Annotated in this window: 50 protein-coding genes and 13 pseudogenes (1 of these 63 cut by a window edge); 30 read left to right on the top strand and 33 right to left on the bottom strand. The window is 59.9% G+C overall.

Going from position 1 to position 55,621, the window contains the following annotated elements; all coding sequences use genetic code 11:
• Positions 1–114, top strand: a pseudogene (locus NKJ89_RS27610) (hypothetical protein); its annotated part reaches 225 nt to the left of the window's first position; the annotation flags it as partial.
• A gap of 41 nt (positions 115–155) precedes the next feature.
• Here NKJ89_RS27610 and NKJ89_RS27605 read toward each other — a convergent pair.
• The 6 genes and pseudogenes from NKJ89_RS27605 to NKJ89_RS27585 all read right to left on the bottom strand — a co-directional run bounded on the left by NKJ89_RS27605 (position 156) and on the right by NKJ89_RS27585 (position 4,813).
• Positions 156–1,361 (bottom strand): NRAMP family divalent metal transporter, encoded by a 1,206-nt coding sequence (locus NKJ89_RS27605; RefSeq protein ID WP_502904167.1) that lies wholly within the window; start codon positions 1,359–1,361, stop codon positions 156–158.
• An 862-nt stretch (positions 1,362–2,223) separates the two neighbouring features.
• Positions 2,224–2,424 (bottom strand): DUF2905 domain-containing protein, encoded by a 201-nt coding sequence (locus tag NKJ89_RS27600; RefSeq protein ID WP_023762553.1) that lies wholly within the window; start codon positions 2,422–2,424, stop codon positions 2,224–2,226.
• 829 nt (positions 2,425–3,253) lie between these two features.
• Positions 3,254–3,415 (bottom strand): transposase, encoded by a 162-nt coding sequence (locus NKJ89_RS35800; RefSeq protein ID WP_502904166.1) that lies wholly within the window; start codon positions 3,413–3,415, stop codon positions 3,254–3,256.
• Positions 3,416–3,424: 9 nt separating this feature from the next.
• A pseudogene (locus NKJ89_RS35795) lies at positions 3,425–3,679 on the bottom strand (transposase); the annotation flags it as partial.
• Positions 3,680–4,186: 507 nt separating this feature from the next.
• The gene (locus NKJ89_RS27590; RefSeq protein WP_023762555.1) at positions 4,187–4,414 is read right to left on the bottom strand and encodes a hypothetical protein; all 228 of its coding nucleotides are present in this window, start codon (positions 4,412–4,414) and stop codon (positions 4,187–4,189) included.
• 84 nt (positions 4,415–4,498) lie between these two features.
• Positions 4,499–4,813, bottom strand: a complete 315-nt coding sequence (locus NKJ89_RS27585) for a hypothetical protein (RefSeq protein WP_031261238.1) — start codon at positions 4,811–4,813, stop codon at positions 4,499–4,501.
• A 263-nt stretch (positions 4,814–5,076) separates the two neighbouring features.
• On the opposite strand from NKJ89_RS27585, the gene NKJ89_RS27580 reads away from it, so the two are divergent.
• The 4 genes from NKJ89_RS27580 to NKJ89_RS27565 all read left to right on the top strand — a co-directional run bounded on the left by NKJ89_RS27580 (position 5,077) and on the right by NKJ89_RS27565 (position 6,407).
• On the top strand, positions 5,077–5,202 hold the full coding sequence (locus tag NKJ89_RS27580; RefSeq protein ID WP_023762557.1) for a hypothetical protein: 126 nt from the start codon (positions 5,077–5,079) through the stop codon (positions 5,200–5,202).
• A 118-nt stretch (positions 5,203–5,320) separates the two neighbouring features.
• On the top strand, positions 5,321–5,518 hold the full coding sequence (locus tag NKJ89_RS27575) for a hypothetical protein (RefSeq protein ID WP_352607180.1): 198 nt from the start codon (positions 5,321–5,323) through the stop codon (positions 5,516–5,518).
• Entirely contained in the window at positions 5,464–5,703 is a 240-nt protein-coding gene (locus tag NKJ89_RS27570; protein ID WP_352607193.1) for a hypothetical protein, read from the top strand. Before NKJ89_RS27575 ends, NKJ89_RS27570 begins: the two co-directional genes overlap by 55 nt.
• Before the next feature lie 98 nt (positions 5,704–5,801).
• Positions 5,802–6,407, top strand: a complete 606-nt coding sequence (locus tag NKJ89_RS27565; protein ID WP_352607178.1) for a hypothetical protein — start codon at positions 5,802–5,804, stop codon at positions 6,405–6,407.
• A 50-nt stretch (positions 6,408–6,457) separates the two neighbouring features.
• Here NKJ89_RS27565 and NKJ89_RS27560 read toward each other — a convergent pair whose 3' ends face one another.
• Both NKJ89_RS27560 and NKJ89_RS27555 read right to left on the bottom strand, forming a co-directional pair.
• A complete protein-coding gene (locus NKJ89_RS27560) occupies positions 6,458–6,685 on the bottom strand; it encodes a hypothetical protein (RefSeq protein WP_023762562.1) in 228 nt (75 codons plus the stop codon).
• Between the two features lie 159 nt (positions 6,686–6,844).
• On the bottom strand, positions 6,845–7,072 hold the full coding sequence (locus NKJ89_RS27555; RefSeq protein ID WP_023762563.1) for a hypothetical protein: 228 nt from the start codon (positions 7,070–7,072) through the stop codon (positions 6,845–6,847).
• Between the two features lie 87 nt (positions 7,073–7,159).
• Here NKJ89_RS27555 and NKJ89_RS27550 point away from each other — a divergent pair, with 87 nt between their 5' ends.
• Together NKJ89_RS27550 and NKJ89_RS27545 are read left to right on the top strand one after the other, a co-directional pair.
• Positions 7,160–7,342, top strand: coding sequence for a hypothetical protein (locus tag NKJ89_RS27550; protein ID WP_023762564.1), 183 nt, complete (start codon positions 7,160–7,162; stop codon positions 7,340–7,342).
• A 27-nt stretch (positions 7,343–7,369) separates the two neighbouring features.
• Positions 7,370–7,723, top strand: a complete 354-nt coding sequence (locus tag NKJ89_RS27545; RefSeq protein WP_352607191.1) for an ATP-dependent DNA ligase — start codon at positions 7,370–7,372, stop codon at positions 7,721–7,723.
• Here NKJ89_RS27545 and NKJ89_RS27540 read toward each other — a convergent pair whose 3' ends face one another.
• The 5 genes and pseudogenes from NKJ89_RS27540 to NKJ89_RS27520 all read right to left on the bottom strand — a co-directional run bounded on the left by NKJ89_RS27540 (position 7,724) and on the right by NKJ89_RS27520 (position 10,918).
• The gene (locus NKJ89_RS27540; RefSeq protein ID WP_031261239.1) at positions 7,724–8,023 is read right to left on the bottom strand and encodes a DUF1236 domain-containing protein; all 300 of its coding nucleotides are present in this window, start codon (positions 8,021–8,023) and stop codon (positions 7,724–7,726) included.
• Positions 8,024–8,880: 857 nt separating this feature from the next.
• Positions 8,881–9,719 (bottom strand): annotated as a pseudogene (locus tag NKJ89_RS27535) (IS630 family transposase); the annotation flags it as partial.
• A pseudogene (locus tag NKJ89_RS27530) lies at positions 9,662–9,829 on the bottom strand (IS91 family transposase); the annotation flags it as partial. The pseudogenes NKJ89_RS27535 and NKJ89_RS27530, both read right to left, overlap by 58 nt.
• 346 nt (positions 9,830–10,175) lie before the next feature.
• Positions 10,176–10,334 (bottom strand): hypothetical protein, encoded by a 159-nt coding sequence (locus NKJ89_RS27525; protein WP_023762570.1) that lies wholly within the window; start codon positions 10,332–10,334, stop codon positions 10,176–10,178.
• Positions 10,334–10,918: a hypothetical protein gene (locus NKJ89_RS27520; RefSeq protein ID WP_352607176.1), complete on the bottom strand. Its 585-nt coding sequence runs from the start codon at positions 10,916–10,918 to the stop codon at positions 10,334–10,336. Before NKJ89_RS27520 ends, NKJ89_RS27525 begins: the two co-directional genes overlap by 1 nt.
• Before the next feature lie 250 nt (positions 10,919–11,168).
• On the opposite strand from NKJ89_RS27520, the gene NKJ89_RS27515 reads away from it, so the two are divergent.
• The 5 genes and pseudogenes from NKJ89_RS27515 to NKJ89_RS27495 all read left to right on the top strand — a co-directional run.
• Positions 11,169–11,534: a hypothetical protein gene (locus NKJ89_RS27515; RefSeq protein WP_352607174.1), complete on the top strand. Its 366-nt coding sequence runs from the start codon at positions 11,169–11,171 to the stop codon at positions 11,532–11,534.
• A 416-nt stretch (positions 11,535–11,950) separates the two neighbouring features.
• Positions 11,951–13,870, top strand: a complete 1,920-nt coding sequence (gene ligD, locus NKJ89_RS27510; RefSeq protein ID WP_502904165.1) for a DNA ligase D — start codon at positions 11,951–11,953, stop codon at positions 13,868–13,870.
• 183 nt (positions 13,871–14,053) lie between these two features.
• Positions 14,054–15,023 (top strand): annotated as a pseudogene (locus NKJ89_RS27505) (ArdC family protein).
• Positions 15,020–15,387: pseudogene (locus NKJ89_RS27500) on the top strand (DUF2958 domain-containing protein). The pseudogenes NKJ89_RS27505 and NKJ89_RS27500 overlap by 4 nt, the downstream one beginning before the upstream one ends.
• A gap of 172 nt (positions 15,388–15,559) precedes the next feature.
• Positions 15,560–15,945: pseudogene (locus NKJ89_RS27495) on the top strand (ParB/Srx family N-terminal domain-containing protein); the annotation flags it as partial.
• A gap of 19 nt (positions 15,946–15,964) precedes the next feature.
• Here the strand turns inward: NKJ89_RS27495 and NKJ89_RS27490 are convergent.
• The 3 genes from NKJ89_RS27490 to rocF all read right to left on the bottom strand — a co-directional run bounded on the left by NKJ89_RS27490 (position 15,965) and on the right by rocF (position 19,712).
• On the bottom strand, positions 15,965–16,441 hold the full coding sequence (locus NKJ89_RS27490; RefSeq protein ID WP_352607170.1) for a Ros/MucR family transcriptional regulator: 477 nt from the start codon (positions 16,439–16,441) through the stop codon (positions 15,965–15,967).
• A gap of 1,280 nt (positions 16,442–17,721) precedes the next feature.
• On the bottom strand, positions 17,722–18,777 hold the full coding sequence (gene ocd, locus NKJ89_RS27485) for an ornithine cyclodeaminase (RefSeq protein WP_352486194.1): 1,056 nt from the start codon (positions 18,775–18,777) through the stop codon (positions 17,722–17,724).
• A 2-nt stretch (positions 18,778–18,779) separates the two neighbouring features.
• A complete protein-coding gene (gene rocF, locus NKJ89_RS27480; protein WP_352486195.1) occupies positions 18,780–19,712 on the bottom strand; it encodes an arginase in 933 nt (310 codons plus the stop codon).
• Positions 19,713–19,852: 140 nt separating this feature from the next.
• On the opposite strand from rocF, the gene NKJ89_RS27475 reads away from it, so the two are divergent.
• Positions 19,853–20,293, top strand: a complete 441-nt coding sequence (locus tag NKJ89_RS27475; protein WP_031261243.1) for an Lrp/AsnC family transcriptional regulator — start codon at positions 19,853–19,855, stop codon at positions 20,291–20,293.
• Positions 20,294–20,706: 413 nt separating this feature from the next.
• On the opposite strand, the gene NKJ89_RS27470 is transcribed toward NKJ89_RS27475, so the two are convergent.
• A complete protein-coding gene (locus tag NKJ89_RS27470) occupies positions 20,707–21,891 on the bottom strand; it encodes a site-specific integrase (RefSeq protein WP_352486196.1) in 1,185 nt (394 codons plus the stop codon).
• A gap of 1,007 nt (positions 21,892–22,898) precedes the next feature.
• Between NKJ89_RS27470 and NKJ89_RS27465 the strand changes: the two genes are divergently transcribed.
• From NKJ89_RS27465 to NKJ89_RS27450, 4 genes are read left to right on the top strand one after another with little or no spacing between them, the layout of a single operon-like run.
• Positions 22,899–23,444 (top strand): hypothetical protein, encoded by a 546-nt coding sequence (locus NKJ89_RS27465; protein ID WP_031260981.1) that lies wholly within the window; start codon positions 22,899–22,901, stop codon positions 23,442–23,444.
• Positions 23,434–23,829 carry a phage holin family protein gene (locus NKJ89_RS27460; protein WP_352486197.1) on the top strand — a complete coding sequence of 132 codons (396 nt, stop codon included), beginning with the start codon at positions 23,434–23,436 and terminating at the stop codon, positions 23,827–23,829. The genes NKJ89_RS27465 and NKJ89_RS27460 overlap by 11 nt, the downstream gene beginning before the upstream one ends.
• Positions 23,826–24,722: a hypothetical protein gene (locus NKJ89_RS27455; RefSeq protein WP_023761997.1), complete on the top strand. Its 897-nt coding sequence runs from the start codon at positions 23,826–23,828 to the stop codon at positions 24,720–24,722. Before NKJ89_RS27460 ends, NKJ89_RS27455 begins: the two co-directional genes overlap by 4 nt.
• A complete protein-coding gene (locus tag NKJ89_RS27450) occupies positions 24,722–25,468 on the top strand; it encodes a hypothetical protein (protein WP_023761996.1) in 747 nt (248 codons plus the stop codon). The genes NKJ89_RS27455 and NKJ89_RS27450 overlap by 1 nt, the downstream gene beginning before the upstream one ends.
• A 106-nt stretch (positions 25,469–25,574) precedes the next feature.
• Here the strand turns inward: NKJ89_RS27450 and NKJ89_RS27445 are convergent, their stop codons facing one another.
• Entirely contained in the window at positions 25,575–26,084 is a 510-nt protein-coding gene (locus NKJ89_RS27445; protein ID WP_352486297.1) for a ferritin-like domain-containing protein, read from the bottom strand.
• A 1,893-nt stretch (positions 26,085–27,977) separates the two neighbouring features.
• Here NKJ89_RS27445 and NKJ89_RS27440 point away from each other — a divergent pair.
• Positions 27,978–28,165 (top strand): annotated as a pseudogene (locus tag NKJ89_RS27440) (spore coat protein U domain-containing protein); the annotation flags it as partial.
• A 67-nt stretch (positions 28,166–28,232) separates the two neighbouring features.
• Here the strand turns inward: NKJ89_RS27440 and NKJ89_RS27435 are convergent.
• A complete protein-coding gene (locus tag NKJ89_RS27435; RefSeq protein ID WP_352607190.1) occupies positions 28,233–28,775 on the bottom strand; it encodes a DNA-3-methyladenine glycosylase in 543 nt (180 codons plus the stop codon).
• A gap of 170 nt (positions 28,776–28,945) precedes the next feature.
• Positions 28,946–29,212 (bottom strand): hypothetical protein, encoded by a 267-nt coding sequence (locus NKJ89_RS27430; RefSeq protein WP_502904163.1) that lies wholly within the window; start codon positions 29,210–29,212, stop codon positions 28,946–28,948.
• A 278-nt stretch (positions 29,213–29,490) separates the two neighbouring features.
• On the opposite strand from NKJ89_RS27430, the pseudogene NKJ89_RS27425 reads away from it, so the two are divergent.
• Positions 29,491–29,621: pseudogene (locus NKJ89_RS27425) on the top strand (ABC transporter permease); the annotation flags it as partial.
• Between the two features lie 23 nt (positions 29,622–29,644).
• Here NKJ89_RS27425 and NKJ89_RS27420 read toward each other — a convergent pair.
• Positions 29,645–29,806, bottom strand: a complete 162-nt coding sequence (locus tag NKJ89_RS27420) for a hypothetical protein (RefSeq protein WP_198032274.1) — start codon at positions 29,804–29,806, stop codon at positions 29,645–29,647.
• 127 nt (positions 29,807–29,933) lie between these two features.
• Positions 29,934–30,203 carry a DUF3606 domain-containing protein gene (locus tag NKJ89_RS27415; protein ID WP_023761991.1) on the bottom strand — a complete coding sequence of 90 codons (270 nt, stop codon included), beginning with the start codon at positions 30,201–30,203 and terminating at the stop codon, positions 29,934–29,936.
• A 457-nt stretch (positions 30,204–30,660) separates the two neighbouring features.
• Between NKJ89_RS27415 and NKJ89_RS27410 the strand changes: the two genes are divergently transcribed.
• Positions 30,661–31,722: a glycosyltransferase family 4 protein gene (locus tag NKJ89_RS27410; protein WP_031260979.1), complete on the top strand. Its 1,062-nt coding sequence runs from the start codon at positions 30,661–30,663 to the stop codon at positions 31,720–31,722.
• Positions 31,723–31,955: 233 nt separating this feature from the next.
• Positions 31,956–34,124, top strand: a complete 2,169-nt coding sequence (locus NKJ89_RS27405; protein WP_023761988.1) for an amylo-alpha-1,6-glucosidase — start codon at positions 31,956–31,958, stop codon at positions 34,122–34,124.
• 530 nt (positions 34,125–34,654) lie between these two features.
• Here the strand turns inward: NKJ89_RS27405 and NKJ89_RS27400 are convergent.
• The 5 genes from NKJ89_RS27400 to NKJ89_RS27380 all read right to left on the bottom strand — a co-directional run bounded on the left by NKJ89_RS27400 (position 34,655) and on the right by NKJ89_RS27380 (position 37,476).
• Entirely contained in the window at positions 34,655–34,861 is a 207-nt protein-coding gene (locus NKJ89_RS27400; RefSeq protein WP_352486199.1) for a hypothetical protein, read from the bottom strand.
• 410 nt (positions 34,862–35,271) lie between these two features.
• Positions 35,272–35,769 (bottom strand): metallophosphoesterase family protein, encoded by a 498-nt coding sequence (locus tag NKJ89_RS27395; protein WP_023761986.1) that lies wholly within the window; start codon positions 35,767–35,769, stop codon positions 35,272–35,274.
• 33 nt (positions 35,770–35,802) lie between these two features.
• On the bottom strand, positions 35,803–35,979 hold the full coding sequence (locus NKJ89_RS27390) for a hypothetical protein (RefSeq protein ID WP_023761985.1): 177 nt from the start codon (positions 35,977–35,979) through the stop codon (positions 35,803–35,805).
• Positions 35,980–36,485: 506 nt separating this feature from the next.
• Positions 36,486–36,722 carry a DUF6894 family protein gene (locus NKJ89_RS27385; RefSeq protein ID WP_031260977.1) on the bottom strand — a complete coding sequence of 79 codons (237 nt, stop codon included), beginning with the start codon at positions 36,720–36,722 and terminating at the stop codon, positions 36,486–36,488.
• Positions 36,723–36,738: 16 nt separating this feature from the next.
• Positions 36,739–37,476 (bottom strand): Crp/Fnr family transcriptional regulator, encoded by a 738-nt coding sequence (locus NKJ89_RS27380; protein ID WP_352486200.1) that lies wholly within the window; start codon positions 37,474–37,476, stop codon positions 36,739–36,741.
• 481 nt (positions 37,477–37,957) lie between these two features.
• Here NKJ89_RS27380 and NKJ89_RS27375 point away from each other — a divergent pair, with 481 nt between their 5' ends.
• Positions 37,958–41,296: a DEAD/DEAH box helicase gene (locus NKJ89_RS27375; protein WP_352607168.1), complete on the top strand. Its 3,339-nt coding sequence runs from the start codon at positions 37,958–37,960 to the stop codon at positions 41,294–41,296.
• 322 nt (positions 41,297–41,618) lie between these two features.
• On the opposite strand, the gene NKJ89_RS27370 is transcribed toward NKJ89_RS27375, so the two are convergent.
• Together NKJ89_RS27370 and NKJ89_RS27365 are read right to left on the bottom strand one after the other, a co-directional pair.
• Complete coding sequence (locus tag NKJ89_RS27370; protein ID WP_352607166.1) at positions 41,619–43,412, bottom strand: PAS domain S-box protein; 1,794 nt, start codon at positions 43,410–43,412, stop codon at positions 41,619–41,621.
• Between the two features lie 937 nt (positions 43,413–44,349).
• Positions 44,350–44,520, bottom strand: a complete 171-nt coding sequence (locus NKJ89_RS27365) for a hypothetical protein (RefSeq protein ID WP_352486204.1) — start codon at positions 44,518–44,520, stop codon at positions 44,350–44,352.
• 1,133 nt (positions 44,521–45,653) lie between these two features.
• Here NKJ89_RS27365 and NKJ89_RS27360 point away from each other — a divergent pair.
• The 4 genes from NKJ89_RS27360 to NKJ89_RS27340 all read left to right on the top strand — a co-directional run bounded on the left by NKJ89_RS27360 (position 45,654) and on the right by NKJ89_RS27340 (position 48,885).
• Positions 45,654–45,893, top strand: a complete 240-nt coding sequence (locus tag NKJ89_RS27360; protein WP_084025654.1) for a hypothetical protein — start codon at positions 45,654–45,656, stop codon at positions 45,891–45,893.
• 109 nt (positions 45,894–46,002) lie between these two features.
• Positions 46,003–46,257, top strand: coding sequence for a DUF6894 family protein (locus NKJ89_RS27355; RefSeq protein ID WP_023761978.1), 255 nt, complete (start codon positions 46,003–46,005; stop codon positions 46,255–46,257).
• 121 nt (positions 46,258–46,378) lie between these two features.
• A complete protein-coding gene (locus NKJ89_RS27350; RefSeq protein ID WP_023761977.1) occupies positions 46,379–47,092 on the top strand; it encodes a Crp/Fnr family transcriptional regulator in 714 nt (237 codons plus the stop codon).
• Between the two features lie 704 nt (positions 47,093–47,796).
• A complete protein-coding gene (locus tag NKJ89_RS27340) occupies positions 47,797–48,885 on the top strand; it encodes an NAD(P)H-dependent flavin oxidoreductase (RefSeq protein ID WP_352607164.1) in 1,089 nt (362 codons plus the stop codon).
• Between the two features lie 606 nt (positions 48,886–49,491).
• Here NKJ89_RS27340 and NKJ89_RS27335 read toward each other — a convergent pair.
• Positions 49,492–49,722: a hypothetical protein gene (locus NKJ89_RS27335; RefSeq protein ID WP_352607162.1), complete on the bottom strand. Its 231-nt coding sequence runs from the start codon at positions 49,720–49,722 to the stop codon at positions 49,492–49,494.
• On the opposite strand from NKJ89_RS27335, the pseudogene NKJ89_RS27330 reads away from it, so the two are divergent.
• The 3 genes and pseudogenes from NKJ89_RS27330 to NKJ89_RS27320 form a co-directional block, all read left to right on the top strand.
• Positions 49,715–50,100: pseudogene (locus tag NKJ89_RS27330) on the top strand (hypothetical protein); the annotation flags it as partial. The gene NKJ89_RS27335 and the pseudogene NKJ89_RS27330 sit on opposite strands and share 8 nt — an antisense overlap.
• Before the next feature lie 277 nt (positions 50,101–50,377).
• Positions 50,378–51,052, top strand: a complete 675-nt coding sequence (locus NKJ89_RS27325; protein WP_502904162.1) for a peroxiredoxin-like family protein — start codon at positions 50,378–50,380, stop codon at positions 51,050–51,052.
• A gap of 356 nt (positions 51,053–51,408) precedes the next feature.
• Positions 51,409–51,536 (top strand): annotated as a pseudogene (locus NKJ89_RS27320) (helix-turn-helix domain-containing protein); the annotation flags it as partial.
• Between the two features lie 182 nt (positions 51,537–51,718).
• Here the strand turns inward: NKJ89_RS27320 and NKJ89_RS27315 are convergent.
• Positions 51,719–52,912: pseudogene (locus tag NKJ89_RS27315) on the bottom strand (type II toxin-antitoxin system HipA family toxin).
• Entirely contained in the window at positions 52,905–53,240 is a 336-nt protein-coding gene (locus NKJ89_RS27310; protein ID WP_023759942.1) for a helix-turn-helix domain-containing protein, read from the bottom strand. The pseudogene NKJ89_RS27315 and the gene NKJ89_RS27310 overlap by 8 nt, the downstream one beginning before the upstream one ends.
• 289 nt (positions 53,241–53,529) lie before the next feature.
• Between NKJ89_RS27310 and NKJ89_RS27305 the strand changes: the two genes are divergently transcribed.
• Positions 53,530–54,630, top strand: a complete 1,101-nt coding sequence (locus NKJ89_RS27305) for a nucleotidyltransferase family protein (RefSeq protein WP_023759943.1) — start codon at positions 53,530–53,532, stop codon at positions 54,628–54,630.
• A 182-nt stretch (positions 54,631–54,812) separates the two neighbouring features.
• Here the strand turns inward: NKJ89_RS27305 and NKJ89_RS27300 are convergent.
• Positions 54,813–55,303: pseudogene (locus NKJ89_RS27300) on the bottom strand (glutathione S-transferase family protein); the annotation flags it as partial.
• Positions 55,304–55,621: the final 318 nt, after the last annotated feature.

The following is a 55,621-nucleotide window of genomic DNA, read 5'->3' as shown; positions in this document are numbered from 1 at the left end:
GCCGGCCGGCGAGGACGCTTCATCTTCCACTTCACACCGATCTCGTGCTAGTGGCTCAACACGGTCGAGGGCTTCTTCGCAAAATTGTCGAAGCTTCGCCTAAACCGAGGCGTTCGATGGACCACGCGCGACAATAAGGTCATCCCCACTCCTTCCTATCTGAAAATGAACATAGCGGCGGTTGCGCCGGCCATGATCGCGGTGACGGTCCATCCGAGAATACGCTGGCCAATCGTGGCCACGAACCGACCCATCTCGTGCCTGCGCGAAGCTACGATCATCATCGCCGCCATGATGGGCACGGAAATCACGCCATTGATGACAGCGGTCCAGAACAGGGCCTTGATCGGATCGATCGGCGAATAGTCGACAGCGATGCCGAGTACCGTCGCCAACCCGATCACCGTGTAGAAACCCACTGCTTGCCACGGCTTGTTCTCGAGACCGGTCTTCCAGCCTCGGGATTCGCCGACGGCGTAAGCGGCCGAGCCCGCCAAAACCGGGATGGCAAGAAGACCGGTGCCGATGATGCCAAGACTGAAGAGCATGAATGCGAATTCGCCAGCTACCGGCCGCAACGCGTCGGCGGCATCGGCGGCAGTCTGGATGTCGGTCATGCCACTGGCGTGCAGTGTGACGGCGGTCGTCAGGATGATGAAGAAGGCGATCAGGTTGGAGAAACCCATGCCGGCATAGGTGTCCCACTGGATTCGACCCAGCTCGTAGGTTGCTTGAGAGGGCTTTCTTAGGAGTGGCTTAGCAGCGTCCGCCTCTTCATCCTCCACCTCCTCCGATGCCTGCCAGAAGAAGAGATAAGGGCTGATGGTGGTGCCGATGATCGCCACCACCATCGTGATCATATCCCCGGTCAAGCTGAGCTGGGGCACAAACGTACGTAGGGCAACATCGCCCCAATCAATATGAATGGTAAAAATAACACCGACATAGGCGAACAACACTAGCGTCAGCCATTTCAGGTAGCGGACATACCGGTGATACGGAATGAACAGCTGTGCGACCAGCGAGACGACGGCAAATCCAACGGTGAAAGTGTGCTGGCCCCAGCCAAGCACCAGTTTTGCAGCCGCACCCATCGCCGCCAGATCGGCCCCGATATTGATCGTGTTGGCGATGAATAGAAGCGTCACCAGGATCATGACGATCCAAGCCGGAAAGACGCGGCCCATATTGGCGGCAAGCCCATGTCCGGTGACGCGGCCGATCCGGGCGCTGATCATCTGAATGGCGCACATCAGCGGATAGGTGAAGACCATGCTCCAAAGCATGTTCATGCCGAACTGTGCGCCAGCTTGCGAATAGGTGGCGATGCCGCTGGGATCGTCGTCGGCGGCTCCGGTGATGAGCCCTGGCCCCAGCCGCTCTATCAGGGTGGCCCGGCGTAACCGATGCAGACGGGTCGACGCAATTTTGAGCTGGAAGACGGCTTTGCTTCAGTAGTCACCGGCCAACTCTCCATCCCGATCAGAAAAGTGAAGTCGACGGGAATTCTTTCGTGATCATGCCAGCTTCCATAAGACGAGAAGAGACGGGAAAAGAGTAGCGATCGCTTCATCCCAATAGGTGAGTGTCGGTGCGTGAAATGGCGTCTTCCGAACTACCGCAATACCAACGTCCAATAAGGCGGCGAAAAACAGCAAGTTGACCAGCGTTCGGCCAAATTCCCACAGCCAATGCGCCGACGCGAGACATACGAAAGGCGAGCTTAAGCAGGAAGCGCGTCAAAACATATCGACTTGCGGGATCCGGTAAAGTTCGCATTGCTTCCAACAGAGGCCTTGCCGAGATTTCGCTGGGGCAAGGTAAATAACCTTCCTACCAACGCAACGGTTCCGATCGCCGCTGGGGACAGCGTGGCTGGAATCTGCGCAAGCGACACTACGCATGGGCATTGCGGCGTGTCGCCGTTGGTGACCGCAGCGACGCCGCCAATCGCAGCCCTCGCGCCGGTCCAGCTCGGAAGGGCCATACCGGCGCGCTGCATGACGTATTGGGTAACGTGGCGGCAACGGTCACCAACACGAGCCGCTGGGCACGCGGGCCAGTTGGCGCGCACGCCGCGACTTTGCGCCAGTGCGCTTTCGCCACTGGTCGGGCCGATTGTCGTAGCAAGATTTGTCCACCGCCCCCAGCTCCTCGGGGACAGAATGCGAGCATTGCGAGGAAGGGTCCAGGTGGAGGGCGGCTGTAGACCCAAGTATCCCGCTACCGGTTGATCAGCCACAGAATAATCGAGAGCACGACGCTGATAACTATCCCGGTGGCGATCGGAGCATAAAACGCGAAGTTTTCACGCTCGATGACGATGTCACCAGGCAGCCTGCCAAGGCCGATCCGCGACAACCACGGCCACAGTAAGCCTACGGCCACTATGATGAGGCCAACAACAATCAGGGCTCGTGACATAGCATCGTCCTGCCAGAGATATAGTGGCACCGGATCTCACCGGTAGGTTAAGGATTTCTGCGATGAGAGGTAGTGCGCTCCGCTGGTACCCGCTCGCCCGCATGGTCGCGCGAGGCAGAGAAGTTCCACAGTCAGACCTTTTCAGATCGTGTTATACGAGTGGCTGGAAACTAACGGTTACCGGCGGTCCGGACAATCGACTAAGATAGCGAGACAGACTGCTTCCCTTTTCACTTGGGGGCGGTTAGACGGCCTTCAACGGGCAGATCACACCTCATTGGATGCGCGCACGGCGTGTCGGTCTGGCGCACGGCAGATCACGATATTCTTTCGATCCCATGCCTCGAGCTCCTCAAGGCCCGATTATCGTCGCGCGCCAATTGCGGAGTGTTCCGACGGAAATCCCCGCGATAGCGCCCTGAGACTTCTTCGTCCGTGAGAAATTTCTTTCTTCCATTGGATGCCTCAACATGCATCGTCGACCGGTTCGGTTCGACGACCGTCAGCTATTGCGAGCGGAGCCGACCGGAGTGCCGTGGGCCACTTCAGGCACGCACCGCAACTGCCAACCGCAAGACCCGAGCCGTCCTATTTGGACGGAACGGGAACGTCGAGTTCAGGCGGGCGGTCCGGCTGTCTTTTTAGCGGCTTCATCTTGGATCCTCATGGACTTCGATCGATCCAACTGTACGCCTTCACCTTAGAAACCGGCGCCGCCTCTTTGGATGGGCTTCGCGACTTAGGCGCACCGCCCCCGGCCTCGGATTGACGCGCGACTCTTTCGCTGCAAAGGTGTATTAACGACTTGTTTACCAAACGTCAGTCACGGCTAAGAATTGGGTTCGCGCTGGAAGGGACAGGCGGAGTTCATGGCCAGCTTGATGCGGCGTACCGAGACGCTGACCAGGGCGCCGATCTTGAACAGCTTGAGACGGATGGTGGCGCAGCTTGCCCTGGCAAGCCGTGTGTCCACCAGGCCGATGCGGCGCAACGCGCAAAAATCTTCATAGCCAAGCGCGAGCGCGAAGATGCGCTGGCCGACAAGCGTCTTCACCTCATGCTCGATCAATGCCGGACGGCGGGCATCCACGAACCAGCGGGCAAAGCGGCCGACCAGCCCGATCGCCCGGTCCGTCAGCCCCAGCAGAAGCGCGCCGGCGTCGGAGGTGATCGTTCCACCGTCAAAACCGGCCACGACGGCACGCCTTTCAACAGGTGCAACATCAAACCGTTCCGGTATACACTCTGTTTGCATCGGGGAATACCTCTGCTCAAGGTAAGTCTTTGTCGCAGAAGCATTTTCCTTGATTCGGAGCCCCGATGCACTTCAACTGTGTGAGATATCCGGGCTAGCGCCGCCGCCTGGAGGGTCGTCCTACATATTGCTGCAGGGCGGCACCGGCGGTCTCGGCTTGTGCGGTGTCGTCTGGCGCATCGGCCAGTTGGGTGCGACGGAGCGACTTGCCAAAGAGTTGGCGATTGGCTTGATTGGAATGGTTGGCGTGGCAGCCCGCCGCTTCAGCAAAGCCGCAGACATCTTGGCCACAAGATCTCTAACTTCCATAGGCGTCTCCTCCCGAGAAACGCCCGCCCGCGGATTATCCATAGCACAGTCGCGAGCCCGCCAGCGTTAAAGTTTGACATGGCGGCAGATGACCGGGGGGCGAGGTCCACAATCCATGCAGCGTCGCCGGTGGGCACCGCGGCGATTTCCAGGCGGACCGGAGGAATGAGACGCCGGCCAGCTTCAACCTACGCGAAGTCATTCATTGCTGCTGGGGGGATCCATCAAGCGGTCTGTGGCCTCGACCAGAAACCGCATCCTGCTGCGGAGCGCTATATTCGCGGCCAGCATTTCTTCTGTTCGTTTAATCGCGATCTCAGTCCGGTTGATGCGCTGCTTCGCACTCGCGACTTCCGAGGTCAAAATATCAGCCGCCATGCCGTGGCCTTGGGGTTCCATGGTATCCATCATGATTTGGTAACTCATGGCGAACCGGTTCGTTCCGTAGCTACTGCGCGATGCGTGGCCCGGCTTTCATTGAGATCAAAAAGCCGGGCCATCGGCCTCCGATCAATAGTCGCTATCGCTGTTGTCGTCCTGCTGGATGATTACGTGACGGTGGCGATGGAGGGGACGATCGACCGATCCGGTGATCATCACGCCCGAGCGGTGATGCCGGCGCCCCTGGTCGTAGAAGGTCACCTGACCATGATGACGCCGATGCAGACGCTGGCCGTACTGATTGATCATCACTGCGTTGTCATTGTTCCAATAATGATGACGGTGGTGCCGGTGGCTTTGGATGACGATGGAATCATCCGCCGAAGCGACCGCAGGCGCGGCCAAGCAAAGCGCCAAGGCGCTCATAATCAGGGTGGCTCTCATTATCAATTCTCCGAAAAATTAAGATGCCCTTCGCTGGGTAAGCATTGCTCGTACGCTTTGGTTCCTGCCTCGGAAGGTGGCTGGGACGGCCAGCAGCCTGTCGGGGGCGCTGTATGACGGTGGCCCCACACTCGACTGCCGAGGCGTCGACGACACCGATCTGGAATACGAACCTAGACTGCATAAGTCGCCGTTACCTATACGGACAGTTTCATTGCCAGGTCGATTGATGGTGCCGGCTCATCGACACCACGGCCAATGTGATGCTCACCATGCAGCGGGCGATCCTCGGCGGCTTCGCTGCCACGTCGAAGAACGCCTTGTACTACCGCAAGATCACGCTGACGGCGCCCGTGGCCAGCTCCTCGCTGCCGGGGCTTTCAGCATGATCGCCAGGCTCGCCTCCCTCCTGTCCTCTAGCATCGTGCTGGCGCTGCCGTGGTAGCCGCTATGATTTCATCCGGTTTTCAGATTATTGTCGCGCTTGACCCATTGGGGAGGGCTGGCGTGAAACGCGACATGGAATTGATCCGGGAAATCTTGCTCGCAGTGCAGTATCGAACCGACTTGACACCAAAACCGCTGCCACTGGAAGGCCATGACGAAGTGGTGGTTGGCCGTCATATCGAGATGCTTTCCGCGCGGGCTTCATCGAAGGGCCGCCGTCCAGACGGATCAACGCGCCCTATGCGCTTGTTTTCATGAAAGACTTATCTTGGGAAGGTCGCGACTTCCTTGCGGCTTTGCAAAACAAAGGCGTCTGGAACCAGATAAAGCAGTCGTTTTCTGCCGCCGAATTGGCCGGGTTGCCCCTCAGTGTGGTGAAGGATCTCGGTCTTGGTCTACTGAAAGAGTGCGCCAAATCCAAAGTTGGTTTGATCACCGGTTAGCCTTGCGCATAAGTCTCCACTTATGCAATATCGTGTTCCAAGCGCGGCGCGGCATGCTGGCACGGACAGACCCTCTTCCTCGCGATATCCTCTCCGGCATGGTCGTCGATCCTCGCGTGAAAGCGCTTTGCCAGGAATTTGACGTCAGGATCGTCAGCAAATCGGCCTACCCGCCTCCGGGAGAGACCCGAGCCGTCGCCACGATCCGGCGGATCATCGATCGCCACGGCGTCGAACATGCTCGCCTCGTCATGTGCATCCTTGCTGAAGGGCAGGGCAACAACGCCCTGATAGACGAAACCTCCCTGACGGCGATCTCTGACCTGCTGCGCGCCTGTCCCGACCTGGTCGAGCAACACACCACGGCGCTGCTCGAGATGTTCGATTTGATCCCGCTCGGGCCAATGATGGCGCTTGCCCACGAGCTCCGCGGGATCGTTCACCAGGGCCATGCGCTCGCGGGCATGATTTACATGATGGCGCGGCAGCGACAGGGGGCGCCCCACACGTCGACAATCGCATCCGAGCGAGCGAGGCCGCAAAGGGTCGATCAACTGGTGCTCGGCGCTCCGAAGATCGCAAGCTGGCGATCGGGCACCAGCTGCTGGAGGCCAAGGCATCATTGCCGCGCGGTCATTTCGGGCCTTGGCTGGACAAGCAGGAAGGTCTTTCCCGCCGTATGGCGCATCAGTGTATGGCACTGAGGGCAAGGCAGGGCGATTGTTGACGCGCTTCGAGCAAACGACACAGGCAGTCACTTCTTGCAATCTGGAAGCTTCTTCAAGGCATCGTTCGCTTCCGCCTCGGTCTTATATGTGGCCTTCGTAAGCTCTATGACCAGGGTTCCGTCTGGCTTCTTTGTCACCACCTCGCACTGCTTCGAAACGGCATCCTTTGCGGCCCAATATTGGGTAGTGTCTGCAAATGCGGAAGCTGGAAATTGAATGAGCAGCGCTATAGTTGTTGCGATTTGGCGTACCATTTTTGTACTCCCCTTTGGATCAAATAACAGAACGTGCGGCTTTGGGCTCTGTTCCCTAGAAGGAACCTGCGTTCACGCTGGCCATAAGCGGGCGCCAGGACGCGCGGGACGCTTCGGCGGTCAGCGGAAACGCGCATCGGCAGGCTTCCCTGTGGCGGCTTACGGTTTGATACTGGGGGAAGGCGATTTCATCATCACGCGCAATTGCATCTGATCGATAGTTGCGACTATGGCCGCAGCAATCGCTTCCGCCTCATGGATCAGCTCCGGCCCATAGAGCCCGTTGACCACCTCTTCGCTCGGCAGCACGCCGGGCGGGCAGTGCTCCTCGATTGTACGCCGGATGAGCGTCAACGCTGCCCGGCATTCGTCGGTCTGGATCTTCATAACCAATGAAACATGCATTGAAGCTAAAATGTTCCGGAACCGATTGCCGATCTTGTGGCTTAAATCGCGGTTTTGTGATTCCTGTCCATGCGTTTGAAGTTCGTCGCGCTTTTGATGCCGACCTTGGTGGAGAAGCCTCCGGAGGGCGATAGCTGGATTCACGAGGTCAAGTTCGACGGGTACCGGTCACAGCTTATCATCGATAAAGACGGCACCAGGATTTACACGCGCAACGGCCACGACTGGGCGGCGAAGTATCGCGACCGGTAAACAAAGAGCCTCGGCGCGGAAAGCGCCATCGTCGACGGCGAGATCATCGTGTTTAACGAAGCCGGCCTGTCCGATTTCGGCGAGTTGCGCAAGGGGATCACCCGCCGGCAGCATGACCTCTCTTTCGTCGCGTTCGACCTGGTGCACCTCAATGGACACGATCTGCGCGACATGGCGCTGGAGGAGCGGCGCGAGATCTTGGTCAGCATGATCGAGCCGGGCGGGAGCATCCAGTTCAGCGAACCTCTGCCGGGTGATGCAAAGGCAATCTATCACCTGCCCTCGAGGCCGGCCTCGAGGGCATGGTCGAAGCGGCGCGACAGCAAATACCGGAGCGGGCCGTCGAGCCACATGGGCGGCGGGGGTTCAGCGAAAGGTTAGTCAGTCGTAAACCTTGATGATCTTGCGAGTGCCTGGATCCACGAGAACCGTCCGATTGTCGATCACGACATAGCGGTATTTGACGTTGGGCACTTCATGCAACTCGACTGTGTCGGGCAGCGCTGTGCCGATATTGAGTTCCACGCCGGGAACCTTCAACGATGCCAACGGCTGCTTTTTCACATACTCATGGATGACTGTATCCTGTTCGGGCGTAATGATCACGTCCTGAGCAGCGACCGCGCCGACACCAGCGAAGAGCAACAACGCCGCAGCGGCGCCCGCAAGATGCATTCTCATGATTTTCTCCTCTTGCGGCCGGCGCACCACGACATCGTCCAAGCCGACCTCCAAACCGAACTTGGGGCAACGTCAAACGTTCCGGGTTGAGGCTTCGGTCGGGCGGGGGGGTAGGACTTAAGTCTGAGCCCAAAACGCAATGGTCTTACCCATGATGTAGCGTGGAACAGCTTGCTTCCAACGTTATTGTTTCTCCGGAAAGTTCGGAGAAAACAGATGGATAGAAGTGTTAGCCAGGCTCGCTGGTTGCTCGCACCGCTGTTCGCGACCGCCGTCACCTTTCTGGTGATAGGATTCGCGCTTGGCTGACATATTTGCAGATCGGCGCAGCTACGTCCCTTCCTGTGCTGACAGGGTTCACGGGCCGCACTGCGGTTGGCGAATCCTCAATTTGTAACGGGTGCAAGGCCTGCCTTTTCCGGCCGCGCGCCTTAAGAGTTGGTACCATTAGAGTTGTGTAACACTGGAGGCTTTCTATGGATCGGCGATCCTTCTTGACAGCAATGTTTGGCATTGCAGGGGCAGCGGCCTTTGCAAGCGCGGTTCGGCCTATCGACGCAGTGGCAGGTGTTCCAGGGGCCAAAAGCGGCATTCTCGATGAACTCGACGCGCCAGACTCACCGACCTTCGATGACGAAGGTACTCAGGCGGAAGTGGAGCCGGTCTACCATCGGCGCTACGACGACCCTTATTACGACCCAGATTACGGCCACTATCGCCGCCACCACCGCCGGCGGGGCTGGAGAAGGGTCTGCCGTAGTTACTGGCGACATGGCCGCCGGCGCGTCAGGTGCTACCGCAGGCGGGCCGGGATCGTGTTTCGGTTCTAGTGGCTCTGCAGGATTATGACTCTTTGCCGGATAGGCTTTAGCCATTTTGGGGCGGGCCTGTTCGGTTGAGAACATCCAATTGATGCGGGCGCCGCTGTTATTTCGCTGGTTTTCCCACGCGGCGACCTCGGCAATGGGGCTGTCACGACTTTCGATGCGGCGGTCGAGGCACTGACTGCGCCGGACGCCGATCTCGATCTCGACCATGTTGAGCCAGCTGGCGTGCTTTGGCGTGTAATGGAATTCCAGCTGGTAGAGTGCGGCGGGCGTGTGGGTCGACAGATTGTCGAGGACGACGCGGATGCACTCGGCTTGCGGATAATAGATATCGGCAAGGTCGCGCATGCAGTGGGCAAAGTCGTGAGCGGCGCGCCGCTCGGTGACTTTCACCTTGCGCCAGGATCGGTGGGCATCGAGGAAGACGAACAGGTTGGCAGTGCCATTGCGTTTGTATTCGAAGTCATGCCGCTCCAGCCTTCCCGGCGCGGCCGGGATCGGCTGCCGCACTTCGCCGATGAGCTGGGTCGGGCTTTCGTCGAAGCACAGGACCGGCCGCTGTGGATCCGGCGCCTCGGCGTAGAGGTCGAGCACATCCTCCATGCGCGCGACATACTCGGCGTCGACCTTGGGAATGCACCACATGTCCTTGCGCCAGGGCTTGAGATCGTTCTCGGCCAACGCCGACGCACCGTCTCGCGCGACAGCTGTTCCTGGTCGGTCAATTTGACGAAGGCGTCGGCCAGCAACTCCAACCATTTTCGGCACGCATGTTGTTTGATGCCATCCACGACGCGGTAGGCTGACGGGGCTTCGGATCGGCGGCGATCGTCAGCATCGTCTCCGATGCCGCCTTGAACAGCACGTCGTAGACCGCCGCCTTGTTCTGGAATGCGATGTCGGCGACCTCGGCGGGGAGCGTGAATACGACGTGGAAGTATCCGACCGGCAGCAGGTCGGCCTCGCGCTCGGCAAGCCACCGAGATCGAGCACCGGCGTGTATTCGCCCGTGCGGCGCCAGACGCCTCGCACTTTTCCATTCTCCCGATCCCGCCTCGGATCGAACATCAGCCCCTCGAAGTGATCAAGGAACGCCTCTGCCGATGCGGCATCGCTGAAGCAATGGAGCCGATAGGTTTCATATTTGCGGTTCGGCCATATCGCCTGTACATAGCGCGTCTGGTGCTTAAGCCCTCGTTCCTGGCAGAACTTCGCGATCATGGTGAAGTTCCGGTCGGTGCAGAGATCATCCGGCAGCGCAATCTGGTGCGGCCAGTCGCGGTCGATCACCGATGGCGTCGGTGAGCCCCGACTGCGTTTGACCACTATTCGAAATGCATTGATTGGCCGCGCATCATTGCCAGCGTCAGCGCGATTGCGGGATTTGCCGGCGGCTTCTCCATATGCAAGGTGCCGTCGAAATCACGCCATGCCGCCATGCGCAATTCATCATCGTCATCGCTGGCCGCCGGGTCGGGGGGCATCACAGGGGTCCCGGTCGATCTCGATTGTCCAGTCCTTGAGCGCTTTGCGAGCATCTCTTCGACCTGGGCAAGGTCGCTGGTGAAGAGGGGGATACGGTCTCCAGCTCCGAAAGCGGCTCAACCCGGTCCAGGGTCGGCCGCTCGGGAACCCAACCGAGAACGAACGCAATATCGAAATCGATCTGGCGGTCCGGGCCGCTCGTGATCTCCAGCCGCTTGACGACGTCAGGATAGAGCTGCTTCCGTTCTGGCCAGCTATCTGGAACCGCTTCGGCTTGCAGCTTCGTCCGAGGAACGTTGATCAGTTCCATGACCTGATGGTGTGGAACTTCCGGCCATCCAGCACAACATGCGGTCACCGCGGCCTTGTCGGCCTCCATCCAGACTGTGGCGGTCTGATCTTCGTCCTCGGTAGGCTTGTCGTCTTCAGGAAAGCCTTTGAAATCCCAGCCTTCCAACGCGAACAGTCCTTCCGCGCCTTGCAAAGCCATAATGCCGGCGCGTTCAAATACTGCTTCGGCTGCCGCGATTCCACGTGCGAGCTCTTGGGGTGTTGCGTCGTCAATGTTCAAGCGAAGTTCCATGGTTCGCCTCCTATAACCTAATCCTGCCGATGCGAACAAAATGAGAACAAAGAATCAAGCGTCCCCTTGACGAGGGAGGAATATGTTCCTTATTTCAGCGTGATCTGGAGCAGCAAGGGGACGGGCCCGGCGTCAATCGCGCTGGCCGGCGACGCTATGGAAACAACCGCGGAAGACAATTTTCGGATCGAGGTCTGGGAGCGCGAGGAGCAGGCTTTGGCAGAAACCATTTCGCTCCCCCGATTCAACGGTGAGCCAGGCAGCCTGGCAGGCCGCCATCCGGCGCCGCCCGGGCATGCTGCTGATCCACTACAACAGCCGACATGTGATGGAGAAAATCCTGACACCAGGCGAGGTCAAGATCCCACCGCAGGCCATAGTCGATGGCAGCGTTCACGCGGGCCTGGATGTGGCGCTCGGCGATCTTCGCGAATGGCATGTATTGCGGGCTTGGTGCAGATCGTGTTCGCACCATGCAACGGTGGAGCCAGCCGGCCTCATTGAGCGCTGTGGAAAAGGCGCTCTGTTCAGTTCGGTCGAGCGAGCGCTCTTCTGCACGAGTTGTGACAGAGGCGGGCCTGTCAGGTTGGAAATTCACAAGCTGCCACGCAATTGAGGGGTGAAGGGATCCACGACCTCATCGATTTCGTCCAGGCCAACTCGGCTCTGGTTTGGGACAATCCGATCTCGGTCAGCGGCCGGACTGTCGAGGGCCGGAAATCCCGCGCCATCTCCGCGGTCGGCGTCGACTAAAATATGCGGACCACCGCGGACGGGGACAGTCGGTCCCGCGTCCCGTCCTGCGGCCGGCGCTATGCTGACGCTCCTACGGCTGTCCCGTTCACCGCCCGCGGCGGGGGCGAATTTCCTCCGTCCTGCGCGCGACAATGGTCCGCTGTTGCGGCCGCGCGCAGGACTGCGGCTTATACGCCGTTCTTCCTTTGAGCGCCGACAGTCGCCGGCGCGGGATGCTTGGGCATGGAACCGAATCCCGGGCAGGGTATTGAATCGGACTATGTATCCGAGTTCCGCATGTCGGCTGTAGACGGCACCCTCAGCAAAAGCCGCACACGGCGCAGAGACTCAGAATCTGTCCCTCCATATCGGCTCCCGAAGTTTCGTCCCTTCCAGCTATGCACGCTGACAGATCACATACCGGTGGGCGAGGATTGGCTCTTCGAGATGAAGTTCGACGGCTATCGTGCCCAAGTCGCCATCTCCGGCTCGAATGTCGTCGTCTATACCCGCAATGGCCACGACTGGACCCGACAGTTCAAGGTCATCTTGCCGCCGCTTCAGAATCTGACCAAAGGCGCGGTTCTGATCGATGGTGAGATCGTTGCCATCGACAGCCAGGGCCGTACGAACTTCTCCATGCTGAAAACCGGCATTGCCGCGGGTATGCTCCTCAAGTTCTACGCCTTCGATCTGCTTGAATTGGATGGCGAAGATCTGTCGAACCAGCCGCTCCTCGAACGCAAGGCGCGACTTGAGTCCCTGCTGGGCGCGCGCCGCCCTGACGACAGCCTGCAATTCTCCAGCCACATCGTCGACCAAGGCAGAAGGGTGTTTGACGCCATGTGCCAGGGCGGTCACGAAGGCGTCATCGCCAAGCGCGCCGACAGCCCCTACGTCGGCGAACGCACCTGGAGTTGGCTCAAGATCAAGTGCACGAAGCGACAGGAATTCGTTGTCGGCGGCTATCGCCCAAGTGACACGGGGCGTGGCATGGCATCGTTGATCCTCGGCACTTACGACAATGGCCAGCTCATTTATCGCGGCCGCGTCGGCACGGGGTTCACCGAGGCGATGCGCAAGGACATCCTCGCGAAGCTCGAGAAACGCCGTGTTGAGAAACCGGCTTTCGCCTCCGTTCCGAGAGACATTGCCCGACGTGCCAAATGGGTGAAGCCCGAGCTTGTTGCAGAGGTTACCTATGCCGAAGTGACACCGGACGGCAGCTTGCGGCATCCAAGCTTTGAGGGCATGCGCGAAGACAAGCGGGCCGACCAGGTGGTGATGGAAATGCCGAAAACGCCGGCCCTCGATCCGGGAATCGGCAAGGAGATCGCCGCTGCTGTCGGCGTCAAGCTGACGCATCCAGACAAGGTCATGTATCCAGGCACCAAGGTGACCAAGGCAACGCTCGCCGCCTACTACGCCGTGGTCGCCGAGAAGATGCTGCCGCACATCCAGGATCGGCCGCTGTCGCTGGTGCGCGATACCGACGGCGACCTGCAGCAGACCTTCTTTCAGAAGCACAGACTGCCAGGCATGCCCAAGGCCATCCATGACGGCCAGCTGGAGAAGATGTCCGGTAAGGAAAGCCGCATCTTGTGGGTCGATGACCTGGCTGGGTTGATCGCAGGTGTCCAGATGAACGTGCTCGAATTCCACATCTGGGGAAGCCGTCGCCAGCAGCCGGATCTGCCGCACCGCATGATCTTCGACATCGACCCCGACGAGGCCTTGGGCTTTGCTGCCGTCAAGCAGGCAGCCCTCGACATTCGAGGCATTCTGGAAGCGCTTGGACTGCAGTCGTGGCCGTTGCTGTCCGGCGGCAAGGGCGTTCATGTGGTCGTCCCGCTCCTGCCGAAGGCAGACTGGGACGAGGTCAAGAGCTTCTGCCAAGACTTCGCCGAACTGCTGGCCCGCACAGATCCGTCGCGCTTCGTCGCCAACATGAGCAAGATGAAGCGCAAGGGCCGAATGTTTCTCGATTACCTGCGCAACGGCCAGGGCTCCACTGCAATCTGCCCCTGGTCGACTCGGGCACGCGCGGGGGCGTCGTGCGCGGTGCCCGTCAGCTGGGATGAGTTGCCCACCTGCGAAAGCGCCAACGGTTTCGATGTTTTCGCCGCCGCCGCGCGGGCTCAGTTGCCCGAAGCCTGGGAAGGATATTTCGACGTCGAACAAACGCTTACCGACCGCATCCGCCACGCAGTCCGGTAGTACAACGATACTAGATGGTCAGCGACATTTGCTGATTTGGCGCGGACCGCCTTTGCCCCAAGTTCGGGAGCGTTCCCCTTCAAGGCCCCGGCCACGCCCTCTAGAGTGAGAGTACGGACCGGTTTGCCGTGACGGGTTGAGAGCTGGAGGAGAGGCCTCCGGGGCCCGTCGCGGAGAAACGCGATGTCCAGACATTACGCTCGCGCCGGCGCCGACCGGACAAGCCTCTATGACGATATTACGAACAAGATCATCGCCGAGTTGGAAGCTGGGCACTTTCCCTGGGTGCAGCCCTGGGGCACGGCGGCGACGCAAGCATCCCTCGCCATGCCGGCCAATGCCGCCTCTGGCCGCGCCTATTCGGGGATCAACGTGCTAATCCTGTGGGGTGCGGTCGTCGAGCATGGCTTTCCCGTCCAGGGCTGGCTGACTTTCCGCCAGGCGCTATCGCTGGGCGGCCATGTCCGCAAGGGCGAACACGGGACCACCGTCGTCTATGCTGACCGCTTCATCCCTGACGACGAGAAGAATCGCGCGCGGGAGACCGGCGAGGCAGCCCAGGCGATACCGTTCCTGAAGCGCTTCACCGTGTTCAACGTTGCGCAATGCGAAAATCTGCCCGACGATCTGGCGGTGTTTCCGCCCGCACCAGAGCCCGGACTGATCGAACCGGCTGTCGACGCACTGATCAAGGCGACAGGGATCGATTTCCGCATCGGCGGCAATAGCGCCTATTATGTGCCGGCGCGACTACGTGCAGGTGCCACCTCCGCAGGCGTATTTCCAGACCATCGACTGGCACCGCACCGCCCTGCACGAGCTTGGGCATGCGACCGGCCATCCCTCCCGCGTCGGCCGTGACCTCGGCGGCGCCTTCGGCACAAAGCAATATGCTTTCGAGGAACTGGTCGCCGAAATGAACGCGGCCTTCTGCTGCGCCTCGCTAGGTATTGTGCCGACCGTGCGCCACGCCGATTACCTGGCCTCCTGGCTCGAGGTCCTGCGCGAAGACAACCGCGCCATCGTGCGTGCCGCCTCCCAGGCCAGCAAGGCGGCCGACTGGTTGCTCGCCTTCCTGCCGCAACCTGACGGTGCAGCCAGGGCAGACCGGGCCGACGTCGATGAGGCCGAGATCGAGAGGAGGGCGGCATGATCGTTCTCACCGAGGAACTGCGCGTGCCTGCTCGCTACAGCCGCGGGCGCGACGCCGAACACGTACCGGTCGTGAAGTTCTTCAATCCACTCGGCGAAGGAGCCTGACTCGCAATCGCGCTGGATGCCGATGGCGACACCATGTTCGGTCTCGCCGATCTCGGCTATCCGGAGCAGGGCAGTTTCTCGTGTCCTTGAGATGACTTCGATCCGGCTGCCCTTCGGCATGGGCATCGAGCGCGACATCCTCTTTGGCACCGACCTGCCGATTTCGGTCTGGGCAGAGGCCGCCCGCCGGGTCGGAAACCTTCGCGAGCCGAACGCATCTCTACCACGCCGCCCAGCATGGCCGGGACGGCAAGTGAGATCTCACCTTGAAATCCGCAAAGCCGCAGATGCGCAAAGTCGTGTCTGCGGCCCTGTCCCCCTCTGGATCTTCGGTGTGCGGCGCAGTCCTCGTGAGAGGGCTGCGCCCGTCTTTTTTGACGGGGTTGGAGGTCGAGAGAGTCTCGGTCGCCCCGTCGCGGAGATAATCCCATGGCTACGCCCAAGCAGACGATCACCCTCAACGCTTCACGTGACCTCCCCTTCAACAAGCTGATGCTGAGCCAGTCCAATGTCCGGCGCATCAAGCGCGGGGAAACGATAGAGGACCTCGCCGCGTCGATCGCACGGCGCGGCCTGCTCCAGAGCCTCAACGTCCGGCCGTGCTGGATGGCGAGGGTAACGAGACCGGCATGTTTGAGGTGCCGGCTGGCGGGCGCCGCTATCGCGCGCTGGAACTGCTGGTCAAGCAGAAGCGCATGATCAAGACCGAGCCAGTTCCCTGCGTTGTCAGCGACGCTCACAGCGCGGTCCCGATCGAGGAGGATTCGCTGGCCGAGAATTTTCAGCGCGAAGATTTGAACAGAATGCGGGCTTTTGTGCAAAATAGCCCGGATGTCAGGTTGTCTTGATGCCGATCTTGCGGCGCTTGGCCGGCGCCGGCAACGTTACGGGTTCAGGCTCTACGGCCTTCCGTCCCAGGCCGATCGCCTTCGCCATCGCGGATCGCACCGCGGCATAGTTCGGCGCAACCATTGGGTAATCGGAGGGCAGGCCCCATTTCGCTCGGTACGCATCTGGCGTCAGATCGTAGTGGGTGCCTAAGTGCCGCTTGAGCGATTTAAACTTCTTGCCGTCTTCCAGACAGATGATGAAATCGGGCGTCACCGATTTCTTGATCGGGACAGCGGGTGTAGGCTTCTCTTCCGCTTTGGGTGGGCGCGCGCCCTGCAGCTTGCTGATCGCCTCATAGGTATCGGCAATTACGCGGGCGAGTTCCGCAACTGGAACCGGGTTATTGCTGACATAGGCGGAAACGATGTCAGCGGTCATCTCCAGCAATTCCACGTCGGACTCGATAAGATCTTCAGGCATTTGGCCGACCTTTCATCTGCTCTTCAGGTGCCGTAGCCCGATCTGCGTCAGCAGCCTCGCTACAGCAAAGCGCACCAGGTGCACAAGACAAGAAGTTACGATGGAACGCGGCTGGCGCATGGGTCAGGAAACTCTGCATGAACCAGTTCGGGCGCGGCACCGCACAGCAATGAAGGTGCAAGCGCAATTGGGCAGGAGGGCGGACCCGCCATAATCCGTCGTGCGCTGGCAATTCGCCGGGAGATTGCGATCGACGAATCCAAGCGGAAGGTTATGGAGAAACTGCCAACGGAGGCGGTGCGTCAAGGCTACGCGGTCCACGAAAATTTCGGGCGCAATAGGTGATCGCAACCAACCCCTCCGCCGCTCGTTGACCTATGCCCGAATTTTGAAATGGTGCGGACGCGGAGCCCTGCCTGAGCCTGGCCCGACCGAGTGATGCCCCCATCTCCCGATCGAACCGCACCGCGTCCTTGTGGTCGGCTTACCATGCCGTCAACGCCCGGGAAACGTCGCGTAAGGTAAAATGCCGGTGAACGATGAGCGCAACCAGCCCTCCGCCGCTCGTTGACCTGTGCTGGGTTGATTCCTAGCCACTCCAAGACCCGCCCACCCATGCTTATGTCGGGTGTGGGCATTTTTGATCACATTAGCGGAATCTAATATTTAGCGACTGGTTTCTCTGGCGGCAGCACCCCTCGCTGCTGGTCAAGGTGCGCGACCCTTGGCCGGGCCCGCCTTTGCCCCGAGCTTGGGCGCGGGCCTACTCTCGGGCTTCCGTCGCCGGGCGTTTGATTCAGCCGTCCAATCCAAAATTGTGCCAGCCTGATCTTGCAATCAACTGCTCTGCCAAGATACCAAGCCGGTGCTGGGTAGATCCTAGCCAGTCCTAGCTATGCCCGTCAGCCGAAAGGTTGGCGGGCTTTTTAATCGAATGTTCACCGGTGCCAGTCATCATTACGGAGCGGCTATGTTACAATACCGCCCTACAAAAGCCCGTCGCTTTCCCCCGAAGCGACGGGCTTTTTGCATGGGACGACCACGCAGATAGGGATTGCCGCGAGCTGCCAACGCACGGAACCGGCCGTGCCTCTTGTCGTGGAACCTGATGGGCACGGGGGGTCGGCGCGTGTGTACGAAGGCCACCAAGCCGTCGACCTCGACATGGAGTATGCCGATGGTCTCGTGGTCTTCCTGAACGCTGTCGACCTGAAACGTAGGGTCGCCCGTGGTGACCTCTGATGGGAACCATACCGTCTCTGCAGTTTTAAGCGAGCCTTTTATGCGGCCGGCTTCAGGGCTGCCCTCAGCAGCATGCCGAAAAGGTCGCGTGGCTCGTCGGGATCGGCCAGCAGATCGAGCTCCTCGTAGAGACCGGTCGCTTGCAACTGGTCGCGCACATAGCGCAGGGCCGAAAAATCCTCGATCGCGAAGCCGACGGAATCGAACAGCGTGATCTGCTTGGCGTCTCTCCGGCCTTGCATCTTGCCGGCGATTACTTGCCAGAGTTCGGTCACCGGATGGTTGAGATCCAGCTGCTGGATCTCGCCCTCGATGCGTGTCTGCGGCGGGAACTCGACGAAAATCTCGGAGCGCAGCAGGATGTCCTTGTGCAGTTCGGTCTTGCCGGGGCAATCGCCGCCGACGGCGTTGATGTGGACGCCGGAGCCGACCATGTTGTCGGTGAGGATGGTGGCGCACTGTTTGTCGGCGGTGACGGTCGTGATGATCCCGGCACCTTCAACCGCTTCCTGCCCGGATGCGCAGATGGTGATGTCAAATCCCATGCCAGCCAGGTTCTTCGCGCATTTCCGCGAGGCCGATCGATCGATGTCGTAGAGCCTGAGCCTGTCGATGCCGGTCAGCGCCTTGAAGGCGATCGCCTGGAATTCCGATTGGGCCCCATTGCCGATGATGGCCATGGTGCGCGCGCCGCCCGGCGCCAGATACTTGGCCGCGACAGCGGATGTGGCGGCGGTACGCAGCGCCGTCAGTATGGTCATCTCGGTGAGCAGCATCGGGTAGCCGCTACCGACATCGGCGAGCACGCCGAAGGCAGTCACCGTCTGCAAACCCTGGCGCATGTTCTTGGGATGGCCGTTGACATATTTGAAGCCATAGAGCCGCCCATCGCTTGTAGGCATCAGTTCGATGACCCCGTCATGGCTGTGCGATGCGATGCGAGGCGTTTTGTCGAAAAGTTCCCAGCGACGGAAGTCTTGCTCGATGTAGCCGGCGAGCTCGGTCAGGAAGCGCTCGACGCCGATGGCGTTCACCAGCTTCATCATCCGGTCGACGCTGACGAAGGGGACGATGTTCAACTTTGCCGTGGCCATGATCAAAAGCTCCCGGAATGGCTGCGGGTGGGGCGGTCCATGATGCGGCGGCCCATCAGGCTCGCCGTCAGGTCGACCATCAGCGTCGCGGTTCGGCCGCGCTCGTCCAGAAAGGGATTCAACTCGACCAGGTCGAGGCTGGAGACGAGGCCGCTGTCGGACAGCATCTCCATCACCAGATGCGCCTCGCGGAACGTCGCGCCGCCGGGAACCGTGGTGCCGACAGCCGGCGCAATGGACGGGTCGAGGAAGTCAACGTCGAGGCTGACATGCAGCAGCCCGTCCTCTGCAGATACCCGCGCCAGAAAGGCGCGCAGCAGCGGCGCGATGCCATGCTCGTCGATGGCGCGCATGTCGTGCACGGTCACGCCCGCCTGGTTGAGCGCGTGGCGCTCGGCCGGGTCGACACTGCGCAGGCCCATGGTGCAGATGCGCTTGGGATCGACCGCAGCCGGCAGATCCGGAAAATAGCCGCTAAAACCTGGCTGGCCGCTGGCGTAAGCGAGCGGAACGCCGTGCAGATTGCCGCTGGCGGTGGTGTCGAGCGTGTGGAAGTCCGGATGCGCGTCGAGCCACAGCACGAACAGCGGGCGTCCGGCTTCGGCAGCGCGGCGGGCTATGCCCGATACGGTCCCGGCGGATATCGAATGGTCGCCGCCGAGAAAGATAGGCATGGCGTCCTCGCTCGCGGCATAGGCGGCGTGAGCAATCGCGGATGTCCAGGCTGATATCTCGGGCAAGGCCTTCAGTGCCAAATTGCCATGCACGACGCGCCTCGCCGGAGTTGCCTGGACGGCCCCCATATCCTCGACAGCGTGGCCGAGGCCGGACAGCACTTCAGCAAGTCCGGCCGTCCTGAGCGCACTTGGCCCCATCTCACATCCCATCCTGCCAGCGCCATCCTGCACTGGCGCCCCGACGATTCTGCAACGCATTGTCTTGTTTTCCCGCTGACCAAGTTCGAATGACCCGCGAGGAGATCATGGCGAGCCGGCGATATGAACAGGCAGAATTGGCAATTCGAAAAGCATTGTTTATCGTAATAGCAGCGAAATTGACCAAAATGGTAATCCCGATGGATGCGCTGGACGAACGGCTCGTGACCTTGCTTCGGCATGATGCGCGGCGCAGCGTGTCTGACCTCGCCGTCGACCTCGGCGTCTCGCGCGCCACAGTCAGGGCACGGATGGAGCGGCTGGAGCGATCCGGCGACATCATCGGCTACACGGTGGTGCTGCGCGCCGACGCCGTTGATCAGCGCATCCGAGGTATCATGCTGATTGAGATTGAGGGCCACGCCGCTGACCGCGTGGTCCGGGCGCTGGGCGGCTTCCCTGAAGTCTCGACCATCCACACCACCAATGGCCGCTGGGACCTGGTGGTCGAGCTTGGGACCGCATCACTGACCGATTTCGATGCGGTGCTGCGGCGCATCCGGCTCATAGCCGGCATAACGGGCAGCGAAACTAGTCTGCTCCTGGCGACGCCGCGCACGACCCGGGCACGACTAACATAATATCCGATCAAGGCCGACTGTGCGGGCGAGTGAGATGCAAACCAGCGCTTCTAACGATGCAGAGCTTCTCGGCCGGCCAGTTTCTGTTCGCCGTGAGCCCGACCGAATAGGGTAGGACGATAGCCGCTCACAGCTAGCCAACCTCACAGATCAACGCAAGCTCATCGCCGACAACTCCGCCACGCTGATGCGGGTTGGTGACGCTGGCAGTCCTAAGACCATTGCTGGATCTTATAATGCCCAGCGATCCGGAGGCCGTATTCGATCTCGCCTCTCACTAGGCTGCCCTCGCAACTCGGATCGTGTGCAGGGTTTCCGCTTGATATGCGAATATCGACGCAACATCTTCCAATCCTTGTGCCCCGTGACCAAAGCGACTTGTTCTATCGTGAAGAACCTTTTGACACTCACATCTATGCGGCGCGCGCTGCCAACAGCGCGTGGAGAGCCTCCGGCTTCAGATGGGTGTAGCGCTTCAACATTTTCCAGTCCTTGTGCCCAGTTACCAGCGCAACTTGTTCGATCGTGAATCCGGCCTCGAAAAGCCGACTCGTTCCTTCGTGCCGCAAATCATGAAAATGTAGGTCGTGGATGCTCAGGTCAGTGCATCCCCGACGGAAGGCGGTGCCGACTGACCTATGATTGAATGGGAAAATTCGATCATCGTCGTTGCTACGCTTTGCCCGCTGCTCCTCGACAATGGCCCAAGCATCGTATCCAGTTGCCGCGAATAGCGGTATGCGCTGATTGTTGGCGTTCTTGTTCCGAGGGTCTTTCCGATCACGGATAAGAAGCATCCGCGTGCGAGATTCCAGGTCGGACCAACGCACCTTGCAGATCTCCTCCTGGCGCATCGCGGTTGCGACGGCGAAACGTATGATCTGGCTAAGCGGAGCAATTTGACGAGGGTTTGCATCGAAGTGACCGATGAGCCTGTCGAGTTCATCCTGCGTCGGCCGTCTGTCGCGCTGGTGGCCTTTCCCAATGAGGCCAAGTCTCTTGAGGGCGATACGCGCGAGATCGACTGGTTCGACCTTGACGGGCAGGCCGTGAACTGCAGCGGCATGAGCCAGAATGAGTTTTATAGAGCCGATGTCGATACCGAGAGTCATCGGTCCGGCGCCTTGGTCGGCCCGGTCCCGACCAAAACGAATGAGCCGTTCGCGATCCAGGGCTACTATTTTGCACTTCCCCAGATGTCTTCGGAGCATATCGAGGGCTGCGGCCTTGGAGCGGCGAGGGGACTTGCCTACATCGCACATGTCGTCGATATGAAGGTCGAGGAGTTCGCCGAAGGTTTTCAGGCGCGCTATACGGGACTTTGTCGGCGTCTCACCGCGATCGACTTGGCGCTCGGTTTCGGTTGCCCAGCGTCGTGCGTCCTCAGAAAGGTCTCGCTGGCGTAGCGACCTTTGCGACGGACTTGCACACGCCAGGAGCCGGACGAGAGTTTTGTGTAGGTGGCCATTTTTTCGTGTGCGCTCCGTGTGCACTGAAAGATCGAAACGTGGCGAAAAGGGTCGTATTCTGGCGTAAAGTGGCGTGGCCGCGCTTGCGTCTACCAAATTGATGTTAAAGAAAAAATGCTGAAAAATCAAGACCATAGCCTGGCTATTGCACCCATGCTGGATGGGGCGGAATAGTAATAAAATCCGATAGTTACGAGATGTTGCGTGCAAAAATCGCACACGTTCTGCTTCCCTTCTTTTTCGTTCCCCCGACGGAGCCGCCGATAGCCCTTTTCGGACGCTCTTCTGCCGACGATATTGACCGCGCCAACGCGGATGTCCGCCGAGATATCCGTGACCTTCATTGTCCGCCGCCGCGTTCGGTTTGCCTAGGGGTTCTTGGTTCTTGGAAGCTCTTCGAACTTTCTGTCTTATTCCTCCGGCCGAATTGCGCGTGCTTATGAAAGAGATTGGGACGCCCGGTCACGCTGTGGGACAAACGTGATCATCGGAAACGTTCGCTCGCCATCGGGGGTTCGAGTCGGGAGACCGCTTCACCGCGAGACCCACTGCGGCAGGTCGGCCTCTGAGTGGCAAATTGAAAGGAACGCCGACTTTTATCCACCCTGCCGTCGCGTGGTGGCACGGAAAGCCGGCTCCACGAATATCCAGCGTACTTGTCGGGCCTATCGGTGTCCGTTCAACGGCGCAGACTACGCACCTCCGCGGCGAATGTGCAGTCGATACACGCACGGCGGGCAACTACCTAGGGATAGTCGTCACGGCGCGTCCACACCACGGGGGGAGTCGGAGGCCCGCCACCCCGTGATAGCCCGGGTGGCGGGGCAAGCCGCTAGGTCCGGTCTCAGCAGTCCGCTTCCAACCACAGCCGAAACCCAAACTGAGACCCTACCGCCGGGGGCATGACTGGACGGCGAAATACCGCTCCTTGGTCCGGGCTGCCGCAGGGATCGCTGCCGATAGCTTCGCGAGGCGAGACCGGTGATGGTTGGCTCCTATGAAACAGCCGGGAAGCCACTTTCGTGGAAGCACTTTGGACTGTGCTGAGACGTATCCGCGCGCAAGGGTAGCTTCTTTGAGCAGCTCCACGGAACTAAAAGGTTTTGCCGCAGTTTTGCCTGTCAATGGAGGAAACCATGAACAGACAAAACAAGGAACGAGAATCCGCGACCAAAACACCTGATGAGGACATTGCAAACAAGGACATTGGGGCAACCGTGAGCGACGCGTTCTCGAAAGCCTCCGACATGGCTCAACAAGCAGTTGATACGGCCAAGGAGGCGGCCTCGGATAGTGCGTCAACAGTTACCAACCAGGTGAAGGAAATGCTCGACCGTCAGGTCGGCAGCAGTGCCGAGGTGATGGGCCAGCTCGCGAGTTCGACGAAACGCGCAGCCGAGGACCTCGACGAAAGCGCGCCCTTAGTCGCCGGTGTGGTTCGTACGTTTGCGAACAGGATCGATGGTTACGCAGACGATCTGCGGGACCAGTCGGTCGATCAGCTGGTCCGCGCCGCCTCCGATTTGACTAGGCGCCAGCCCGGATTGGTTTTTGGGCTTGCTGCCCTTGCGGGGTTTTTGACATTTCGGACGCTGAAGAGCGCGCCGCCGGCGTCGTCACGCTCCAATGAGTCCGTGCGCGGGCGCAACCGGCAAGCAGCGAGCGAATTTAATGGCACATGATCAGCTCAAGAATTCCACGCTCCCACGAGCACTATCCGACGCCGCGGCGGATCTTGCCGACCTCGTGCAAAAGGAGCTGCGGCTGGCCCGGGCGGAGCTGTCTGAAAACGTTTTTGCCAAGCTTCGGGCCGGCATTTGGATGTCCGCTGCCGGGGTGCTTGGGCTGATCGCTGCATTGCTGACAGTGCAAGCCGTCGTCTTCTGGATAGCTAGCTTTGGGATCGTAATGCACTGGTCCTGCCTGATCGTTGCCGGCGTCGTGGCCGCAGCTGGAGCACTCGCCTACTACAAGGGCCGCATGGATGCGCAAAAGGAGATGACGCCCACGCGCTCAATCCATCAGATCAAACAGGATATATCGATAACCAAGGAGCATCTAACATGAGCCGCGAAGCGCATATGCCCAACATCGGAACGGCGGAATGGCTCATCGGAGCCGCCAAAAACAATCCGGAAGGCCTTCTTCTCGTTGCAGCCGGCTGCGCGCTGTTGATGCGCCGCAGGGGGGCATGGGCCAGCGGCGGCTTTGATCACGCTGATGAAACCCGCGGAAGTAAGGGCCAGCGAAGCGTTCACCCAACGTCCTCGAACACCGCCGGCCAGGGGCGCCGGTCGAAAAGCACGGAGGACGCTTCGGAGACGGCAGACAATGCACGGGAGCATGCCTCGGACCTCGGCGGCAAGGTCGCGGCCACGGCCAGCGCTTACACTTCGTTCGCGTCGGAATACGTCGACGAGGCGCGACGCAACGTCACTGAGACATCGGAGCGGGTCGCGCGACGGGCCCAATCAACTTTCCAAGAGACGGTGAACCGCGTAGTCGAAGAGCAGCCACTGACGCTGGCGCTGCTCGGCCTCGCCACAGGGGCAGCTGTCGCTGCAGCCATCCGCCCCACGGATTTTGAAAAGCGGACACTCGGCCCAGCTGGAGAGCAGTTGACGGACAGCGCCGAGAAAGTCGGCGAACGGTTGAAGGAGTCGACGGTGAAGGCGCGCGAAAGGCTCAGGACCGCTGCCGAGGAGCGCGGCCTTAATGCTGATGGCCTCAAGGATGTCGTGAGCGAAGTGGCTGGCGAGTTCGGCAGCACCTTGTCGGGCGAACAGCAAGCCGGGTCGGCTGAGTCGCCGTCCGCGACCTCGGGCATATCGCGCGGCCAATCGGCCCCGGGTAGCATGGGCCGGTCGACAGATAAATCGGCCAATTCGGATCAGTCACAACGGCCGGGTGCTTCCCGGTCCGGCAAATCCGGCCAGTCCAGCGGAAAGCGAGGCTCGTGATGGGCGAGGCAAATCTCCGCCAACTCGAACACGACGTTGAGGCAGCCCGCGCAAGGCTCGCGGAAGATTTGTCGACGCTGCGCTCGCCAAATACGGTGTCCGAGTTTACCGACGAACTGAAGCAAGAGGCGCTCGAGGCCAAGGATGCGCTGGTCGCGAAAGCAAGATCGACCGCGCAGTCGACGGCGCTGGAGATCATCGACGATCTCAAGGCAAAGGCTGCCACGAATCCTGGCGCCGCATTGGTAATTGGGGCTGGTCTCGCGTGGCGGTTCCTTCACCGTCCGCCAATCGCGACCGCGTTGATCGGAGCAGGACTATTCAGCCTGTTGCGTACGCCTTCAATTCAGCCGGGCTTGGACGGGCAGGTCGACCCTCTCGCTTTCGCCAGAGAGCGCTTGAAGGAGCAATCCGTCGAGCTGGCAGAGAAGGTCGGCGAAATGAGCGCCAAGACGGCCGAAACAGTGAAGGAACATGCGGAGGAAGCGGCTGGCGCCGTAAAAGAGAAGGTGCGGAATTTGGGCGCCAAGACGCCGAATCTGGTCGACGAATTGCGGCAGGCCGGCAGTGAGGCCGCCGAGGGGGCAGCCGCTGCGGCCGGTCAAGCGTCATCTGCTGTCCAGGGCGCACTGAGCGATCAGGAGACGCGAGACAAGCTGCTTCTTGGTGCCGCGGGTTTAGCCATCGCGGCTGCGGTAGGTATTGCGTATCAGCGACGGCTTGAGGAGCACGCGGCGGTCGACTAGGCGAGAATTCGGCGCCGGAACTCCAGAACTACGGAAGAGCAGCCTGGACGACAGTGTCCCGGCTGTCGGGAGCGGGTCGCCTTTCTCGTGCTAACCAACCCGGCCATCACCGCTTGGCGCTGTCGCTGTCGGCGGCCGCCCGCGTCAGGAACGTCTGGGTTGTTTGGCCAAGACGGCTTTTCAGCCACTCCGCCATTGCCTCCTCTTCGCGGAGGTTCTGCTCGCAGGCCTGCACGATTTCGGTCTCGCCCTCGGCGTTGGCCGCCGCGATTAGGATTGTATAGGAGGCGATTTCCATGTGCTCGAAAGTGTAGCTGGCGAGGGAGCCCTTCATCACCTCATCGCCGGCGAACACGCCGCTGATGGATTGGGCGAGCGCCATGAGCTTGCCGCCCGCGTCCTTCACGGTGGACGATCCTTCATCGATACGGTCGAGGCAGGTCTTCAGCCGGGAAGCCTGTTGCCTTGTTTCTTCGAGATGAAGGCGGATGCGCTCCCTCAGCTCCGGATAGGTCTCGATGCGGCTCAACTGTCCAGACAGCATCGTCTCCGCCTGCTCTTCCATGGCGTGGGCATCTCTCAGCCACTGGATCATCCATTCGCGCGATTCAGACATCAGAGGTCTCCTTGTTTGGTGCATCCAAACCACGAGCGACGAGGATTGTTCCGGCCGCAGGATGGATCGCACGAACAGGCTCAAGAGTGACCACTCGGGTTGATGTGCTCCGGTTTCGCTAAATGTCGGATGAGCGCTGGGATGGAAAATAAGTCTAGGAACGCTTGCGGCCATTTCGGCGAAACTCCTCGGCCGATGGAACCGAGGACGAACTTGGTAACGCCCTCGGCGCCGGCTGCTATAGGCCGCCGTCCTCCATGCTTTCCACAACAGCCTGATTTGCGGCCCTGCATTCCAGCCGTGCCGCATGATCTCCATCGCAGCCTCGTCATAGCCCCTAAGCGCCCGATCCCTGAATGCGATACCTGGCGCAACAACGAGACGGTCGCAGCTGAGCTTCGAACCGTTGTTCAGCGCAACGGTTTTCGCCGCCGGGTCAATCGCTTCAGCGGACTCATGAATGACAGGCCGGTCAACTGAGACACCACCGGGCGATCACAGCCCGGTTGTGATCCCCGAATGCCGCCTGTTGGATGCCTCGTGGTTCAATCGCTAATCTTCGTCGTACGGCATATGCTAATCAATTGCCCATATTGCCATAGCAGCGGCGCGGCATTCTTGGCACCCACCGGCCGGCTTGAGGCAGAACGAGGCCCGCCCTTGCGCGCTGCCGTAACGCGTGGATCTCGTTGGCAAGCACCTGCAGCCTCTCCGCGCTTGTTTGGGCAGCGTATATCAAGGCTGGCCCTGCGGCGGTCGGCCGCATGCTCGCTCTTCGGTTGAACACCGCGGCACCGCCTCCTCGTCGACCTGCTTTGCACGAGCGTCACCGCCATAAGCCGCAACGCCTTGCCGACGTTGACGATTTTCTGTGCTCCTGAACCCGCCGAGGCACGGATCTGGCGTAGGGTCGGATTTCTCACCCACGTGACTAAGATTCGAGAATATAAAGTTGTCAAAATTTACTTTGGCACCCGCTCCTTGCTTACTTCCGACAACTTAAGGCGCGGCACACCATAGCCTCGGAGGGGCCTCTATACTGGCGGCTTTATCCCAGTCGCTCCCGAAAGCCGTCGTTCCGGTACCGGCCTCATTGCGGCCGCTCGTGATGATTCCGCCATTGCACAAAACCGGACGTTGGTTCAGTTGCGGCATACCGCGGAGCCAGAGCCAAAACTGTGCTACCTCATCGCCTGCCATCCACAAGCCGACGATCTGCTGCCTTGCGCCTACAGACCCATGCCGCTCAAGGCGATGACCTGAGAACAGCGGCTACAACGAACATTTCAGCCGACCCCTTGGAGGTCGCGGTTGCGCCTCGAGCAGTCGTCGTTTCGACGGTGGCACCCCAGGGGGTTAACGCCTTACCGCCGCACCCATGCCGCGGCCGTATCGACGGTTGAGCCTGCTTTGTATCTCGGCCCCATGATATGCAGACACCATGGTGAGCACTGTAGCAAGTTTTCAGAATCTATGGTCGGCTATGGCGTTCGCTTCACCGGACAGCCCGGCTGCGGCCAATCCTCGCCATTCTTCGCTTGCGGTCTGCAAGGGGCTTGGCCTCAGAGCTGCTCGGTCACGGCCGCCAATCGTACGGTTTGGTGGACGTACTGAGCGGAGCCGTCGACGACGCGACGGCGTCCTTCTCGATCAATTGGCCCGGATCGTATGTCTGGACCATGACCACGGCCCCGGCGGCCGCCTACGACTACAAGACCGGGGCAGCGTGCGCGACAGGCACCCACCAAGCTATCTGCAGCGGTTCAACCTGGACCGCGACAATCGACGCGAACTGCAACGTCTCGGCCACCAGCGTGACTCCGCTGGAGTGCTGGCGTCAATGTCGATTCGACGGGCTCGGTCACGGTTCGCTGCACCAACTCGACCCCCTACACAGTCGGGCTGAGCGCGGGAGCCGGTTCCGGCGCCACGGTCGCCAACCGAAAGATGACGAGCGGCACCAAGCCTGTGAGCTATTCGCTATACAGCGACGTTGGCATGACGACGGTTTGGGGAACACAATCGGTACCGACACTGCCAGCGGCACCGGCACCGGGATGGACCAGGCATATACGGTCTATGCCCGCGCGCCCGCGCAGATAACACCCGCGCCTGGCACATACACCGATACCGTTGTAGTGCGCAGCATCAAAATTCGCGACTCAAATAACCCGAGCCGCGCAGTCCGAACCGCCACTGCGCGTCGACAGCCTTGGAAATGCCGATCCTGCGGCCAGTCAAGATGGCGCTGGGTTCGAGCGGCGCCATGAACTCGAATGGCGGCTCGTCCAATGGCAGCCCATCATGCGATTTGTCGATTGCCAGCGCCTGGCAAAGGCGCCCCGGCCCCGAACAAAGCAGCCGGGGATCGTCAAGGCCGCGATTGGCGCGCATCGCATCCAGCCCAGATCGCGGTTCGATGGCGCGGACAAGCACGGCACTGCCGGGCAGGCACACGGCATTCAGGCACCAATGCAGGCCGTAGGAGCGATAGACGTACGCGCTGCCTGGCGCACCGAACATCGCGCCATTGCGCACGGTCCTGCCACGGAAGGCGTGCGAAGCCGGATCATCGGCGCGATAGGCCTCGGTCTCGACGACGATGCCGCCAACGCCGTGCAAATACAGCGTGGCGCCGATCATATCGCGTGCGACGATGACGGCGTCTCGGGCAAAGAATTGGTGATGCATGGTCAATGGGCATCGCATGTCCGCGCCTGAACCCGGGCGACGTCAGTTTTCTGGACCAGGAACAAAAATGTCCAGCCACTGCTGAGTCGCGAAGCTCGATCGATGGGTTCAACGCAGCATTGCTGCACCGATGAAGACTATAACGGCCAGCGCCACGATCGCGGCAATCATCAGGACCGGCCATATCTGCGTGGCTGGATGTGGGGCTGGCCCTTCAGCGGGCGCATCGCGTTGGCATAGCCCGCCTCGTTGGTAAACTTCGGCGTGTCACGCGGCGGAGCCGGGGCTCTCACCGGAGCGTTGCCGGCGGATTCAGCGTCAGTCTCCACGGGGGCGGCAGCCGGGTCGAAGCCGGGGGTCTTGTCGCCTTCGCGCCCGGCGTCGATATCTCCCCTTGCCTGTGCCGGGCTTCGCTGAAGAGGTGCTGCGTCGGTCATTGTCGGAAGTCCTTTCAAAGCATTGCTGTCAACCCATCTAACCTGATTGCCGTTTCAAAGTTCCGGCGTGCGGAAACCGGCCAAGCCTCCTTCCAGGAACAACCGGCGATCGAGCGGGTTGGGCTGCCGGCGATAATTCGCAGCTGAGATCTGGGAGAGCGAACGATGGACTTGGTGGGTCGTGTGCCGACATGGGCGGTAGCAACAGCGTCAAGGCAGGTCGAGAGTGGTCACGCCTGCACAGATCGCACATGGCGGCCACTAGTGGCCCGCGGCACAGCAGCCGCATTATCCGTCGGCACCTCATTCCCGGCTTCATGTCGCACCTGATCGCGACTGCGACGATTTCCATACCCGGCATGATCTCGGCGAGACGGCGCTGAGCTTCCTCGGGCTCGGCCTGCGGCCACTTTCACGGCAGGAAAGTTCACATCATGGCGAGCTCAACGCGAAAGCGAGCTCGCCAGATTGCAGGTGTTGTCCTGAGTGCTTCTTCTGAAACAAGACCCTGATGTCCAGATTGTCCCAGTGTCCGCCGTAGAGAAATGCGGCAATACCGGTGATCCGCCGGCAGACGCGGATGTGCATTTTCACGGGCACGATCCCGAGGAAGCGCTACACGCAGATCCGGCAGGCGGTGCGCGGTCGCACAAGCAAAAATCTAATCGCACCTCGAAATGCATTGGACCCAAGGCGGCTGAACCGGACCGCCCGCCAATTTCTATCGCTCGTCATCGTTGCCGAGATGCATAGGCGTTATCTGCTGGCGGGCTTCTCTGGTCACCTCGTCGGCTCCAGCGGGTGTGAGCCCTCGCAACGCCCTTGCGGCTTGGATCAGGTGAGCGCGATCATTGCCGAAGCTCTTGATCAGCTGGCGCACCTGGTCGGCCGTTACGCCATTCTGCTGGGCAAAATACCGGAGTTCGGTCTCGTCCTCCGCGTAAAGCTGGTCGCGATCATGCAAGTCTCGCTTGCTTTTGTCGTTAGGCATCTGGTCCTCCTGGTGGAGCTTCGCATCAGTGGGAACGTAGGCAAGGGGCTTTCGTTGCGAAGGTCAGGCCAAATCGCGAAATGCGTTAGGCGAGAAAATTTCGAACGCTTGCCGATAGCTCGAAAGGAACTGGGGCGAGGGCCCTCTTGTCGTGTTGGCGAAGCTTCTCTGGTGGAGTTGGTCACGACCGGCCTTGCCTTTGTCAGCCTGCGCCGTCGTGCTGGGGGTGCTGACAGCTGGACTTCTGAAAAATACCCGCATTTTGGACAGGCACGCCGGCCCGGTGAGCCTTGGCTAGGTACTCTTTAGGAGCGCCAAGATGCGCTGATCCTAAAGGAACAGATGAGCCTTTCGGGAGTTGGCATCGAGGAGCCTGATATCAAAAGGGCCACACGCGGCCGGTTTCGTTCGCAGGAACGACTTCAGGTTCCAGGATGTCAAATCGCAACGTGTAAAGATGAAGATAGCCCAGATTGCGCCCCTCACCGAATCCGTTCCACCCCGGCTATACGGTGGGACCGAGCGGATAGTTTCATACCTGACCGAAGAGCTTATCAAACAAGGTCACCACGTGACCTTGTTTGCCAGCGGTGATTCACGCACTGCGGCTGAACTGGTGCCATGTTGCGACGTTGCATTGCGTTTCAATCCCAATGTGCAGAACCATATCCCCCACCACATCCTGATGCTCGAACGCGTACGTGAACGAGCCAATGAATTCGACGTGCTGCATTTCCACGTCGATGTCCTTCATTTTCCGATTATCCGAGATTTTGCCCGGCAGACCGTAACGACTCTCCATGGCCGGCTTGACTTGGCCGATCTGGCCGACCTCTATACAGCCTTCAGTCAAATTCCCTTGGTCTCGATCTCCTTGGATCAGCGACGGCCTATGCCTCCGGTCAATTGGGTCGGAATGGTCCATCACGGGCTTCCTCGCGATGTTCTCCCTTTCCGCGCCAAAGGCTCCGGCTATCTCGCGTTTCTCGGCCGCATCTCGCCGGAAAAGGGACCACAAACTGCAATAGAGATCGCGGTTCGCGCCGGGATGCCGCTGAAGATTGCTGCCAAGGTCGACAAGGTGGATAAATCATTTTGGGAGGAGAGCGTTGAACCCTTGGTGCTTGGAAATTCGAACGTAGAGTTTCTCGGCGAGATCAACGAAGCGCAAAAAGCGGAGTTTCTAGGGAATGCGACAGCGCTTCTGTTTCCGATAGACTGGCCGGAACCCTTTGGACTGGTGACCATCGAGGCAATGGCCTGTGGTACCCCCGTGATCGCTTTCAACCGCGGCGCTGTTCCAGAGGTCATCGACAATGGCGTCTCTGGATCGATAGTAAACGGTCTTGACGAAGCTGTGGACGCAACCCGACGCATAGGTGCACTCGATCGTGCACGGGTGCGGCAGACTTTTGAACAGCGGTTCTCGGTCGAGCGGATGTGTGGCGAATACGTCGAGATATATCGGTCGCTGATGGAGGGCAAACGAGAACGTTTGGCCCATCAGGCAGAGGCGTAGAGCACATACCGATGTGGCCATCTGTATCTAACCGGGTCCTGAACTCCTCCCGTACTCGGGTCAAAGTTATGCCCCAACTATTTGCCAATAATTCCGTTGAGGCTTCTCTGCGGTCCAAACCGCGAGCATGCGGTTGGATAATGAGGCATTGTTGACTCGGCTGCTTCGCCAGCGGCACCAGCCGGAATAGATACGCGCCTAAACCACCTGGTCTCACCAGCAGGAGGGGTGATATGAAAACGGAAGTCGAAGAACACAAGCTTGATCCAGCGCTCGCGATCCCGCCACTCGACGAATCCGCACCACGCGAGCCGCAGCGGCAGTTCGCACTGAAGCATGAGGACTGCTTCATCGTTGCCGACGGCTATGGTGACATACGAGGCACTGGCGACGGCCTCTTCCGAGATGACACGCGTGTGCTGTCGCGCTTCCGGCTGTGGATCGGCGGCCGTATACCCTCGTTGCTTGGCGTTTCCTTGTCCCAAGACAATATCCTGTTCACGGCCAATCTGACCAATCTCGCCGCGCTCGGGCCAGACGGCGGTGAAGCTCCCGCGAGCGCCATCCACATCGATCGGACCCGTTTCATCTGGCAGGACCGTATGTTCGAGCGCATCACGTTTACCAACTACTCCGCCCGCGAGATCTCGTTGCCGGTCCAGCTGGACTTCGACGCGGACTTCCGGGATATGTTCGAGGTGCGCGGCACCACGCGGAGCCGTCGCGGTCGCGCCCATGACGCGCTGATCGGTGAGTCAAGTGTCACGTTTAAGTATGAAGGACTCGACAATGTGGCGCGTCAGTCGGTTATCGCGTTTTCCATAAAACCCGATCGGCTCCATCCAAATCACGCCGAGTTCCTCATTCTGGTGCCGAGCCGTGACCACAGGATACTGTATTTGGAGGTCGGCCACGGCGAAGAGGTCCCGTCCAGTGATCGGTTTCGTGCAGCCGCTGCGCGAGCTCGATTTGCGATGCGGTCGAAGCGCCGCCAGGGCGCGACCGTTTTCAGTTCCGGCCGCGTTTTCAACGATTGGCTGACCCGCACGCGTGCCGACATCGCGCTGCTGACGACCGACCTCGAGACGGGACCGTATCCCTATGCTGGCATTCCGTGGTTTTCAACGGCATTTGGTCGCGACGGAGTCATCTCCGCTTTGCAGATGCTCTGGCTCAATCCCGAGCTTGCCCGTGGCGTGCTAGCGTTTCTCGCCCGCTATCAATCGACCGAGACTTCCGTCTTCGGAGACGCGGAGCCAGGAAAGATCATGCACGAAACGCGCAAGGGCGAGATGGCCGTGCTTCGCGAGCTGCCGTTCGGTCGATACTATGGTGGCGTCGACACGACTCCGCTCTATGTCTATCTCGCTTCGGCCTACGCCGATAGGACCGGAGATGAGGAGTTTGTCGATAAGATCTGGGATTCACTGGCAGCTGCCACTGCATGGATGGAAGACGTCGGAGCCCGCAACGGGGAGGGGTTCGTAACGTACCGCAGGGCGGCAGACACCGGCCTCTTCAACCAAGGATGGAAGGATAGCGCCGATGCAATCTTCCATGCCGACGGCACAATTCCCAAGGGACCGGTCGCTTTGGTCGAAGTGCAGGGTTACGTCTTCGCAGCATACAAGGGCATGGCGGCATTGGCGGCCAAACGCGGCGACGATGACAAGGCGGCGCACTGGACGGCTATGGCAGAGAGGGTTCGCAAGGCGGTGGAGACGCATTTCTGGATGCCGGACCGCGACTTTTATGCTTTGGCCATCGATGGCGACGGCAGCCAATGCGCAGTTCGCGCATCCAATGCCGGTCACCTGCTTTATGTCGGGTTGCCGTCAGCGGAAAGGGCGCAGGCCATGGCGACGCAGCTCCTGTCGGGGCATTTTCACAGCGGCTGGGGCGTTCGTACGCTGGCCGCCGACGAGATCCCCTTCAATCCGATGTCTTACCACAACGGCTCGATATGGCCCCACGACACGGCGATTTGCGCCTCTGGCCTTGCCCGTTATCAGGAGCGCGACAGCGTGGTGAAGCTGATGAGCAGCATGTTCGAGGCGGCTGTCCGCTTCAATATGCGGCTGCCGGAGCTGTTTTGCGGCTTCACCCGTGCCGCCAGCGATGCGCCGGTGGCCTATCCGGTTGCCTGCCTGCCGCAGGCGTGGTCGGCCGGCTCTGCCTTTATGATCCTACAGGCCTGTCTAGGCATTCGTATTGACGGCTGGAAGCGCGAAATCAGCGTAGAATTTCCGCGCCTGCCAATAGGCATCGACAATATCGTGATCCGACATCTGGCGGTCGGCCAAGCGAGAGTCGACCTGACGTTCCAGCGCATCGGCGACCGCATTGTCTGCTATCTCGACCAGAACCATGAAGGGCTCGTTCCATTGCTGGTGCGTTCCTAGCAGCTGAACGACGCCGCCAGCAAATTTCAGCACCGTGCGGTCGATATCCGCCTGCTCGAGTTCGGACTGACATTGATCGGCTTCGTGACCTTGCTTCCACCCGTGGTATGCGCACGCAAGGGCGGAAAGCTGTACCTCTGCGGGTGTTCGGTCAGTCTAGCGATCGCGGTCCGGCAGGCTTGGTCCGCTGAAGGTTCAGTCACCTATCGCTTCCCAACTGCTGTGCGATCTGGGGTTTCAATTGGCCGGAAAATTGGAACCACACAGGTGCGTAACGGCGCGTCGGCCATCGCTCTTTTGTTGTTTGCGAACGCAACATTAGCGACCCAGCTTCTCGTGGCCTACCGCAGGCTGGACGGCCACGGGCCCGATATCTGGCGGCCGTTCTATGTTGCTCAACGGAGATGTCGCTACGAGAACTGCATTTGGCTTTTCCCGCCCTCACCTTCGACCTGATGGAGAGCGCGAGCCGGCCGACAGGCGTCCGTGGCTGGCCACCGTATGACCACCGCCAAGCCCGCAGAAAGCGCTTAGCCGACGTTCTCTCCTGAATGGTCGAAGTGTATCACTAGGCCGGCGGCAACAGCGCGCTCGGCGATCATGTTCACGAGATGGCCATCACAAACCGAAGGTGACGGAACAACCTCCTTCAGGGCTCTAAGGGCAAGCTGCGTCGACAAAAGGCCCTGCCGTTTGCGAGTACAGATGTATTGGTCAATCAACGATTCGAGTGGCATGAAGGAAATCCTCCGGGTCGGATGGAGGTTCATAACCCGGCGGCGGATCGGGTGCATTTACATTAGTTAAGGCGATGCTAATTGTTCGGCGTGGATCGGAAAGCACTCCATCTCCGACCCAGCACTCAACCACGCAAGGATTGATGCGGGTTCGGAGGAAGAACCCCACCGCGGCCTGCCAGTCGGAGCACGGAAGGAGTAACGCATGACCAAAGCCTCGCCCTGTTTCGACCGAAAACCTTGGCCCAACGGGTGACCCTCCATGAGCCCTGTGCCCCGAAAAGGACGGCCGAATTTTTATCTCGCGTACGGAAGCGCCTTTCAGGGCCCCATCGGGGTTGCCTTGATGGAGTCGCGGACGATTGGTAGCCGGTTGCTGAAGATATTGCCGGCGCAAACGGTGAGTTTCGCTAGGGTCGACGACGCTTGGCTTTGATGGCAGCAAGATTGACCGGACGAAAATTCCAGCTGTCGACGCCGACGTCGTACTGGCGCGTCATCGGCTTCAAGCGGCCGTGCGAATGGCCGTGCAGATTTATAGATCGCTTGCCGATCTGGTTCCAGGTGCGAAAGGGATAGTGGCAAAGCACAAAAAGGCAGCCGTCAACAGTGAGCTCTTTATAGTGGCTCACACTTGCCCAAGCTGCGGCAGCAATGGTGGCTGCGCCATCGTTGTTGCCTACGATCAGGTGCTTGCGGCCGTTGAGGGAAGACAGTAGGGAAGACACGGTCGCGGGCGAATGCTTTGCAAAGTCGCCGAGGTGCCAGACCTCATCATGCGGGCCAACGGTTTCGTTCCAAAGAGCAGCCAACGCCAGGTCATGCGCTGCTAACGAACTGAAGGGACGGCGGTCGAGCCGCAGAATGCGCGGATCGCCAAAATGTGTGTCGGAGGTGAAGAAGATCATGCTCGACGATCGTTTCGAATAGCGATTGCACCTCTATCTGCGACCGCCGAAGCGCCCTTTGATTTCCCCGTTCATCCTGATGCGAGCATCCCTGAGCATCTTGAGTGCCTCGTGTTTGGTGAGGCCGCACCTGCGCGCGAAAAAGCTCGCTTCAATCGCCCTTTCACGATCTGCCTGGGACGCGGTGCGTTGCTTGATCTTCTTGCCCATCGATCTCTCTATCGTCCGCCGACAAGATGGACGGATCGGGTTCCTGTGTTGTTTCCGCACGCGCTCTCGCGCCGAAAAACGCGGTGGCGCAAGGATAGCATTCAGCGGGCTGAGTATCCTCGTAAAGCCAGCTAACAAGTCCACAGCTTGGCACCCTGCCGTACAGATAGCGATCCAAGCCCGCGCCGTTGGAGTGTGCGGCGCGGGCGATCGGGATTTCCGATCTGCAGCTGGGAGGATCGCTGCCTTGCTCCAACTATGGGCCGGGCATTTTGTTCCGGGCATGTTTGTTCGCCCGTCAACACATTGGTACCCGAAAGGATGGCTTTTGGGAGAATTCATCCAACGCAAAGTGATGCTGTTCGCGTGCTCATCACGCCTCCACACGCGTTGTCCTGCTGGCCAGCAGCCGACCGGTCTTGTGAATACCTACATCGTTACTCATTCTTCGGGAGAAGGGGTTGTCGCAGTTGTCCTCCCAATGCGAGCGGGACACCAGGAAAGTCTCATTCCATCGATTTGACCTGGAGACAGATGCTGAGCCGCAGAAGCTTTTCACCATTTTCGTCCCGAACCTCGACGAACAGTTGCTGTCCGTCGATATCCCGCAATTCGTCTTTCGCCAGGTCTTTCAGGCCCTCAATGCCCGCGCGGCGCGCTCCTTCTATTCCTGTGCATTCAACGCCTATCTCGTCCTCGAAGACAGAGTTGCTGTCGCCACTGTCAAAGAAGTATTTTGCCATAAGAGAGCTGCCGTCACTATAAAGCTTCGGGGTTCCTTTGGTGCAGATAGGTCGGATCGAAGTCTCCTGCGCGAACAAGATTTGGCCAATCCAGTGCATGTACCGTTGGGCCTGAGGTGGCGATGAGGCCCTTCCGTCGCAGTTCCTGAAGCATTCTGTTCACGTGGACCGTGGATAAACCCAGCGCATCTCCAAGCGCCGCCTGCGTAATCGGAATGTCGGCTATGTGGTCCTTGATGCGTCCTACCGAACGCAAGCGGTAGATCAGTTCACAAAGGATGTGAGCCATACGCGTGAAAGCCTCGCGCCTTCCGACATTGGTGACCCATTCCCTGTATATGGCCGCGTCGATCAGCGTCGAGCGCCAGAACGCGGTCGCGATGCGGGGGTGCTGTTCGCAAATGGCGCGCAGAGCATCGTGGCGCATGAAGCCTAACCGGGTCGGTATGAGCGTCGAAAAAGTGCAATCGATCACCGAGAGGTGCAGACTGTGCAGGTCCGGGAGGTCGCCAGCCACAAAAAAGGATGTGATTTGCCGTTTGCCTTCGCCCGTGACTTTGCTTGAGCCCACCAAGCCGTCGATAACGACGAACGAATTAACAGGGCGATCGCCCTCGATCACGACGTCTTGATTGGCCTGAAACGTCTTCTCCTGGATCGAAATGCCTCTCAAAATTGCGAGGTCGACCTCTTTGACCTCAGCGATTCTCTGGAGCTTGCGGACAAGTACATCTGTGGGTGAGGTGGGGGACAAATTCGCTGACCTGGGTACGTTGCAATATCGAACTTCCATTCAAGCCAAATGTTCCGGACGGTGGTATCTCACGGCCAAGTGCCTTTGGATTTGGTGCCTGCTATGAATTTGGCCAGGCGGGATCAAACCGTGTCGGTGCAATATCCCGTTCCAACAACTCGCCGAGAACAGCGGCTGCTCGGCGGCAGATCTCTGCCACCTCTTGCGGATCCAGACGCTCAGCATGATCTGCTGCGTGCAAGAGGTCCGTCAACGCCTCAAGACTCCGAATTTGCAGATACGGCATAGTTTGACCCCATCGATTTGAAGTGAGCCATATGTCAGCCGAGCTGTCCGCTCATTAACCTATGACATCGCGAGGCTGGAAATTTTGAAGTGTCGAACGGCTTCGCAGCACAAAGGAGATTGCTCGGATTCAGGTTTTAGCCGACGGAACACAGCCGCTCCGCTGCCGTTCTGGCAGTGATCGCAAGGTGCGCCAATGAACAGACCCATCCCCAAGAGAGAAGCTGCTGGGCAAACTTGCCCATCCAACGACCGCGTGGCGGAGGGAGAAGATGACGGCTCTCCGCCGGCAGCTGCGGTTGCGGCAGCCCTAGTCAGCGTTCTTGAAAACAAGGGGATCGAAGACTTGCTCCATATAGCCGGTTCGAACCGCGAGGCCGAGGATGTTGCGCAGGCCCTGCGGCAGTTCCTGCCTCAAGCAGAAATTCTCTTGCTACCGTCTTGGGATTGCCTGCCCTATGACAAGGTTTGGCCAACACGCGACAACATGGGAAGGCGGCTCCGCGTCCTGCACGCGATCACGCAAGCCTCCAAGCTCCGGCGCATTACCGTCACGTCGATCGAATCCGCCCTCCAGCGGGTGCCGCCGCCTTTAGCCATTGCCCGAGCCTTCACCACTTTGCAGGTGGGACAAACGCTTGACAGAGAGCTCTTCAAAACCACGGCAGAGCGAATTGGATACGTGGTCGACGATCGGGTAGACGAACCGGGCGAAATCGCCCTGCGGGGCGACCTCATCGATGTTTTTCCCGCCGGCGATGTCAGCCCGGTTCGCATCGTTCTGGATGCCCAGACCTCCATCTCTGAGCTCAAGACCTATGACCCGATCAGCCAAAGGAGCGAGCGATCTCATGACCTGGTCCTGCTCGGGCCGGCATCCGAGCTCATCTTTCAGGCCGGCAATCACCCTGAGGTAGCTGCGATGCGCACGACCTCGATGGAGGAGCGCCTCGTCTCCCTTTATGGCAGCCTGCCATCACTGTTCGATGTCGCGTGGGGTGCTTCGATCTCCTTCCTGGCAGGCCTTGAGGGCTCTCCACTGGCCCGCATTCTGGATCTGGTGGAGGACGCGAGCCGTGCCCGGCGGGAGATCGCTGGATCGGCGAAACCCTTGCCGGACCAATTCTATCTCTCGCGTGACGATTGGAAGGAGGCGGTTCGAAATCGGCAGTGTTTGAGGCTTTCGGCTGCTACGGCTCGAACTCCCAAATTTTTCCAGGCGTCGCGGTCAGGGCATGAATTCGCTGAATATGTGAAGACTCAAACGAGCTCGGGCGTCAGCGTGGTGGTCACAGGACGCGCGTCGGAGCTGCAACGGGCAGACAAGCTGCTCGTGCGAAAGCTTGGCAGACGGATGGAAAAAGTCGCCGACTGGGCGCAAATCCGTTCGGCTGCCGGAGGCTCCCTTCTCAAGGCCGAATTCAACATCGAGGAGGGATTCGCCGACCCGAAGTCGCGCCTTGCCGTGATTGCGGCGGCGGACATATTCGGGCCGGTCTTGAGAGCGCAAGGCAACTCGCCTCAGAGTGTGCTCGACCCCGAGCTGCGAATTGGCGATGTCGTTGTACATGAAGAACACGGTCTCGGCGTGCTTGCTGCGGTCGAGCAGGTCGATTTGGCCGGCCAGCGACAAGACATTGTCAGGCTGGAATACCGCGACGGCGCGTCGCTGCTAGTCCCGGTCAGTGACTTCTGCCGCATATGGCGCTACGGTTCAGATCCGGGTGCAGTACCGCTCGACCGGCTCGACGGCGATGGCTGGTCGAAACGGCACCGGGCTGCGTTCCTCGAGATCGGCAGACTTGGCAGGCGCCTAGTTGCCCTGTCGAACGCCAGGTCGAATGAGCCGGCCGAGATTATCAGGCCGCCGCGTGCCGACCTTGCTCGTTTTGCGGCGCGATTTCCCTATGCCGAGACCCCCGACCAGGCCGAAGCCATCCGCGCGGTGCTCGACGATCTGTCGTCAGGCAGAACGATGAACCGGCTGATCTGCGGCGACGTCGGATTTGGCAAGACAGAGATAGCGCTACGTGCATGCGCAGCCGTCGCGTTGTCGGGCAAGCAGGTTGCCGTCGTAACCCCGACCACGGTGCTGGCACGCCAACACTACGAGACGTTCAGCCGCCGCTTCGCGGGAACGGGTCTCCAGGTAGCCCATCTTTCGCGAGTGGTGGGAGCTTCAGAAGCAAGAAAGGTGAAAGAAGGTCTGCGCGACGGCCGCATCGCTGTGGTCGTGGCCACGCACGCCGTTGCCGCCAAGGGCGTCACCTTCGCAGATCTTGGACTGCTTGTGATCGATGAGGAGCATCGTTTCGGCGTCAAGTTGAAGCAGGCCTTGCGAAACCTGGCGCCTCGCCTTCACACATTGAGCATGAGTGCTACGCCCATACCTCGCACGCTCCAATCCGCTATGGCCGGCATACAGGAAGTCAGCGTGCTGAACACGCCGCCCGCCAGGAGGCGCCCCGTTCGCACGATGCTGGCGCCTTTCGATGCGGGATCGGCGCGGGCTGCCCTTTTGCGCGAGTACCGGCGCAGCGGGCAAAGCTTCTTCGTCGTTCCGCGGATCGAGGACATCGAACCGATCGCTCATCTGCTTGACAGTTTGGTCCCTGAACTCACGGTCAAGACGGCACATGGCAAAATGAAGGTGCGCGTGCTGGACGAAATCGTCGTGCGTTTCGCCGACGGTGATGGCGACGTGTTGCTCAGCACCGACATTGTCGAAAGCGGTCTCGATGTGCCTCGGGCGAACACCATCGTGATCTGGCGTGCGGATCGGTTCGGTCTTGCTCAACTGCACCAGCTGCGCGGTCGTGTGGGAAGAGGGCGGGTTCAGGGCGTTGCATTTCTTCTGACGGAGCCCGATGCCGTCCTGGCCGACGAGACGAGGGCCCGACTCTCGACGATGCTTGCGTTGGACCGGCTAGGTTCCGGTTTGTCCATCAGCCAAAGGGACCTTGACCTCCGCGGTGCCGGGGACATTTTCGGTGAGGAGCAGGTGGGCCACATGAAGCTGATTGGCGCAGGCCTGTATCTCCACCTCCTGGAGCGAGCAGTCTCGCGTGCTGCTGGTGCGCCCAACCCCGACAAGCAACTTGCCGAAATCAATGTGCAGGTCACGGCTGCATTTTCCGAGAGCTATGTGCCCGAGCCCGCGGTTCGTCTCAGCCTTTACACGAGGTTGTGCCGGATGAGCTCGGAGGCAGACATCAGCGCATTCGCCGATGAGCTCGAAGACCGCTTCGGGACCATGCCTGGTGAAGTGGCAACTTTGCTGAAACTGACCGCGTTACGAATAGCAGCGGCGGAAATGGGCGTCAGCAAGGTTGATGTCGGGCCGGAATCGATCGCAATGAGCTTTCGCACAAAATCGACGGCATCGCAGTGGCGCGGCATCAAAGCGGCCGAAGGGTTCGGCTTTCGGAACGGCCGCTTGATCTTCAGGCGATCTCAGTCCGCCGCTCCAGAGCTCGGGGCTGTTCGCTCGGCGCTGGACGCCCTGCGTTCCGCAAAGTCGAGCCATGACAGGTGATCCCTCCAACCCGCGTGATCGCGGGATGAGGAGAGTATGCGTGCTGCAGTGGCATTCGCGCTGGCCTTGTCGCCCGGTTATGGCTCGCACACATCGGCAATCCAGCCGGCCTTTCGCCGGATACGAAGATGGAGAAGCCGGGCGTTCCCGCGGGACGAATTACCAGGATCGGTGTTTGCCATGCTGGTCGCCGCCGGCGGAGTGTCGGAGGTGGAACTCGGCCGGTTCGCCGACGGCAGGCCGAGCCGGCGAGGACGCCGAAGGGTTTCCCCACCGCCAAGGTCCGCTCCTCGCCAGTGCCGAGGTGCCGAGACCCGCGACGTCAACCCTCATTGAGAACGGATGCCTCCACGGCGGCCAACGGCGCTTCCAGCGTCCAGGTGATCCCATGCGAGGCGTGCTCAAGAGTCCCCTTGCCCGCAACTGCCTGGGGCGCAACTCGCTTCAGCACCACTGTTCCAAAGCCGCCTTCTCCGACGGTCTGCACCTGCGGCCCGTCTGTTTCGGCCCAAGTGAGATGAAAGAACCTCTCTGCTCTGGAACCCGTGATATCCCACGTGACGGAAATGTTGCCTTCATCTCCTGACAGCACCCCGTATTTGGCTGAGTTGGTCGCGAGTTCGTGAAAGGCAATTCCGAGATACTGGACCGCGTTGGGGCTGAGGACAATGGACGGTCCGGACATGGAAATGCGCCCCTCATTGCCGAACGGTTTGGTTTGCGACAGCAACAGTTCGAAAAGGGTGACGCCTCTCCAATCGCCCAACACGAGCAAGTCATGCGAGAGTGAAAGAGCCATGATCCGCTCGCGAACCTGCCGTTCGAAGGCCGCGGGATTTTCGGCGCGCTTGTTGGTTTCCCGGATCATTGAAAGGATGACAGAATACTGGTTCTTGACCCTGTGGTTGACCTCCCGCATCAGCAACCGGATACGATGCTCGTTTTCCCGCGCCGATGAGATGTCGCGTGCGATCTTCGATGCGCCGATGATGTGCCCGGCAGCATTGCGCACGGGCGATACCGTTAGCGAGACCGGAACCAGAGTGCCATCTTTGCGCTGGCGGATCGTTTCGTAGGTCTCGACCCGTTCGCCACGGCGGATGCGTTCCAGGATACGCGGCTCTTCGTCCTGATTGTCATCCGGGATCAGCATGGTCACCGACCGACCTATGGCCTCCTCGGCGGTGTACCCGAACAGCCGTTCGGCGCCCCGATTCCAACTCTTGATGATGGCATTCAGATCTTTGCTGACGATTGCGTCGAACGAGGATTCCACGATGGCGGACAAATGGTGCCTGGCTTCCTCCGAAACCTGGCGTTCGGTCAGGTCAAACAGCATGTTAACGGCACCGATCAAATTGCCGTTCTCGTCCCGGATCGGAGTGGGATAAGGCTGGAACGGGAAGAAGGACCCGTCCGGACGCTGCGCTATGGCGTGCTCATTGCGCACAGCGCGGTTTTCTCTGAGCGTGATCGCCATTGGGCACTCGTCATGTGGCAATTCCTTGCCGTCAGGAGTGAAGAGCTTGAATGTCACGCACCATTTGTCCTTGCCGATCTCGGGCTCTCTACCTGCAAGCTCAGCGGCGGCGCGGTTGTAATAGGTGATCGTCCCGTCCTGGTCCGTCGTGTAGATGGCGACGGGGAGGTTATCGAGGATCTGGTGATAGGTGCTGTCTTGCCGCCTGAGCTCTGCCCGCGTCCGCTCGAGGTCGGTCACATCCATGGTGAAACATCGGATGTTGATCAGCTTGCCATCCCGGAAATGGCCGCTCGACGTGATTTCGACATGTTTGATTGAGCCATCGCAGGCCCTAAGTCGCGCCGGGTATCTCGCGATCTTCTCGCCACGGTTGAGGCGCCCCAAGATATCGTCGATCACCTCCCGGTCGGGATAGAAGTCGGCAATGTGGCGACCGACATAGGCTTCTGCGGAATAACCGAGAAGGTCGAGCTCAGCTTTGTTGGCACGCAGAATGACACCATCTGCGCTCAACAGATGAAGCGCAGCGGCACCATTCTCGAAGAAATCCTGGTAGTCGAATTCGCGACCATCCTCACGGGAGGTTTCCGGGTTCTTGTAGGCGATTACATTCGCCCGCGGTACTTCATTCATCCCAAGGCCTCAACTCGACCGCCCTCAACGCGGCCAAGGACGATTCGTTCCAGCCACTCGTCCCCGAAGCCCAGCAGAGGCTATCGGAGAAGCTGACGGTGGGCTCGCACCGAAGGCCGTGCGGCAAGCAGAGCAAACCGAGTGCCAGCGTCAGCGGATGGCTGCTGCGCAAAACACAGGAGCTGTTGGCAAAGCGCCGCGAGCGCGAGCGCAATGGCGCGACCGGCCAGCGCACGTAATGGACCACTCCACGCCGTTCGTACCAGCGGAACGGGTGGGAGCAAAGGCGAAGGCAGTTTGGGGGGTGTCGCATGGGCGACGATCCACCCGCCCAAAACGAAGGCGCAGTGAGTGCTCCCGGTATTCCGCCACCAGTTGGGACAGCCGTTCCTGCCAATACTCCCGAGCATGCGATCGTGGTGCCACCGGTCCTTGGGCCATCCGAAGCCGGGATAATGACCCCACAAGGGACATCGCTTTGGATCTCCGGGACCCCTGAAAGCGAAGGCGGTCCGCCAGCCGCAGTCGTGCGAGCCTGCCGCGCGGCGATACCATCGGCTGCGGCGCCATTCGGCCCTGTGCGTCTACACGCATCGAGCGCAGGGCCCTTGCATCGAAGCGGGGTATACTGCACGGCGAAGATCGAGATGCGAACAGCTACGCAGGACAGAGTGGGATCGACGTTAGGCAATCGGTTGCCGCCTCGACCGCGCGGGCAGGGTCACTGGAGTAATTAGAGCTGTCCGTTGAGAGGGACACAGCGCCATCCGTCTGGGGTTGAGCGGACATTGCGGCGCGGCAGGCGCTCAAAGGCACACACGTCGACCAGAACATCCCCACAGGACAACTGGCAGTTCGATGATTGCATCGCTCCACCCAACTGGCCGGACGATTTTGCTTCGACTCGAAATCATTAATCCAAGTGGCGCTTGAGAGCCTAAATCAACCCGTTGCGCACGTTCAGGTGGGTGAACGCTGTCAGCAGAATGGCGCCGATCATAAAATACAGGGTTGATTCAATGTGGCCGCATTGGAACTGAATCCCAGCGCACAGCAGGGCCAGCACAACGGCAAGGAAAGCGATGATGCGCGAGAAGTCGTCGGACATGGGCGACCTTTGTGATTTGGCGGCCACCCTCAATCGGCCCGCGCGCTCAATATGACAAACTTTTCCTTTTTGCAACCTCGGCCCGTACAGACTCTTGGCCGGATGAACCCGCCGCTCCTAACTTTTCCAGCGCGCCTTGATCGCGGCAGGTGTGGCGTGGAAAGGAATCAGCGCTCAAAACGGGGACCTTCTGCTTCCTGCACATTCCTGCCGATTCTCAAGCAGCACAAACACTGCCGCAATTTTTCCCGAGACAAGGGCAGGGCTTCCGGGGAAATAGCCGCCCTAAGATGCGCTCAGCAGAGCGAAGCACTGCGGTGGCTGGACCACCTGCAGTCGTGTAGTCACATCATTTGGCCAACTGGCGCCAGGTACCTTGGGCGCCTGGCGTGGGACGGAAACTTCTGCTTGTCGCCGGTCTTATTGGACGAGACCGTGTTTGGAGACAGACTGTCGATGAGCCAATCAACTTGCGATGTGTTGCGAGGCGGGGCTGACGCTCTCGGGGAAACGAAGTGGGGAATTGCTACACAACATGCTCGTCTTCGCAGTGCTCATTTTGTGCAGCGCGATCTACCGGTTTCGAAAGTGCTTGGTAGGAGTACCACTCCGCGCTGGTGGACTGACAACTACAACAATACCAAATGATGGTGACGGCCAGCCACATCCAAAAGGCGGGCCGTCGAGGCTTACCCGGTTTGTCGAATGCGCTCGGTCACTTATTGCAGTGCTGCGTGTTCGATGTGACCGCACCGCTTGCAGTGTTGTTGTCTAGGTCATTGCCGGCGGAGTCCTTGCAACGGTCGCTCGCGCCGTTCGGTTTTCCAGTGGTCGAATTTGTCGTCGTAGAGTTGGTCGAATTCGGATCAGTTGTGATGGCGTGTCTTGTGCCTCAAAGCCGAGACGAACGGCTCTAGCCACCGCTCCAGACCGAGTTCGAAAGCTGACATTCGGGCCACCGCGCCAGAGAGCCGCCAATCACTCAATTGTCTGGGAATTACCAAGCCTCGGCTATCCGGAACAAATTACCCTACAGCAGCTTTGGGCAATCGAGTTAACGCTCGTGCGGCGGGTTCACCAATCGATGTATGCCGCCGCGAACGAATGCGGCCTCGGCCGGCAGGAGAAACCCGATGTTTGCAGATGAAATTGCAACAAGACGCCTGAAAATGCTGGTCGAGCAATATGTCGAAACCAGAAAAAGGCGACATGACGTCATTTCTACCTCGACGGCAGAATCTGCAATTCGGGAGGTACTCCCGAACTGCCCGATTTCCGGAAAAGCCTTTGATGACCTGATCGCAGCCAGCGCCATCGCACATGGTCTAGGCGTACGGTTTGACAGATCGATCTCAACGGAGAGCCCTGGCTGAGTAAGCTATTGAGGGGTTCACGCGGCCGCGTGGATATCCACGTTTGGTACGTTTCCGACGCTATTCAACATGCGTGCCGCATTTAAAAGTCGAGCAACGCGGAGCAGCCATGCCGAGATTCTTCTTTCACATTCGGACCCGGGACGGCCAGCTCCTCAAGGATCCAGAGGGGCAGGAGTGCGCAAATTTGCAAGTGGTAGAAGACGATGCCATGGCGTCCGCCAAGGAAATCCTGGCCGAAGGACTGTTGGCCGGGAAGCCGCTCCTCACCGGCAATTCGTTCGAAATCTTCGATGAGCGCGACGTACTGGTCTTGGAATTCCCCTTTTCACGCGCGGCGGAGAAGCCGGGTGCCCGTCCGTAAATGCCTAACGTGATTAGGCGTTGTTGCCCGCAGAACCTATATGTGACCTATCGTTCGCACGTTTTCACGGGCGCGAACGGCTGGGAGATCACTGAGCTCTTGCCCTATGAAGGGTGGAGTCATGTCTAACCAGCCAAACATCACCTATCGCAATGCCCTGTTGAAGCGACTTTCTCGCGCAGACCTCGACCTACTCGAGCCACATCTGAAACGGGTGGATCTGCCGTTGCGCACTCCCCTTGAAACCGCCAAGTTCCCGATCGAATACGTCTATTTCCTGGAAAGCGGCATCGCCTCCGTCGTTGCTAAGATTCCGAAAGGCCGCGATACGGAAGTCGGCCTGATAGGTCTGGAAGGCATGACCGGCGCACTGGTGGTGCTTGGCGGCGATCTAGCCGCACATGACACCTACATGCAGATTGTCGGGGAGGGCTTCCAGGTGCCTGCGTCAGCGTTGTCGGCAGCCATGTCCGAAAGCGCGACCCTTAAAGCCCTGCTGCTTCTCTACGTCCAAACGCTCTTTATTCAGACCAGCTACACCGCCCTGGTGAATGCCCGGTCGAAATTGGACGAACGGTTAGCGCGCTGGCTGCTGATGTGCCAGGACCGGGTGAGGGATGACAGATTTGCTATCACCCACGAGTTCATTTCCGTCATGCTCGGCGTGCGGCGCCCCGGCGTGACCGTCGCCATCCAGGAACTTGAAGGCAAGGGGCTGATCAGAGCGAACCGTGGTGAAATTCTTATCCGGGATCGTGATGGCCTCTTTCAGATCGCAGACGGCACCTATAGCGAGCCGGAACATGAATACGAGCGGCTGCTCGGCAAAATCTAGCCATAGTCGGCAGCAGCGGCGAAGGTGACGATCGCAACGCCGTCCCGTCGTCGAGCGCGACCTCATACAGCATCACGTATCAAAGGTTTCCCCGCGCGCAACTGCTCCGCCATCAGGTCCTTGGCAGCCCAGCTTGTCCCTAGTACTAATAAGCTGTGCGAGCAGATTTTTGAGCTCCGGCTTTGGGTCGGGAACTCTACCGCCGTGGTGTGGGGTATCACTTATGGAAGAGAACGCTATCAGGCTCGAAACGTACAAGTCCTTATTGCATGTTCTGATTACCGCAGCTGCGACGTCATCTCACGGCCCTAATTGTTGCCGACACTCGAAATCGGCTCCCTACCTGCGGGCGCAGCGATGAAGAGCTGATTTACAAGAAGACAGGCAACAGCCGCCGCGCAGCTGCTCCTCGGGCACAATAAGCTTGACAGCACCGTCCGCTATCTTGGCATTGCATTGGCTATTTCCGAACAGGTCGAATTGTAAGCCGTCGCGGAGCGGCGCTCCGTGACCGATCCAGACGCTACAGATCCGTTCGTGAACGTCCGGAACGGTGATGGATAGCAAGCGTTCGCGCCGAACGAGCGCTTCTGCAAACGCTGCGCTGGCACTTGGCTATCTCAACGCATGGAAGTTGGGCAACGGATATGGTAGCCTGATCTCGTGTCCAAAAAACCGTCATACTGGTGGACGGGGACATTGCTATGTGGCCGAACCGACGCATCCTTGATCTTTTCGGCATCGAGCTGCCGATCCTGCAGGCGCCGATGGCGGGTTCGTCCGGGCCTGAACTGGCGATCGCGGTCTGCGAAGCGGGCGGGCTCGGCTCGCTGCCATGCGCCATGCTGGCCGACGACAAGATACGCGCTGACTTCGGTATCGTCCGGCAACGCACCAGCCGGCCGCTAAACCTCAATTTCATGTGCCACGTGCAGCCGGTTGCCCATGCGGATAGCGAAGCGGCCTGGCGCAAGCGCCTCGCGCCTTATTACAGCGAGTTCGGCATCGACGCCGATGCGATTCCCTCCGGTCCAGCCCCCATTACCTTCAACGAATCGGGATGCGCCATCGTCGAGGAACTTTCACCGAAAGTGGTTAGCTTCCACTTCGGCCTGCCGGAACTGCACCTGTTGGAGCGGGTGAAGGCCACCGGCGCGAAACTGATTGCCTCGGCGACGACCGTCGAAGAGGCGCGATGGCTCGAAGTGCGCGGCTGCGACGCAATCATCGCGCAAGGCGCGGAGGCAGGAGGCCATCGCGGGGTCTTTCTTGGCTCGGATATTTTGAGTCAGCCTGGCACATTCGCGCTGGTGCCGCAGATCGCCGATGCAGTCGCAGTGCCGGTGATCGCGGCGGGCGGCATTGCCGACGGGCGCGGCATCGCCGCCGCCTTCATGCTCGGCGCGTCGGCAGTGCAGATCGGCACCGCCTACCTGCGCTGTCCAGAATCTCTGGCCAGCGCGGTCCATAAAAGCGCGCTGGCATATGCGCACGATGACGGGACGACACTTACCAACGTGTTCACCGGGCGTCCGGCACGGGCTATCGTCAACCGCTTCATGCGTGAAATGGGACCGATGGGCGCCAGCATCCCGGACTTCCCGCTCGCAACCTCCGCCGTGATGCCCCTCACGACCAAGGCCGAGGCATCGGGGTCAGGGGATTTCTCGCCGCTGTGGGCCGGACAGTCGGCCGCGCTTGGCAAACAGTTGCCGGCGAGAGAACTGACGCTGAAATGGACCGCGGATGCGACACAACTGATGGGGCTGCAGGTGCCCGATCGGCTTGGCTGACCAGGCAGTCTCTAGGTTAGAATTCGGGGGGTCGCCATTGGTCAGATGGTGTGGCGTCTAGCGGCTGTGAGTAAGCTCCTGGCGCACTCAATCAGAGCAGTTAGAGCTACCACACCTGAGGGATATTCCTCGCCCTGACCCGAACTCACCACTGCGTTCCGACAGCCGACTGCGACCCCCGAATTCATGAACGCGCTCGAAATTACCCGATCTCAGGTCAACGCGACCGTGACAGGATCATCCGCTGGGCCAACATCGAGTGCACTACCGAGTGCTTGGCTGGGTGGGGAATTTCCTTCGGTCGATGAAGCCGCGCGGACGGGCGGCTGACAGCACTGCGGGGCACTCGGGCCGCATAGGCGCGGTTTTAGCTCACGGGATTGGCTGCTCCCCATTTGTGCGACGTCCGGAAGCATCCACACCGTATTTCCGGCTCAAGTTCACCGCATCGATGAGGCGAAGGCGGCTGACCAAGGGCGGCATAGGGCGGCATCACGCGTTTCGTAACGGTAGCCCAAATAGCGCCGAGAGCGGCGTAAAGACGGTCTCCGGGGTATCAAAGTTTGATTTCGCTCCCGCCGATCAAGCTCGCACCTCACGGTGTGATCAGCCTGCCACGGTTGGCGTTTGCTCAGCGCGCCGCTCTCCTGATTGTCGCCACATCTCGTAGGCCAGCGGCCACAGCGCCAGCATCGTCGCTGCGCTCCCGATGTAGAATAGGACCGCGCCGAGCGGCACAAAGCGCACGGCGGCCATAACAACAAGCGCTCCGAGCACCAGAGCACGCAGACGCTTAACCAGAATCCCGCTGTGAACGATCCCCAGCACAAATGCCAAGGCTGCAAAGCGGCTGATGCGCAAACTGCTGAAAAAGCAGAGTCATGCACCGCGCGTGATGATCACCGACAAGCTCGGCTCTTACGTGAAAGAGCGTGGCGGGGAAAGTGAAACAGGTGGCAAACGGATCGTGGATGGAAACGAACCGCTTAAGTTGGCCGGATGGCTTGAAGCGCTTCATGATCCGCTGTGGCTGGTCGAGAGATCATGCCGCAGGTCGAACATCGCCGGCACAAGGGATTGAACAACCGAGCGGAGAACTCGCACCAGCCGATACGACGACGAGAACGATCCGCCGACCATCGTGAACTGCGCTTCGCTGCCACGGAAACTTGGCGCGAAATCACTCACGTCACTGCTGGCATGAAACTTGGATGAGGACGCCACCACTTTACCCTGCAAGCGATAACTTTACGGTGCCGTCGCATGCGTGGAAATACTGGCGGGGTTCGAGCACCGTCACACGGGCGACACGCAGATGCTTTTTTCGTGTTATGATGGGCTTGCAACGCGCGTAATTTCGACCTCGGCGTTATGGCAGAGGCCGAACGCCATTTTGCCCGGCGCAGGAAGGTTTGCGCCCCCAGCACGGACTCAACACCGAAGCGCTGGGCGTGTTGCCTCTTCTTGACTGATCCGGGCGAGGAGGTTGTCCATGTCCACGAGTGACCGCCCGCTGCAGCCGGGCGACCGGGCACCGAATATTATGCTCGACGCGATCTCGCGCGAAGGCAAGATCGCGCTCGATGATTTTCGAGGCCGTAGCCCGTTACTGATCGGATTGTTTCGAGGCCTGCACTGTCCGTTCTGCCGGCGCCATGTCGCGGCGATGGCGCAGCTCAACCCGGCCCTGAAGGAGAAGGGCGTCGAATGTCTCGCAGTGGTCAAGACGCCGGTCGAACGTGCGCGGCTTTACTTCCGTTACCATCCGCTACCCAATCTTCTTAGCGCATCCGATCCGGAGGGGACTTCGCATCGCGCCTTCGGTTTACCCATCGTCGAGTTGACGGAGAATGAAACCGAATGGCCGCACAAAGTCGGAATGGACCTGGTCACGACAATGCGGATCGATCTGCCGGGGGAGTTGCCCGAACCGATGAACCCGGCTGCGGCGGGCGACTTTCTCGAAAAAAAGGACGGGTATGAAATTACGGAGGCCGACCAGCAGATTATGATCGCCGGTCACATGCCGCTTATCGGCGAGTTCCTGCTCGATCGGGAAGGCGTTGTGCGCTGGAGCTTCACAGAAGCCGAAGAGGGAGGTCAAAATGTATGCCGGGCGCCGAATCCCGCGGAATTGATATCAGCAGCTTCCCAACTCACACATTAATCAGCTGCTGAAATGGGCTGCTGAAAACTCGTGTCGCTTGGCACCTAATTGTAAGAATGCGCCGGTTTGGTTCAGGATTGGCATTTAATCGTGAGAATATTGGACGCCAGATTCTCAAGTTAACTGCAATCGCATCAGCGGAAAGATCATTAATCCTTTGACCTTTATACACTGTCTTCTGGAAATTCGATCCCGTTACGCTGCAGACGCTGGTCAAATCAAATGCCGACGGCCGGCATGATTATCAACTCAAGTGCACGTTCTCAAATTAAGTGCACAGCTGACCAACTGAATTGATTGAAAAGCGATTCTCATAATTACTGTAAAGCGACACTATCCTCCACACTTTCGCCGAGGTGGCCTCGGCCGGACTGATCGCGGCCGAGCTGAAAATCAGCCAGCGCGCCCGCTCGACCTGGTCGCCGAACTCGGCATCCGGGAGGTGACGGGCCGGGGGCGCTACCGGGCGTGGGGGATCATGTAGGATCGCCCGAACTTGCTCCTCGGCAAATCCAAAATCATGCACCATCATGCCATTGATGCTGCACGGCTTTCTCAAATCGGGATTTCGTCCGCGGACTCATCGTCTGTTCCATGCACCCTCGACGGTGGCGCCGGTGATCGGACTGGCGCTGGCCGGTTCGAAGCTGTGCAGGAATGTCCTCGTTATAGCGCCAGCGCCCGTTTGAGATCGTCGTGTTCGAAGGCGCTGGCCATGCGGTTGATCTCGGCTGGGCGGGCGCCGACCTCCTTGGCGGTATCGCGCCAGGTTGCGGTCACGGTCGCGACTTCTTTGATTATTGCGCGGGCTTGCGGCAGTGTGAGCGCGAAAAACTCCGACGCGGCTTCCAGCAGATCGAGAACAGGTGCCCTCATCGAGATCGATGTTCGTCGTCAGTACCCGGGCCTTGAAATCAGTCGGAACGGGATTGAGGTCGTATGCCGGCGAGAGAGACCAACCCGCCTTTCCAAGCCAAAGACGACACGCCGATATAAGGCATGGGCGTCCGTCTTTCCCTGAGCGCCGTGTTGAGCAAGAGCATCGACGATCTCCGGATAGCTGCCGCGCTCGCCGTCCCTGGCGCCCGTCATCGCCATCGCCGACAGGAACGGGGTGCGGATCGCCCCGTAACGATCGAAGCGTCGCGACAGCATGACCGCCTTGCCGGCGACGTCGATCAGCTCGTGCTGAGGGGTGGCGATACCTGCCTGTCCGGCCAGCCGCAGCGAGATCTTTTCCCAGGTCTCCATGCTGTAGTCGTCGGTCTCCTTCGGGAATTTCGCGATGGAGAGGTGACCATGTTGGTCGATGACCGACGCCTTCGGGCGGGCACCGCCAAGGGAGGAGCCTGGGGCAAAGATGAGCTGCAGGTCTTCATCCGTTTCTTCGTCCCGGAGAACCCGTTCGGTGATCTGGAGCAATCGGCCAAGCTCGATCAGGGCAGGAACGCCGGCACGGATCGGCGCTTGGAAAATCTCTTCGCCGACCCAGCGGAATCGGAGTGCGCCAAGCCGGGTCTCATCGGCCACTCCAAGGAGGTAGTCGCTTTCTACAAGCGTGCGAACCGCGCGGCCTTCCCGATCGGCGAGACGGCGTTCGGCGCGCTGCATGAGGCGCCGGCCCCAGGTGTCAGGCGCTGAGTCACCGATGGAGCCGAATGTCGCAAGACCGGCAGGAGGGGCGAAGGCGCCACGGCTCAGAGCAAGGGCTGGCTCCAGGGAGAAGCGGTCCGGGTCCTCAAGCCATGCGCCGTCATACTCGAAGAGGATGGTCTCGATACCCCGGACGCGATTGCTCCTCGCCAGTCCGACCGGGCGTGTGCGGCCGTCCAAATCGACATGGACCTCGAAGTCAGTCATCGCGGGACGATCCGGTTGGCCGCCTGAGGTGGACATGCTTAGGCAGGTCGGCACTGGCGAGCGCCTGACCGACGCTGTCGTTGCTGATGTCGGCGACCTGGCTCAGGCCGTCGAGCAGGCCGAGCGCCTGCAGGACGCCGGCATAAATGCCGACGCTGACGTTGGTGTCGCCAGCTTCGACCCTTTGCAGTGTCGAGCGAGACGTGAAGGCGCGCTCTGCTACGACCGCCATCGGCAGCCGTCGGCGTCGACGGGCATCATGGATGTCCGCCCCAAGTTTGCGCAGCGCGCGCCGCACTGCAGCAGGAGGGTTGTGTGGAGTGGGCATTTGACACCTTCGCACTACAGATCGAGCGGATATGTAGCACGAAGATTACAATCTTCCTATACCCAGTAGAGAGCGAAGGTTCGATCGTCATGACGGCATCCACCGGGGGACCCCCCGAACGTCGGCGATCGCGGCGACCGTGGTTTTCACGTCCGCGGGCTCGCTGGGCGACCGTCAACGCGGAAGGCAGCGTTATAAGATTTCGGCAATTTTCTTATAACGTCGCTTGCATCGCTTGAGCTCATGCCGTTATAAGAGAAACTCATTTTTCTTATAACGGAGCCGACGCATGAAGACGGTCGATCTCGTTTATCGCACGATGTATGCGGAACTTGTTCAGCGCTGCCTTGATGCATCGTTCGAAACCGACTTCTCCACGGCGGGAAATTTTGTCCGGGTGCCGGTGAAGGGGCGGGGCTATTGGTATTTTGAGGAAACCCAACCCAAGAAAACGCGGAAGTATGTCGGCCCGTCCGACGACCCCGAGATCGCGAAACGCGTTGAAACCTTCCAAGAGATTAAGGAAGACCTCCGCGGCCGACGGAAACTCGTCTCCACGCTGACTCGCGAAGCAATGCTGACTGCTCCGGACCGGTTCACTGGCGATGTCGTTGAAGCCATGGGAGCAGCAGGAATCTTCCGCCTAAGAGGCGTGCTCGTTGGTACGGTTGCCTTCCAGACGTATGCAGGACATCTCGGTGTAAGGTTGCCAGGCGCTTCATTGCAAACCGGCGATGCCGATTTCGCGCAGCACTACTCGATCTCGTCGTCAGTCGAAGACAGCCTGCCGCCGATCCTGGAAATCTTGAGAGAGATTGACCCAACCTTCAGGGAAATCCCCCACAGATCGGATCCCGGACACACGACGCAATTCGAGAATGCAACGCGATACAAGGTCGAGTTCCTTACGCCGAACCGGGGATCCGATGACTTCACCGACCATGCCAGTCCGATGCCAGCACTGGGGGGAGCTTCGGCGCAGCCCTTGCGTTTCCTCGATTTCCTGATCCACGAGCCCATCCGGACCGTGATGCTGCATCGGTCAGGGGTGCCTGTAACCGTGCCGTCGCCGGAACGGTATGCAGTTCACAAGCTCATCGTCGCCTCTCGCAGGCAATCAGATGCAAATGGCGTCGCCAAGCGCGAAAAAGACGTCTATCAGGCCAGCCTCCTTGTCGAGGCACTGGAGGCGACCCGGCGCAAGGACGACCTTGCAACAGTGTTCTCGGAAGCGTGGGGCAGGGGGCAGCACTGGCGCGAGGCGATGCTGAAGGGGCTGGGCCTGATGCCGCCGAAGAAACGACAGGAAGTTGAGGACACAGTCAGAAAGGCCCTTGTCGAGATCGGCGAGGAGCTGGACGGCTTCGACCCGGCCGCCGTGAAGTCGTAGCCGGAAAAAGGGCGAGGCCCGAAAGCCGCCCTTATCACTTGGGATTGAGGAAGACCCTCGTGGATCAGCATCGGGTACGAGGAAGTATACCGTAGCTGTTAAGGTCTGTTCGCCGTGTGTCCGTCCAAAATCGCATAAAAGGCAGACTGGCGTGATGTCCGGCACATTAGGCATTTCACGGGGTCGCCTGCGCTGAACGCACCGTCGAGCCGTTGGCCTTGTCAAGACGTCGGGACAATTGCCAAGCCGATTGCGGATGCGGTCCTGGATGAGAGGCAGGCGTTGCGCCGCCCAAGGCTTGTCGCCTTCAAGGAACTTGGCGGTTACAAGTCTAAGGATCGGCGGCTCCACCGTGTTGAGCGCGGCGAATATCCAGGTGATGGCGCGCGCCCGGGCATTTACATCGTCCGGCAACAGGCCCGGATGGCGTTTCCGCGATATGGAACACGATCGACCCGGTCCCGAACAACCGGAGATCGCCTTCTTCGTAGGCCGGAATTTGCCCGAAAGGTTGAAGCGCCAGATGCGCCGGTTCCTTCATCGCCTTGAACGAATGGAGGCGAACCTCGTAAGGTTGGCCCACTTCGTCCAGCGCCCAGCGAACGCGCGTATCACGCGCCAGTCCCTTGCCGCCATCGGGCGACCGCTCAAAGACGGTAATGATGGCGGTCATCGCTTCTCTTGATATCTTTGTTTCGGTCCCAAGGACGAACGATCGGCGCGTTTCACGATACTGACCCCCGAAACTTTGCGGCTCGCGGCGCCAAGCCTCCACCAGCATTTCATGGTGTGTCCTGTTCCAATACGTTTGGGAGGGCGACTTTGGGATGACCGCCCATCAACAGCTAAGACGGACCAGTCCAGCGAAAGGATACGTCGCCGGCATCAGGATCTGCGCCGCGTGCCTAGGCCCGAGGCGGACGGGAGCCGAAATTCAGGCGAGCACGGTTATGACAGAATTGCGGACGGACCGGATTTAATCACATTCAAC

Source organism: Mesorhizobium sp. M0047, from assembly GCF_040323315.1.
Taxonomy (GTDB): Bacteria; Pseudomonadota; Alphaproteobacteria; order Rhizobiales; family Rhizobiaceae; genus Mesorhizobium.
This window is presented reverse-complemented; position numbering and strand designations above follow the sequence as displayed.

Excerpts from the sequence above, each read along its gene's own strand:
- NKJ89_RS27600 (WP_023762553.1), bottom strand. The coding sequence starts at position 2,424 with ATGTCACGAGCCCTGATTGTTGTTGGCCTCATCATAGTGGCCGTAGGC.
- NKJ89_RS27590 (WP_023762555.1), bottom strand. The coding sequence starts at position 4,414 with ATGAGTTACCAAATCATGATGGATACCATGGAACCCCAAGGCCACGGC.
- NKJ89_RS27585 (WP_031261238.1), bottom strand. The coding sequence starts at position 4,813 with ATGAGAGCCACCCTGATTATGAGCGCCTTGGCGCTTTGCTTGGCCGCG.
- NKJ89_RS27580 (WP_023762557.1), top strand. The coding sequence starts at position 5,077 with ATGCTCACCATGCAGCGGGCGATCCTCGGCGGCTTCGCTGCCACGTCG.
- NKJ89_RS27565 (WP_352607178.1), top strand. The coding sequence starts at position 5,802 with ATGGTCGTCGATCCTCGCGTGAAAGCGCTTTGCCAGGAATTTGACGTC.
- NKJ89_RS27560 (WP_023762562.1), bottom strand. The coding sequence starts at position 6,685 with ATGGTACGCCAAATCGCAACAACTATAGCGCTGCTCATTCAATTTCCA.
- NKJ89_RS27555 (WP_023762563.1), bottom strand. The coding sequence starts at position 7,072 with ATGAAGATCCAGACCGACGAATGCCGGGCAGCGTTGACGCTCATCCGG.
- NKJ89_RS27550 (WP_023762564.1), top strand. The coding sequence starts at position 7,160 with ATGCGTTTGAAGTTCGTCGCGCTTTTGATGCCGACCTTGGTGGAGAAG.
- NKJ89_RS27540 (WP_031261239.1), bottom strand. The coding sequence starts at position 8,023 with ATGAGAATGCATCTTGCGGGCGCCGCTGCGGCGTTGTTGCTCTTCGCT.
- NKJ89_RS27525 (WP_023762570.1), bottom strand. The coding sequence starts at position 10,334 with ATGCCCCCCGACCCGGCGGCCAGCGATGACGATGATGAATTGCGCATG.
- NKJ89_RS27520 (WP_352607176.1), bottom strand. The coding sequence starts at position 10,918 with ATGGAACTTCGCTTGAACATTGACGACGCAACACCCCAAGAGCTCGCA.
- ligD (WP_502904165.1), top strand. The coding sequence starts at position 11,951 with ATGTCGGCTGTAGACGGCACCCTCAGCAAAAGCCGCACACGGCGCAGA.
- NKJ89_RS27490 (WP_352607170.1), bottom strand. The coding sequence starts at position 16,441 with ATGCCTGAAGATCTTATCGAGTCCGACGTGGAATTGCTGGAGATGACC.
- ocd (WP_352486194.1), bottom strand. The coding sequence starts at position 18,777 with ATGGCCACGGCAAAGTTGAACATCGTCCCCTTCGTCAGCGTCGACCGG.
- rocF (WP_352486195.1), bottom strand. The coding sequence starts at position 19,712 with ATGCGTTGCAGAATCGTCGGGGCGCCAGTGCAGGATGGCGCTGGCAGG.
- NKJ89_RS27475 (WP_031261243.1), top strand. The coding sequence starts at position 19,853 with ATGGATGCGCTGGACGAACGGCTCGTGACCTTGCTTCGGCATGATGCG.
- NKJ89_RS27465 (WP_031260981.1), top strand. The coding sequence starts at position 22,899 with ATGAACAGACAAAACAAGGAACGAGAATCCGCGACCAAAACACCTGAT.
- NKJ89_RS27460 (WP_352486197.1), top strand. The coding sequence starts at position 23,434 with ATGGCACATGATCAGCTCAAGAATTCCACGCTCCCACGAGCACTATCC.
- NKJ89_RS27455 (WP_023761997.1), top strand. The coding sequence starts at position 23,826 with ATGAGCCGCGAAGCGCATATGCCCAACATCGGAACGGCGGAATGGCTC.
- NKJ89_RS27450 (WP_023761996.1), top strand. The coding sequence starts at position 24,722 with ATGGGCGAGGCAAATCTCCGCCAACTCGAACACGACGTTGAGGCAGCC.
- NKJ89_RS27445 (WP_352486297.1), bottom strand. The coding sequence starts at position 26,084 with ATGTCTGAATCGCGCGAATGGATGATCCAGTGGCTGAGAGATGCCCAC.
- NKJ89_RS27435 (WP_352607190.1), bottom strand. The coding sequence starts at position 28,775 with ATGCATCACCAATTCTTTGCCCGAGACGCCGTCATCGTCGCACGCGAT.
- NKJ89_RS27430 (WP_502904163.1), bottom strand. The coding sequence starts at position 29,212 with ATGACCGACGCAGCACCTCTTCAGCGAAGCCCGGCACAGGCAAGGGGA.
- NKJ89_RS27415 (WP_023761991.1), bottom strand. The coding sequence starts at position 30,203 with ATGCCTAACGACAAAAGCAAGCGAGACTTGCATGATCGCGACCAGCTT.
- NKJ89_RS27410 (WP_031260979.1), top strand. The coding sequence starts at position 30,661 with ATGAAGATAGCCCAGATTGCGCCCCTCACCGAATCCGTTCCACCCCGG.
- NKJ89_RS27405 (WP_023761988.1), top strand. The coding sequence starts at position 31,956 with ATGAAAACGGAAGTCGAAGAACACAAGCTTGATCCAGCGCTCGCGATC.
- NKJ89_RS27400 (WP_352486199.1), bottom strand. The coding sequence starts at position 34,861 with ATGCCACTCGAATCGTTGATTGACCAATACATCTGTACTCGCAAACGG.
- NKJ89_RS27395 (WP_023761986.1), bottom strand. The coding sequence starts at position 35,769 with ATGATCTTCTTCACCTCCGACACACATTTTGGCGATCCGCGCATTCTG.
- NKJ89_RS27390 (WP_023761985.1), bottom strand. The coding sequence starts at position 35,979 with ATGGGCAAGAAGATCAAGCAACGCACCGCGTCCCAGGCAGATCGTGAA.
- NKJ89_RS27385 (WP_031260977.1), bottom strand. The coding sequence starts at position 36,722 with ATGGCAAAATACTTCTTTGACAGTGGCGACAGCAACTCTGTCTTCGAG.
- NKJ89_RS27375 (WP_352607168.1), top strand. The coding sequence starts at position 37,958 with ATGAACAGACCCATCCCCAAGAGAGAAGCTGCTGGGCAAACTTGCCCA.
- NKJ89_RS27370 (WP_352607166.1), bottom strand. The coding sequence starts at position 43,412 with ATGAATGAAGTACCGCGGGCGAATGTAATCGCCTACAAGAACCCGGAA.
- NKJ89_RS27365 (WP_352486204.1), bottom strand. The coding sequence starts at position 44,520 with ATGTCCGACGACTTCTCGCGCATCATCGCTTTCCTTGCCGTTGTGCTG.
- NKJ89_RS27360 (WP_084025654.1), top strand. The coding sequence starts at position 45,654 with ATGTTTGCAGATGAAATTGCAACAAGACGCCTGAAAATGCTGGTCGAG.
- NKJ89_RS27355 (WP_023761978.1), top strand. The coding sequence starts at position 46,003 with ATGCCGAGATTCTTCTTTCACATTCGGACCCGGGACGGCCAGCTCCTC.
- NKJ89_RS27350 (WP_023761977.1), top strand. The coding sequence starts at position 46,379 with ATGTCTAACCAGCCAAACATCACCTATCGCAATGCCCTGTTGAAGCGA.
- NKJ89_RS27340 (WP_352607164.1), top strand. The coding sequence starts at position 47,797 with ATGTGGCCGAACCGACGCATCCTTGATCTTTTCGGCATCGAGCTGCCG.
- NKJ89_RS27325 (WP_502904162.1), top strand. The coding sequence starts at position 50,378 with ATGTCCACGAGTGACCGCCCGCTGCAGCCGGGCGACCGGGCACCGAAT.
- NKJ89_RS27310 (WP_023759942.1), bottom strand. The coding sequence starts at position 53,240 with ATGCCCACTCCACACAACCCTCCTGCTGCAGTGCGGCGCGCGCTGCGC.
- NKJ89_RS27305 (WP_023759943.1), top strand. The coding sequence starts at position 53,530 with ATGAAGACGGTCGATCTCGTTTATCGCACGATGTATGCGGAACTTGTT.